Below are 43,758 nucleotides of genomic sequence, written 5' to 3' on the forward strand. Positions count from 1 at the left end.
AATCACCAGTTTGAGTACCAGAAGTTTGAAGGCAGAACGGGAATGGATATTTTGCAGCAAGAAAGTGATCCGTCTGCGGTTGGCTTCGAGCTCGATACTTACTGGGTGCATGTAGGCGGAGTAAATCCAGTTGATGCAATTCGTCAGGTGAAGGGCCGTATGGGGGTAGTTCATCTTAAGGATTTGGAGATTGTAGAGTATAAGCAGGTGTTCGCAGAAATCGGCGAAGGCAACTTGAATTTCCAAGCTATTATTGAAGCATGCAGGGAAATTGGAGTGGAGTGGTATGTGGTCGAGCAGGATGTTTGCAGACGTGATCCATTTGAGAGTTTAGCCATCAGCTTCCGCAATTTACAGCAATTTCTATAGTAGAAATGCTAAGATAGAAGCGAGAGGGTGAAAACGATGCGAATCGGCATTATTTGCGATGATTACTGGCATCCGAGTAAGCTCATAATGGAAGGTTTGGAGCAGCTCGGCAGAAAAGATTTTCAGCTAGATTATATTCAGCATGCATCAGACTGGTCACGTGAATGGATGGATAAGCAGGATGTTGTTGTGCTTGCGAAATCAAATCAAGTTTCAGCATCAGATAAAACGCCATGGCTTACAGAAGAAGTTCAACAGCAGTTTCAACACTATGTTGAGCAAGGAAACGGATTGCTCGTGCTTCATGCCGGGACGGTAGGCTACCGCAACGAGCCTGTTTTCTTCAATCTTGTAGGCGGTGTATTTCAGCAGCATCCGAAGGCATGTTCCGTTTCAATCGTTTATTCGAATACAATACCGTGGGATAATGCGGATTCTCGAGGCTTTTCCGTTCATGACGAGCATTATTTTGTAGAGGTTATTGAAGATCGTGTTCAAGTATTTATGACCTCAGTATCAGAGCACGGTACACAGCCAGCAGGCTGGGTACGGGAGCAGGGTGAGGGCCGGGTCTGCGTGCTAACGCCCGGGCATCTCCTATCTGTGCTGCAGGAGCAACAATATCAGGATACGATTGAGCATGCTTTAAGATGGTGCGCTGGCAGCAAACAGTAAAATATACAGTTAGATGAAGCTGGATGGAACAAGGCGATTAAACAATGGCGCAGCAACGGCGGCGACCGAGTAATCTCGGAATATACGGAAGCTTATGAGAAGTTGAATAAGTAGCAGGAGGCGTGTCGTGCAAAGAAAAAATATATTGCTTATTACGAGTGATCAACAGCATTGGTACACGCTCGGTGCTGCTAATCCAGAGATATCTACACCAAATTTAGATCGTCTGGCGCAGCAAGGAACGACCTTCAGCAGAGCATATTGTCCGAATCCAACTTGTACGCCTACCCGTTCTTCCATCATTACCGGACAATACCCAAGTCAACATGGTGCTTGGACTCTTGGGACGAAGCTGCCAGAGGACAGTCACACGGTAGGTGAAGATTTTATGGATGCGGGATATAGGACGGCTTTAGTAGGCAAAGCGCATTTTCAGCCCTTAAAGTCGACGGAACAATACACTTCGCTTGAATCTTATCCGATATTGCAGAACTTGGCGTATTGGAAAAATTTTAATGGCCCATTTTATGGTTTTGAGCATATTGAGCTGGCAAGAAACCACACCAACGAAGGCCATGCCGGTCAGCATTACGGGGTATGGTTGGAGGAGAAGGGGTGCCATAATTGGCAGGATTATTTTTTAAAGCCTGCCGGTACAATGGATCCAAAAGAAATTCACAAGTGGAAAATTCCTGAGAAATATCATTATGACACTTGGATTGCCGAGCGGACGAACGCGTTGCTGGAGCAGTATGCGAAAAATCAGGAATCATTTTTTATATGGTCCAGCTTTTTTGATCCGCATCCTCCTTACTTGGCACCAGAGCCTTGGGATACGATGTATGACCCTGATCGGATAACGCTCGAATCGGTTACCCCGGGCGAACATGATAACAATCCACCGCACTACAAGCTTACGCAGCAGCCGAACCCTGATTTTTCAGCGTATAAAGAGTCGGGCTATGGTATACACGGAATGCATTCTCACTTGCGGGAGGAGCTGAAGCTTAAGAAGGATGTTGCCGTTTACTACGGAATGATCAGTTTAATGGATAAATATATCGGTGTTATTCTAGATAAACTGGAAGAGCTTGGACTGGCAGACGACACGGTTGTTGTATTTACATCCGATCACGGACATGCTTTCGGACATCACGGACTCGTAGAGAAAGGGCCATTCCATTATGAGGACTTGATTAGAGTGCCGATGATCGTTCGGTATCCTGGACAGCCGGAGCAAGGAATCGTATCGGAAGCCCTGCAATCCTTAGTCGATTATTCCCCGACGTTTCTTGGACTCGCAGGACTGACTATACCGAGAACGATGACAGGTGTTGATCAAAGTGATGTGTGGAAAGGAATAAAGCAGCAGGCCAGAGATCATATCATTTGTGAAAATCACCATGAACCAACTGCGATTCATTTGAAGACATTTGTGGACAAGCGGTACAAAATTACAGTTTATTATAATCAAGAATACGGTGAGTTGTTTGACCTGCAGGAGGACCCTAAAGAGCTGCGCAACCTATGGGATGACCCAGACAGCGTAGAACTCAAATCCAAGCTTCTGCTCAACTATATTTGGGCGGAGTTAGGCAAAGAGCCTATGTGGATGCCTCGAATATGGGGGGCGTAATATCGTTCGTAGATGCTCGGAAATTCGATGGGTATGTATTCGAGACTGAAGCAGCAATGAACACGCTTGATACGATTAGGAAGCAGTGGGGCCTTCGTTACCCAGCTGACGAATAAGGGAATAGAAGAAGCTAGAGGGGCAGGTCGCATATGCGGCCTGCCCCTCTAGTTATAGGAGTGAAAATTGTGATTTTTATCCCTTTACAGCTTGCAGCCAAGCTTCAGCGATGAGCGCAGAGCCAGCAGGTGATGGGTGAACGCCATCGGGAGCCCAATAAGCAGGGCCTGTCTGAGTAGCGGCCTGCGCGAATAAGCCATCGAGCGGAACATAAAGAGCTTTGAATTCGCTAGCCAGCTCACGTACAGCTTGAATTTTTGGATCAAGATCTTCACGCCATTGCTTCTGACTATCATTAACGGGCAGCACGAAAGGCTCGACTATAATAAGCTTTGCATTCAACTGCTCTTTTGCTTTGCTTAGTAAACGGCGGTATGTCGTATAGTATTCCTCGGTGCTGAGTGGATTATTGCTGTCATAGCGGCGCCAAGTGTCATTAATTCCTATGTAGACTGACAGCCAATTCGGTTTCAAATCAAGGCAATCCTCTTCCCATCTCCGTTCTAGATCGACGACACGGTCGCCAGATATTCCGCGGTTCAGAAACGTTGCTCGCTTCTCTGGATATTTACTCGTAAACAAAGCCGTTACAAGGTTTGCATAACCCGATCCGAGGTTAGCCCCGTCATTTCGGTTACGGCCTGCATCGGTAATGCTGTCTCCTTGAAATAAAACAACTGCGTTTTGATCGATTAATGTCATCTTTTAAACCCCCAATGATTATGAATGATGGTCTTCACAAGATAAGAAATTATAAATATCCTGAAGCAGGATGTCAGAAAGAGGCATCACGTCGTCAGCAAATTCATAATACCTAGTAACCTGTTCTCGGGTCAATAAGCAGATGCAATAAAACTAGAAACAATCGTTTAAGAAGTTTCTATTTAAATATAACGTTATTTGCTATTTAATAGTAGAAAGAGGAAGTTTAGATCGTTAATTACTTAATCGCCGCCGCCACCGCAGCTCGAATCGCTGCTGCCAGAGCTGGAGTCATCAGAAGTGGAGGAGTCGAAGTGGGTGCCGCCGCTGTACCGACCGCTCCTCCTTTGATTCCGGGGTGAGGTGACTGCATGGATGATGGATAAGGCGATGAATAGGATAATGATGGTGATTATAATCATTTCCATGAAGTGTTCCTCCCTGTTCGGTAAGATTCCTCTCATCATAACAGTCCATTGTTAATTCTGAGTAAACATTTTTGGGAATATTCTGAAATTTTAAAATATACAATGAGGAAAAAGTTTGCTAGAATTACCTTATACTTTTTTCCTTTTTTTTCATAAATTTTTAATGTTCTTGCTCTATAATCGAATTAAGGGAGTGATGGGTATGATCTCTTCTTACTTCAATGAATGGCTGGACGAATATAATGATTATATGAGACTATATACGCTTTTTGGCGACGAATACTATTTAGAGCAGGCTGGGGAAGCATTAGCTGCACTGGAGGCATTTGTACTTAGGGCCGAGCGTCATAAAAGTATCCTATGGAAAATGATGAGCAATAAAGTTCATGCATATTAAAGATGAATCATCATCGAGACCTGTTTTTTTAGCGGAATTTCAAATTAATAAGCTCTCGTAAGAATCTAGGAGCAGGATTAATGGTATACTGATAAGTAATGATAACGAGGAACAAGATTCTGATAGATGCTGTTGCTGCATTTTATGAGGTTAACTCGGCATAGAAGACATGATGGAGTGATGATATGAGCAGTACAAAGGGTAAGGGCGGAACCGGCAGAGGAACGGGCAAAAAGGGCTGGAATCGCTGGCAAGCTGGGGAAAAGAAGAAATTAGCGAAAAAAGTATTCGGCAGAAACCAAGGCAATAAAGGCGCTGAGGGTGAAAAAGGAAAAACGGACGTTAACAATACGGGAAATGCTAAAAGCGCTAACATGACTAAAGGAAGTACCGCATTTAAAAGCGGAAGCGCGGCTAAGGATAGAAAATAATAAATGGCTATGAGCGGACAGGCTTGCTAGGCAATGGGCTCTGCCTGTATGTTCACATATGATGTTGTAAGTTTGCTTTGCAAAATGAAGACGGTCAAACAGGGAGTAACTCTGTTTAACCGTCTTTTTTTACTTGAATTAAATCGGAACATGGATACCAAGCGCATCGTTGTGCAGCAGCTTTTGCGCTTTATTTCTGGACACAGCGGCATACGCCCAAACCCCAAGCGCTTCCTTGGCATAGGCTGTTATCATCACATGAAATCAAGGAGCTTAATCCGAATGCCAAAAACAAGAACAAAATCGGATACGACCGAAATATCGGCTGATGATCTTGCTATATGGGCTGCAGTTATTTTAGTCATTGGCGATTTATTTGGATTGTTTGCTGTCGTGAAAGCGAAATATGAAAAGGAAGAGCTCTGAATCCTTAGACCACGATGATTTGACTTATCACATAAATGCTACTCCGAAATTTGAAGTGAAAGGAGAAAATGATGGCTGATAATAAAGAGATTACGTCTGATGATCTTGCTAAGGTTGGAACATCGCTTTCGATAGTTGGTTATAGTTTAGCCTTGCTGGCGATTGAGAGAGCAGAACAGGAAAGCTTGGAGAGCAACGGGAAAGATAGAAAGAAAATGTCGGCAGCAATCAATAAGCTTTATAAACGCTTCAATGGATAACACAAATTGATCACAAGCAAGTTTGGACGCGTAAAGAGCCCCTAAGCATGCAGCTAGGGGCTCTTCCACAGAAAGCTTACAGAAGCAATTCCATCCACTGTTCATTCGTTATTGGGCCAAAATAATAGGGCAGGTCGATACCATCTGTCAGCTGATTCAATGCGGAAGCGTCATACCGAGTACCAATAAGCTGAAGAGCAACCTCATTGCTATCACCACGGCCGAAAAAATCACCATAAATAGCAGCGCCAACGATAACGCCTTCCTCTACCTGCAGACGAATATCGAAGGTTCCGACACCTTCAATTCGCTTCTTCTGCTGTACATTAAAGGCGGGTGAGCGGCCGTAGTTCCATTCCCAGCTTCGGTATCGCTCGTCTGCAAGTTTACGCACATTGTCCCAATCCTGTTCAGAGAGCTCATAGAATGGGATCTCATCTAACTGCTCGAAGATCGACTGCAGCAGCCGTTGTCGGAACTGCTCTATCGTCATAGGTTCCTGCAGAAACTCTGTAATATTCGCGACACGGCTGCGAATGGATTTGGTTGATTTCGATACATATTTCTCGGCATTGACTTTAAGTGCAGATACAACATTTTCAATCTCGGAATGGAATAGCAGCGTACCGTGACTGAACATTTTACCCTTCGTTGAAAACTGCGCATTACCGGATATTTTTCGCTCGCCGACCTGTAGGTCATTGCGGCCTGTCATTTCTGCATCGACGCCCATCGCTTGAAGCGCACGTACAACGGGCTCAGTGAACTTCTTGAAATTATGGAATGACTTACCGTCATCCTTCATGATGAAGCTGAAATTCAAGTTACCAAGATCGTGGTATACGGCTCCGCCTCCGGAAAGTCTGCGAACGACGTGCAATCTGTTATTTTCAACGTATTCTGCATTGATTTCTTCAACGGTATTTTGGTTTTTGCCAATGATGATGGACGGCTCATTTATATAGAAGAGAAGGTAGTCGTCGTTATCTGGCAATGAACGCAGTATATATTCCTCTAACGCCAAATTAAGAGAGGGGTCCGTGATGCCATTATTACTTACAAAACGCATGATAAATGTCCTCCTATGCAGTAGCTCATAAGGGCATTATACCTGCACGACGTATTCTTTTTCAAATTACTGCTTCATATTAATAAGGTACAATCTATGCAGAATCTGAAATAATTCGTATAATCGAAGGATATAAACGCTTGATACAGAGGTGAAATATTTGGACGCGAAATTTTGTATGTCGTGCGGTCATGCACTGGAAACCCGTGATGTTGATGGGACGATGAGACGAGCATGTACGAGCTGCAGCTTTGTTCATTGGGGCAATTATAGCATTGGTGTCGGAGCACTGGTCGTTAAGGATGACAAAATCCTGCTCGTACGAAGGGCGCAAGAGCCTGGAAAAGGCAAATGGACGAATCCTGGCGGATACATTGAGCAGCTTGAAGCCATTCAAGACACGATTGAAAGAGAAGTTATGGAAGAGAGCGGCGTGCAAGCGATCGTCAAAAATGTCGTAGCTTTGCGTGATCAGCCAAGGAGCATACATAATCTATACGTCGCATTTGAGCTGGAATACGTAAGCGGTGAGCCTACTCCCGATAACGTAGAGGTGGATGCTGCTGGATTCTACACGTTGCAGGAGCTGGAGTCGATGGACGTTGCCAGCTTTACGCAATGGCTTGTTGATGTTGCATTCCATGGACGATCAGAAGGCCTTAGGTTGGATATCGATCCCGTTGTGCCATTGAGCGGATATGGATTATTTCGAGTATAAAAGATAATGGTAGAGACCTTCTTTGATGAAGGCCTCTTTTTTTTCTGATCAGAACACCCAGGTTACCCAATAGGATAAAAGGATCAGCGTCACAATTAGAGTAATCGGAATGACGACTGTGGTAACCTTCAAATATTGGCCCCAACTTATGTGCACTCCGCCCTTGCGTACAATATGCATCCACATCAGCGTGGCGAGTGTGCCGATTGGCAATAGGAGCGAACCGATGTCACTGCCTATGACACTTGCAAGATAGGCGATCTTTAACGTCAGAGGATCGAGGCCCATATTCATAAGCGTAATCGTCCCTACCATCAGAGCGGGATGGTTGTTGAATAGATTGGATAGTACGCTGAGTAGTCCGCCCATCAGGACACTGGCATGAAGCAGGCTTCCTGAGACGAGTGGCTGCATCAGATGAATCAGCCAGTCCGTTAGACCGATGTTATTAAGGCCATAAATAATGACGTACATGCTAAAGGCAAATATTAAAATATACCAAGGCGTTTTTTTGAGCATATCGGCAGGTGAAACCTTCAAGTAGTACCAACGCCAGCCGAGAAGCAGAGTAGATCCGATAACGGCCATCGCAGAGACAGGGAAGTGGATATAGGATGCGACAAAGAGGCTGATTCGAACGCAGAATACGAAGATAAGAACATAGAGCATGAAACGATTGCGGTTTTCTTGAGGCAAGGTTTGCTTTAGTGGATGGCTTCCGGGCATGAGAGACCATCTGGAAACTGGCGGCAGTTTTTTGGGAAGCGTGCGATAGAAAACGGCAAATAGAAGGAACGCCATTAGGATAAGCCCGATCGAAGCAGGAACGAACATCATGGCGGAGTGCATGTAGAGATCCATATGGACGATCTTTAAGGCAATTAAATTGACGATGTTGCTTACGCCGATCGGAGCGCTGGATGCTGTTGCGATCAACGCGCCGGATATGAGATAAGGTATTTTTTGATGATTTTTTAGCCCCATATTTTGCAGCAAGAGCAATAGAATCGGGGTCGTAATTAAGATGCTTCCATCATTATTTACGAAGAGTGTCATGAGAAAGCAAAATAGATTCGTTAGCCAAAAGAGTCGAATACCGGAGCCGCGGGCTTTTTTGGTAATTAGCTCGGCCGCCCAGTAGAAGAATCCGAAGCTCTCTAGTACAATCGCCATAACGATGGTTGCGATGATGGTTACTGCGGCGCCGCTTATCGTTTCGGTTATTTGGCCGAGATCAGCGAACGTGACGCTTCCGCTGAGGAGAACGATCGCAGCGCCGATCGTTGCAGGTATTGCTTCATTGACATGCGGTCGCCAGAAGATGAAGCCGATCGTTAACAAGAAGGCAGAAACGGTCATAATGATCATTAAATCATTCATACTTTAACCTCTTTTCAGTTATGAAGCATTTTGCATAATAGAGCAGCACTCCTTTTCCGAAATAAGCATAAGGCTATGTTGTATACTAATGCCTTAACGGGAACACCTCCTTCTCTTAAATGATTTAGTAGCTTTGTAATGTAAGTATACGTACAAGATAGAAGGTTCGTACTGGTCAATATCCCTATCTCTATTAAAATCTGCTAGTATCAATTGGAGACAAATATCCCCTAATGATAGATAGCTTCAATGGATTATAGCCCGCAAAAAAAACCTCTAAACGGCATTCCGTTCAGAGGGTTTTATTGGTTGCTAGGTTTGATTTATTCGATCATTAGAATCTCTTTGATGTCTTGCTCCGATAGAGTAGACAACGCCTCTTGCCCTGGCTGGATGACCTCGTCGATCAAGTTTTTCTTCTTTTCCTGGAGCGCATACATTTTATCCTCTACCGTTCCCTGAGTAACGAGGCGAATAACTTGCACGACGTTTTTCTGTCCAATGCGATGTGCTCGATCTGCTGCTTGCTGCTCAACGGCTGGATTCCACCAAAGGTCGTACAGAATTACTGTATCTGCTCCCGTTAGGTTTAGTCCAGTACCTCCAGCTTTTAACGAGAGCAGGAAGAGATCCCGCTCGCCCTCATTGAATCGATTACACAGCTCGACGCGTTCGGAGGCTTTCGTTTGTCCGTCCAAATAGAAATGCGTAATGCCGCGGTAACCCAGCTCTCTCGCTATTAGGCCGAGCATCTCGGTAAATTGTGAGAAGATGAGCAGGCGTTTGCCCGCACGCTGACATTCCTCGATAATTTCAAGGAGCTGCTCGAATTTGGCGGAGCTGCCTTTGTAGTCTTCAACGAATAATGCAGGATGGCAGCAGAGCTGGCGAAGCCGAGTTATACCTGCCAAAATTCGAATTCGATTTTTTTGGAACCCTTCCTCATTCAAATGCTTCACCGTTTCCTGCTGGAGCTTAGCCAGGAAACCTACATAGAGCTGCTTCTGCTCAGGAAGCAGCTCGGACGCCTGAATCGATTCGATTTTGTCAGGGAGCTCCCTCAGTACATCGTTCTTCAACCTGCGCAGAAGAAACGGACGAATCCGCTTAGCAACTGCTTCCCGTGACAGCTCATTAAAGGCTTGTCTGCTAGGGAATAACGCGGGGAACACGGCGCCAAAAATCGACCAAAGCTCCTCCAATGTGTTTTCGACCGGTGTACCAGTCAAAGCAAAGCGATATCCAGCATCAATAGCCTTAACGGCTTGCGCAGTTTGGGTCGTATGATTTTTGAAATATTGGGCTTCGTCCAAAATAAGCGTATGGAAGCTTTGCATCATATAATCCGCAATATCTCTGCGCAGCAAGGGATAGGAGGTTATGATAACATCCGCAGTTGTATCGCTTGTCAGCACTTCGTTACGTTCCGACTTGCTTCCGTCTGCAATAACGGCCCGAATCTCGGGGGCGAATTTCTTCAGCTCATTCAGCCAGTTATATACGAGAGAAGCGGGAGCAACGATTAATGCTGGCTGCTCTCGCCTGCGAATCTCGGGAAGTACAGAGACGATAAACGCAATCCCCTGCACGGTTTTTCCTAGTCCCATATCATCGGCAAGAATACCGCCGAAATGATAGTGAGCGAGTGTCTTCATCCATTGATAGCCGTATTGCTGATAATCCCGAAGTACGGACGCGAGACTAGTTGGTACAGGGAAATCTAAATTATCTGGGTTACGCATGTTTTCTAATAGACGGCGGAATGATTTGCCGAGCTTTATCGCATTGCTCTTCTCATGCGAATCAATGAGATGCAGGCCGCGGACTGTAGGAATACGGAATTCGGATCCCAGAACATCGCTTTGGCTCAGGCCAACATCATTTAAGAATCGGATGATTTCTTGAAACTCAGCGCCATCAAGCGGCAACAAAGAGCCGTCCGGCAGACGGTGATATTTACGCTTCACCTCAAGCGATTTCAGCAGGTTGCGAATTTCAGATTCGGGAATGCCATCCATATCGAATTTAAATTCCAGCCAATCCGTACGTTCATCTATATTAACAGTTACTTTCGGCGGTGCATGTTTGGTTACGATTCGCACCTTGACGGCGGAGGTAGCGTATACGGCTAGCAGCTTCTCAAGCTGTGGGATGATGTTGTGCAGAAACTCAAATTCTGAATCCTCATCTTCCATGAAATAACCGCCTTCGGTTTTGGCGAAGGGGACAACCTCCATCAGCTCTAGTATGAGCCGCTCCTGTTCACCATCTCGCATAAGAATGCGGTCAGAGCCGCGTGATTTTTCGCTTCCCTCTAATGGGTTTATAACAATGTCGCCATATTGGAACTCAAGTCCAGCGACCAGACGATCTCTTACACGATCCAGATAGAGCTTTGCTTTGAGTTGTGTTTGCAGCACGCGGTCGGATATAGCCGCTGCGATGCCAACACTGCCCAGCTTCATTAATCCTGGTATTACTCTCTCCATGAAAGGCTCCATTTGCTCAGGAGCGATATGGATTTTGGGTTTGCGTGAGGTGTCGAGCAGTTTTTTCAGTTCCACGAGGCGCATGCAGGAATCTGTCTGCAGCCGCAGCAGCTTTCCTTTGGCAACAACCAGCTCATAATCCTCCATAGTGACGATTTGATCGAGGCCTTGAATGTCCAATTGATAACCGTCGCTTGCCGCTTGATCGAATGCAAAATGAAGCGGGATCGCCTCGTCGCTCAGCTCAATACCTGCAAACGTTTGATTGCCATGGATCAGCTGTGCGGATGGAGCAGCGGTTAGCAGAGGAAGCATCTCCTCCCAAGAGGAAGGAGGCACGAGCAGCATGCGGTCACCGCTTGCTGGTGCTTCTCTCAGAAAAGACCGCGTCAGCGATTCACGAAACATTGACTCGTTTCGATAGATTTGAATAAGCTTCGCAATAACCGCATCATTCTCGGACTGAAAGTTATGGATAACCGGATCATATGTAAAATGCTTCGAAAAAACGAAAGGCTCCCGTCGGTCGACCTTTTCAAGAAATTCTCGTATATGCTGTACGATATATAATCGTTTCGGCCCTACCTTCAGCTCGATGCCGAACATATGCTTACGGTAGCCGTACGGGTAGAGCTTGCAAGTAATCTCCATATCGAGCGGAGTACGCGTGTCAAAAAGCGACCGATTGCCGCTCATTCGCATCGGACGACCGTTGAATAAGCCTAACATGCCGTTAGCAAGCCGAGTATCTGTTGCTTCGAGTCCAGCATGCTTCGCAAACCTAGGTTGAAGATGCTTTGCATCCTCTTCAAAATCCGCCTCATCGTCATCGTATGGTTGATCCTCTGGATGAAGAAGGGAGGGATAGGTACGAGCAGGTTTATCATAATCATTCTGCAATTGATGAATTTGCAGCAAAACAGCAGCTACATGCTGACAATATTTATCATAGGTGCTGAAAGCGAGGCAAGAGCATTCCGCTTCGACGTCTCCGTCTCGATCAATAGCGATCGTGACCTCATAGCGCTTATTTCCCAGTACGATGGCTTTATAGCTTGTTGCCACCTTGTCATAGTCTGCAAGCGTTACTTTTCCATCTTTATAGTAGGCTTCCCCACGTTCATAGAAGGTATCGCCGCATAGTAATTTAATGACTCGCTGGGATAACTGGACACTCATGATCTGATCGGATTCCTTTCGGCTAGCGGAACGTCTGTTCCGATTAATAAGTTAATTCTTATCATATCAGAATATGTACGTTAGGTCATAATTCAAAATGTGGGGGCGCTGCAGTTTCTACAATAGAAACCTTACATGAAGTATGGGAGAGGCAGCTACATTGCAGAAATGCAATAGAATTCCGGCATAATTCTCACTTTGGATGCCGATGGAGCGATTCTGCTGCAGAAACTGCAATGTAAGCGTCAGAGAAGCAAATGCAGGCCGATTCTATTGTACAAACTGCAACGTAGCAAGCCGAATACTTTCCCAAACGCATCAGCATATTGCACGAGCTGTCCAGATTTCTCTTACATATGGTCCCAAAATATCTACTGTGCATCTATTGTCTTCCCATACTGAAATGGAATGGAATCAAGGCTATAATAGATAAATAAAAGCTTAACTATGGAAAAAGGAGCTGGGCATTATGCAATACCGTCGTCTTGGCAATAGCGGTCTTAAAGTATCTGCGCTCGGTTTAGGCACCAACGCCTTTGGTAAACGTGCAGATTACGAGGCATCGAAGCAAATCATTCATTGCGCGATAGACAATGGAATCAACTTTATTGATACAGCTAATATTTATGCAGCAAGCGAGTCCGAAAAAATAATTGGGCAGGTGCTTGAAGGGCAGCGTCAAAATGTTGTTATAGCTACAAAAGCGGGGCTAGTTCGTGGAGCAGGTGTGAATGAGCGTGGCTCGTCCAGGTTTCACTTGCAAACGGAACTGGAGAACAGCTTGAAGCGTCTAAAAACGGACTATGTTGATCTATATCAGATTCATACTTTTGATCCAGAAACACCGCTTGAGGAAACACTGCGTGCTCTTGAGGATATGGTGCGCTCAGGCAAGGTACGTTATATCGGGGCCTCTAATTACTTCGCTTGGGAGCTGATGAAGGCGCTTGGCATCAGTGATCGGTTGGGACTAAACCGATTTGTGTCTACGCAAGTAAGCTACTCATTAGCGGATCGAACGCCTGAACAGGAGCTCGTCCCGCTGTGCCTTGACCAAGGGGTTGGCATTATACCGTACTTCCCGCTGGCGGGCGGTATTTTGTCTGGTAAATATAGCTTAGCGGATCAGGCACCAGAAGGCTCCCGTGCTCAGACAGATCCGAATTTCCAGAGATTTATTGATAGCAAAACTATCGCGCTGGGTGAAAGTGTAGGAAAACTTGCTGCTCAATTGGACTGCACGCCAAGCGTATTGTCCTTATCTTGGCTCATGCATCAGCCCGTCGTATCGACGGTAATTGTAGGGGCAACAAAAGTGGAGCAGCTCAAAGAGAACTTAAAGTGCGTGTCCTTGCAGCTAACCGGAGAAACAGAGGAGGAGCTGCAGAAGATTAGCCGCCCGTTCCGGTATGGAGAGCCTTTCGCGTGGTATCGCTTGCCGTGACGGAGGCAGACGGTGAAGATTAGCTCCCCTATCTATGCTAGCCTGCAACAGAAAAGTAGATAGATGATTACACGGGTACCCATACACTGGACACTTTGAAAAAAGGTGCGCAGCGTGTGGGTATTTTTTTGTAAACCAGAGTCAGCAAGTGGGATTCCTATCCAGTGAGGTATACTTGTCAAAAAAAATTCCATGGTATGAGCTAGAATGTTTTGATAATGAGAATGATTATTAATATAATAGAAATGGTGGGAATTGTAAATAGATATGGAAGGTGAACGTGATGACGTTAAAGGAACATTTGCCATTATGGAATCATGCTGCTATAAGGGTGCTTGATGTTCGTCGGTCTATTTTGCGATCGAGTGAGAGCGTGCAAGGGTTCCGATTGCCAGCTAGTGCCTTCCTATTCGCTGCTGCTGGTGATGCAAAAATTCTCATCGACGGAATGGAGCATGTGGTGAATCGTTTTTATGTGTGCCATGCCGGAAAAGGCGCTACAATTGACATTGTGCAAGTTGATGAAAAACTCGATTATTATTTTATTTTTTACAAAGCAGTTCTCGTTTTACCAGCTCGTAAAGAACTGTTAAATGTATATAGAGACAATAGTCCTTTTCAAATGCAATACGGTTTTGCCCCTGCATATCCGCTAGGTCTCCTAACGAGAATCGAGCAAATGTATTCGCACTGGATGCTCGATATTCAATTGGAAAGATTTCATGTGAGAGCGTTGTTTCACCAACTGGTTTACGATCTTATGAAGCAGCTCCATGCCGCTGAGGGTACTGCTAAGGATCAGCCGGATTACGTCAGCCAAACGATTCGCTTCATGGAGGAACGTTATGCTGAGACCATTAGTCTTCAAGAATTGGCGAGTACCCTTCATTGCAACGAGAGAAAGCTACAGCGATTATTTAAAGCGCAGCTTCAGATTGGGCCTTTGGAGTATCTCATTCAGGTTCGGATGGATCATGCGCAAACTATGCTTTTGAATACGAATATGCCGCTTAAAGCAATTGCAGAATCAGTAGGTTATGGTGATAGTTATTATTTTAGCCGAGCATTTAAGAAGCATTTTGGCGCTTCTCCTCTTTATTTCAGAAAGCATCGTCGGATAAGTTCATCAACTATGTCGCAAAATTCCATTGTCGCAGATAACTCTCTCTCGTATGATAGTGATTGTGATAATCATTATCAACAATTAGATGGGGGAGTTATACGGATGAATAGAAGTAAGAGGTCGGTTTTAGCGGTTAGCTTGATGTTGAGCTTGATTTTATTGTTGAGTGCATGTTCGGCAGGCAATAACACGGGAAACAATACGGGAGGGGCTAGTCCAACTGGAGCTGAATCCAATGTAAATTCTACAAACACAAACGTATCGCAAACAGCGCAACAGGCGTATCCTGTTGTTATTAAACATATGAAGGGCGACACAACGCTGGAGCAGCGTCCACTTAAAATTGCGGTGCTTGATACAAAATTTGTGGATCAATTGGTAACCTTAGAAGAGCAGCCAGCGGGCAGCGTAAAAGCTGCGGCAGATAAAACAGACTTCCCGGCTTATTTGATGGATAAGCTAAAGGATGTTAAATTGCTTGGTACAAGGGATGAGCCTAACCTTGAAGCTATTATGGCGGTGGAACCCGATTTAATTATTTGTACTGAATTCCAAGAAGAAGTGTATGAGAGCTTGTCCAAAATTGCTCCAACGATCATGCTCGAATTTAATGAGGATTGGCGCGTCACGTTAGATACTTTTGGAAAAATCGTAGGGAAAACTGAAGAAGCGGCGGCTGTCTTGGAAGCCTATAACGTGAAAACAGCGAAGCTGAAGGCAGATCTAAAGGCCAAGCTCGGAGATCAGACTGTTGCATTAATGCGTCCACGTGATGAGGGGATACGTATACATACACCAATCCACCGCACAGGAGCTATTTTATACAATGATTTAGGTTTGAATGCCCCAGAATCGGTCTTGAAGGAAAAGGATACAGCTTATGAAATTGCATTAGAGGCTTTTCCGGAGGTTGGCGCCAATCATTATTTCCTCGTAAAAGATGAGATGTTCAAGGCGGCAGTGGACGAAATTCAGAAGACGGAAACGTGGAAAAGTGTTGAAGCTGTGAAGAACAATCAAGTCTATGATGTTGATTCAAACATATGGATTGCCTATTATGGTCCGATTGCCATTAATATGATTGTTGACCGGGTAGCTGAAATTTTCCTTGGTAAAGCATAACATGTCAACAAAGCTTTCAAGATCTGAGTGGGGTTGTGATGATTGATGTTCCGGAAGTAAGCGAAAGAGGCGCTTTTTTGCGCCTCTTTCGCTTATTGTAAGCCCAGATTGTCCGTCATTATTAGGGTGAAAGCTCCGTATGAGTAACTGCCTCCTTAATAATTACATCGGGATCGGCTGACCTTCCCGAAGTGACTGGTACCCGGCCAGCGCCACCAGGGTGGAGCGTAAGCCGTCTTCACCTGAGACGGGAACGGGTTCGCCGTGGAGGAGCGCATGCACGAAGGAGCGGATCAAATGATCATCCATGCTATCCCCCCAATAATTCCACTGGCCTTTACCGATTTGACTGCTGTAGAGCTCATTTATTTGCGCCAGCCCATCGACCGAAATGACGCCTTGCGTTCCGATGATTTCCATCGTCACGTCTCCCCATGTCGGGAAAGGCGGCCTCCTGGACCAGCTCGTATCGATAACGCCGAACGCACCGCTTGCAAACTTCACGTGGATCATTCCCGCATCATCGACTTCCAGGTTTTCATTGAACAGTGTGGCTGCGTACGCATAAACTTCCTTCACCTCGGAGCCGGTAAACCAATGCATGAGATCCATGACATGCACGGTGTGGTCAAATAAAGCGCCGCCTCCGGAAAGCTTAGGATCGACGAACCAGCCGCTAGGGAGGCTGCCACGGTTCGTGCCTTTGATCGCAACGATCTCGCCGATTTCCCCGCGGTCAACCGCTTTTTTGGCTTGAATGACGGCGGCCAGATAACGGCAGGGGAACGCCGTCATCAATTGTACGTTGTTCGCCCGGCAAGAGGAAGTCATAGCGTGCATCTCTTCAGCGGAGAGTCCGAGCGGCTTTTCGCAGAGTACGTGCTTGCCTTTATTGGCGGCATCGATCGTCATCACGGCATGGTGGACATTTTCCGAACAAATGATGACGGCATCGATGTCGGTTTCCAGCATGTCCCGGTAATTTTCGTAATAAGGTAACTGATATTGACGAATCAGATTTTCCACCCGGCTATGTACCGGATCGGCAATCGCCGTCACTTCAACTTCCGGTAAAGCGAGCAGGGAATTGAAATACGAATACGCATGACCGTGCGCAAAGCTGATCATTCCGACTTTAAGCTTATTCATCGTCTCATCCTCCTATAGTAGTTGTAGCAAGTGGAAGCTGAACGGCTCTTCCCGTAACCGCGCTCTCACGTGCGGCTAGCGCCAGCTCCAGAGCCTTGTACGCATCTTCAGCGGTCACGAGGGCCTCTGTGCCTTCACGGATACAGGCGATGAAATGCTGAAGCTGCAGTTCGTACGGACTGTGAAAGCCGGGACTTTGCGGCACGGCCACGAATGCATCGGTTTTCTCTGCGGCGGAAGGAGCCTTATGAATTTGCAGCGAGCTGCTTTTCAGGCTATTTGTCATGACAATGCCTTCGCTCCCGGCAATTTCCGCTTTGGTATGAAACGGCCCGGGAAAGCCCCAGTTCGCTTCGACATTGGCAACGGCGCCATTTTCGAATTGCAAGGTCACCAATGCGTAGTCCAGCTGTTCTGTGCGACGGTTTATCCCGTATACGCTTTTGACCTCACCCAGCGCCCATCGCAAAAAATCCAAATCATGGATCATCAGATCAACGATTGCCCCACCGCTTTTATCGATGTCATTGTACCAGGATTTCGTATTCCCGGGGTGTGGGCCGATGCGGCTGGCATGCGAGACACAAGGTCGGCCTAATTTTCCATCGTCCAACGCTTGCTTCATGTTCACGTAGTCCGGAAAAAAACGCACCACATGTCCGATGAACAAACGTACGCCGTTTTCTTCACAGCAGCGGATCATTTGCTCCGCATCTTCCAAACGGAGTGCAATCGGTTTTTCACAAATTACATGTTTGCCTGATTTCGCGGCACGAATCGTATACTCTTTATGCAAAAAGCTCGGCAGCGTGATGCTGAGGACATCAAATTCAGCCTGTTCCAGCATCTCCTCGAAGGAGACATAGGCTTGAGCCCCCGTTTGCTCGGCAAGCTCGCGCGCCGCCTCGAATTGCTGATCACAAACCGCTGTCAGCTCCAAGCCGCTCATTTTTGCATAAGCATTGGCATGTACACGTCCTAACCCCCCGCAACCCAATACAGCTACTTTCATCCTAGCATCTCCTTTTCCAAATCTTTACTTGCTCCTATAAAAATAATACAATCGGGAAAGACATGCGTATATGCGGGTATTTATCTGTTTTGTATCCATATTTATTCTCGGGATTAGCGAGGGAGGTTGGCGCTGTGGAAATTTTTCAGGAACCGATTGAATACCAGAATCCTCAGCTCTGTATCAAAGTATGGAAATTTACTCAGAGCGGTCATGAAACGGAAGACAGCCTGAAGTGGCATTATCATAAAGAGGTAGAGTTCATTCTGGTTCTTGAAGGTGTGCATGAGATGTTTACGCCGACTAGAAGATACATGCTGCATCCGGGAGAAGTGATGGTGATCGGTTCCTCGCAGCTGCACAGGAGCCGTTCTCAAGCGGGGGAGAGGGTCACATATCTCGTGCTGCATGTGAATTTGGAACCTTATTTTGATCCGGCGATGATGCACTACACGAGACATTTCATGGAAATATTGAACCCTCTAGAAGAGTTGAACTATATCTTTCAAAAGTCTAGGAGCGTCCAGCAAGAGGTCGGATCGATTCTGCTGCACCTCCATGAGGAAGTCATGCATAAGAAAAAAGGATACGAAATCGCCGTCAGTATGCATATTAAACATCTGCTTCTAACCCTGCTGAGGAACGACGACCTAGAGCTCCTGCTGGCGCACGAAGATGTAGATGCGGATGTACTCCGTCCCGTTGCGGCGTATGTCGAGGAGCATCTGGCCGAGACAATCAATATGGCGGAGGTCAGCCGAATCGTCGGCATGAGCTACGTTTATTTCTCTAAATACTTCAAGAAAAAGGTCGGGGTATCCTTTACGGATTTCGTCAACCGCAAGCGAATCGCCAAAGCGGAAAGAATGCTGGTGACCGGCAGTAAGAATGTCACGGACATTGCCAGAGCTGTGGGGATTGAAAATATGGCCCATTTCTACGAGCTGTTCAAACGATACGTCGGCTGCACCCCAAGGCAATATAAAGTGAAAATGAGGATAATGGGGAACGGTTAAAGGTGTTTTAATTTGTCTCACGCTATGGGGTCAGTCCTGTTTACATTATTATTTCGTTCAAAAGCAACGATCCAATCCCCTTGGACTGCGGCATATCCTGTGTCGCCCTCTACAACTAAGCCGTACAAATTTTTGACGTCTACATACTCTTTACGAACGCCGTTATCGAATTCAAGCGTAATGTAATAATACGTACGGGATGAATTGCTGGTATGCAAAGCCCCATCGTGGTTATGGTGATTCGTATGATGGCGAACGTCCATGAGGGGTGACGCCGGAGGATGTTGGAGCATGAAGGGATTTACGAGTAGGTTTGCGCAGAAAAAGCGGCTGGCCGCTGCGAACGCCGGTAGCCGCTCTGCTTGATCATCGTTATTTCGACAACAGTTAAGCCTCATTCATGCTTGATTAACGGAAAGCGATCAATGACCTCATACATAGGGGACTCGTTCATATGGGTAAGCATGAGCACAAACTGATCGATCTCAAAGCTATGCGATGAGGCAATAGACGTTGCAGCTTCAATCGGCATTTTGTTAGAGTCAGCGAAGCCTCTGGCAAGCGTGATATGCGGCGAGTAGGGACGATCTTCCGGCACGAAGCCAGCGGAGCTCGTTGCTCTAACAATCTCTTTGTGAAGAGCAGAAAGTCCTTTTAAGTCTCCACTAACAGCACCCCAAAGAACGCGTGGAGAAGCGGGCGAGCCAAATGTTCCGATTCCGCTCCAAGTTAATGTAATCACATTTGCCTGTACTTTCTGTAGAGCAGCTACTAGCTCTTCGCGCTGCTTAGCAGACGTTTCGCCTAGAAACTGAAGCGTAATATGGTAATCACTTGGATGTGTCCATTTACGGAAAGGCAGATCGTTTTTATGATCATTGGCCCAGCCTTCAAGCTCCTTAGAAACAAATTGCGGTATCGGTATTGCAACGAACAAGCGCATTATATTTTCCCTCCTATTCTCAGTATGCAGCCATAGAAGTTGAAACATTCATCTTAAGTAAACCAAATATCGCGAAACCTTACCCAGCCTAGCGATTCTAGTGAAATGCCGCGCACAGAAGGATGGAACGCCGTTTTCAAATGCTTGCGGTAGAGGAAATACAGGCTATGCCTGTCCTTAAGCTCAGCTTCAATAGCGATGAATATCGCTTCTCGACGTGCTCGATCCGGCTCGCTCAATATCGATTGAATGCTGCGCTCCAGCATATCGTGAACCTCCGGCAGCGCATGCTGCTGCATGCTTTTGTACAAATCGATGAGCCTAAGCTCGCGATGCTCGTCCAGCATGACAGCGAAGAGAAGCAGATCGGCGGACATGCGCGCTGTCCCTTTAAATTGTTCAGCAGGAATGAGGCTAATTTGCAGCGGTATGCCTGACTTGGCACATACCTGCTGAATGATTTCTGCATCAGCCGCATACTGCGGAATCGTAGCTAGAACTAGCGTCTCCCCATCGTAACCGGAGCGGGCAAGCTCGCACTTAATTGCGCTCCAATCAGCAGGTGCTGCATCCAGCAACTGCTCCGCTTGATCAGGCCAGAAGCTGTCAACGCCCTCGATAACATCGCCGGACAGCAGCTTGAGAAGCTCCGATCGTTCAATAGCAAGGTTGATTGCCGCTCGAATCGCGGGATTTGCGAGTAAACCGTGCTTTTGTTCATTTACGGTGATGAACTTACAGGTCATGCCAGACTGTCTGACCTGCTGCCATCTTTCAGCTGCTCTATCGGATAACCTTGCATTGTGCATAATCTGAAACGATTGCAGCTCTGCATGCTTCTCACGAGTGGCTTCCTCTGCGTGCGTCCACACTTCTACCCGATCAAGAAAGGCTCTGCCATGAAAATACGCGGCGAAAGCCTCTAATATCCAAACGCCTTGCTCGTTCCCAGTGAATCGAAACGGCCCCGTACCGATCGGTTTGGCGCCGAATTGTTCTCCAGCCGCAGCGCAGGCATCTTGAGGAACGATGGAAGCACGATTGGTCGTCAGAAAAGCGAGAAACGCCTCGTTGGGCTCGGATAATTGAATACGTATCGTTGTATCATCCGGCGTGTCCATTGAGACGATATCGGAGTAAACCCAGCTGTAAAGCCCTTGTGGCGCCAGCCGTTTCAGCCGCTCAAGCGAATACTTGACGTCAGAGGAATCAAGCTCACGGCCATGATGAAACAGAACCCCTTTACGCAAATAAAAGGTCCAGCGCGTTCGCGAGTTATCGATCTCCCAAGCATGCGCAAGCTGCGGCATAATCTGCTCGCCTCTTGGATCGATGCGAACGAGACCATCGAAGATTTGATTAACGAGATGTGACTCGCCCGTATAATGGATGGCAGCCGGATCTAGGGAGTAGATCGTTTGCGGCAGCGGGAAACGCAATATATCGGTGCGCCGCTTGCCTTGCACTTCGGAATGAAATCCGAATTGACCGGATAGCCATTCCTGAAATTGATCACGCAGCAACGGAGATTCTTCGAGCTGCTGGAGCAAATCCAGCGCCGAATGCAAATCCTGCTTTTGCATCATTTCTTGCGCCTCCTCCAGCGCGACTTGCTCCTTGCTTACGAGGAAGGAGAGTGCTGAACGATTGCCTCGCCCCCTCTTCGGCTCCCAGACCAGCCATTCCTCCTGCTGCATTCGCTTCAAAAGAAGTACCATATTCCGATGTGTGCAATCGAGCAAATCTGCAAGCTCCTGCGTCGTGACCTCAAAGGGGGAATTCTCTTGAACACTAGGATATGAACGCCTAAGTGCAAGATAATGCCTACGGATTTTCATGCAAAATACCCCTATCTCAAAAATATGAAATTTTCCAATTATAACTTACACTTTTTGTTCTTGTTTTATAGGTTACAATAAAAGGAGATATTTAACAAATTGATTGTGAAGATGGAGTGAGTGAAATGAGAGATCCGGCACCATGGCAAAAAAAATATGAAAAAATGTTTCTTCTTGCCCTTTTGTTCGGTCTAATTAGTCAATATTTATTTGTAGGAGCTTCTGCGGGCATTTCAGTTATGGTGTTCATTGCTAGCTTTTATGGCTTGTTCTTTTACTCTGTTAAAGGGAGGATGGGCGGATTTGAGAAATGGCAAGGGCAAGTGAGATCAGGCTGGCTGCTGTTCATTCCCATTTTTCTGCTGACGCTAACCTATGGTCTCTATGATAATCATCTGTTTCGACAGTTAAATATGTTTGCTTTATTTGCACTGATCGTTTCACAAACAGCACTCATGACGAGCAGCAGTGTAAAGCCATGGTACAGAGGAATATTTTATACGGAGCTTTTATTTCTTGCGCTAGTGAAGCCTTTTGCATTTATCGGCGTGCCCTTCAACATGCTTAATGATCGTCTGAAAGGGGAAGAGAAGGGGGAGAATTCGGCGAGAAGCAAGCTCGGTAAAATATCGTTAGGCTTGCTGCTATCGGCACCGATACTCATTGTCGTCGTTGCATTGCTGGCGTCAGCGGATGGAATTTTTCTCTCATGGCTGCTTGAAATTCCAGAGGTGATGGCTCGTTTCTCCTTAGGAAACAGCATCTGGCGCATTGTAGTAGCTGCATTTTTTGCATTTTATGCTTTTTGCTACATATGGGGCTTGCTCTTCAATAAATCATCGGATACAACTAGTGAATCAACCACAAATCCACAGGCTGCCGGGACTCAGCCAAACGGACGAATTGAAATCGATCCTATCATTGCAGGCACTCTGCTTATCAGCATCAATCTCGTTTACGTATTGTTTGTCGTTATTCAATTCTCTTATTTATTCGGAGCGGCAAATGGCTTGCTTCCGGAGGGAGCGGCGTATGCGGAATACGCACGCAGAGGTTTTGCGGAATTAGTTATGGTTGTGCTCATCAATGTCGGTTTGCTTATGTGCGGCTTGCATCTCATCAAGCGAACAAGCGCAGCAGCGGAGTGGATTCGTAAGCTGTCGCTAACCGTGCTTATAGGCTGTACAGTCGTTATGCTTATATCGGCGTACAGCAGACTTTCATTATATGAAGAAGCTTACGGCTTCACACAGACGAGATTGCTCGTGCATGGATTTATGGTATATTTGGGAATTTTGCTCGTCATTGCATTGTACCGTATTTGGAAAGAGAGTTTCTCTATGGGAAAGGCTTATATATGCGTATCGATAATAGCTTTCGTCGTTATGAACTATGTCAATCTAGATGCGCGAATTGCTGCGAATAATGGTGATCGGTACGAGCGAACGGGCAAAATTGACATCGCTTATCTTGGCACGTTATCCACAGATGCAGCGCCGGCGCTGTTGAAGCTGCAGTCCAAGCACCCGCAGTTGAAGGGGCTAAACGAAGTAATTGATAGGCTTCAGGATAAGGCCCATAAGCATAGTAAGTGGCAATCATGGAATTTATCGAAGCAGAGAGCGAAATAATTGGAGCAAGGAGAAGTCGTTACTAAAAGGTGGGATTGGCTGGTGAGCCAGCTCGAAATAACGCTATAAGCGCACATATGCTCTTACACCACCAAAGTAACCCGAGTTTGCTGCCTGTAAGCACATATAGGTGCTTATTAGGGGGAATTAGCTGGTGAGCCAGCTCGAAATATCACTGTAAATACACATATGCTCTTACAGCACCAAAGTAACCCGAGTTTGTGGCCTGTAAGAACATATAGGTGCTTAATAGGGTGCGTTGGCTGGTGAGCCAGCTCAGGAATATGCTGTAAGCGCACATATGCGCTTACAGCACCAAAGTAACCCTGGTTATCAGACCAAGGCTTATAGGGCCGTATACGCAGAGCTGCTCAGTACAACAGAAAGCAGCCTCCAATTAAAGGCTGCTCAGCCGCTGAAGCAGGACTGGCCTGTCATCGTATTAAGTGCAGGCAAACAAAATGAGGAATGGCAGCAGGGTCAACAGAAGCTGGTACATTTGACCAGCCACACAAATCAGATTATAGTCGAGGATAGCTGGCATTTTATTCATATTCATAGACCGGATGCGGTTATTCATGCCGTTAATAGTCTATTAGATGAAATAGATTCGACCAGTCATCGATAAGAAGTAAGGAGTTTTGCACTTATGCGCTTAACCAAAAAAAGATTATTATGGATCATACCGCTGTTCATTGTTGTTGTCGTTGCTTTTCTCTACTTTGAGAACAATGCGATCGGAATTACGAAATATAAGCTGAGCTCGGCTAAGCTTCCTGAGGGAGTCAGCTCATATCGAATTGTTCATTTGACGGATCTTCATAACAAATCCTTTGGCAAGGAGCAGGCGACGATCACCCGCAAGGTGAGCAAGCTAAAGCCTGATCTTATCGTGATGACAGGTGATCTGGTCGACAGCCGAAAGTACAATGCGGAAATTAGCCTTACAATGATGCGGAAAATGACTGAGCTTGCCCCCGTTTATTACGTAACAGGCAATCATGAATATGGCTCTAGGTTTCCTGCTCTAGAGAAGGGGTTAAAGGAGCTAGGCGTCCATGTGATGCGTAACACTAGCGAGGTAATAAAGCTGGGAGAAGGCGAGATTCGTATCGCCGGCGTGGATGATCCGGTGTTCAACCAGCAGGCGGATGGAGATGTCGCCAAGCTAAATGAGCATATAGCAACAGCGCTGCAAGCAACAGAAGCGCAGAGCGGCTCCGATATGCTCACCGTTCTTTTGTCGCATCGTCCTGAGCTTTTCTCAGTATACAAGCAAAATAACATCGACTTTACTTTCTCCGGACATGCACATGGCGGTCAGGTGCGGCTGCCTTTTCTAGGTGGACTGGTTGCTCCAGGGCAAGGCTTCTTGCCGAAGTATGACGGAGGCAAATACGTAGACGGCAATACAACGATGATTGTCAGCCGCGGCCTTGGTAACAGTATTATTCCACAAAGGCTGTTTAATCGTCCGGAGGTTGTGCTCGTCGAGCTTACTCATCCTTAGCAGTACAACAATTCGACGTGAACCTGAATGACGAAATAGAAAACAAAAAGAGACCCACAGCATTCGGTGCTGTGGGTCTTCATTATATATATTACAAAAGGGGGTTGTTTTTATTATAGTAGGCTTTCATTAAAACAAGATGAAAATTAGATTTCAAGTTTATTACAAATGATGGAGAAAGCCTGTAACATTCACCTGCATATCGAAGAGAAGCGTTGAATAGACTTGTTTTAAGTAGAAAACTTGTCCGTTTAGACTTTACCAGAGAGGGTGGGATTTTTCAATATGGAACATTCGCAATCATGCATAGCGATATTAGGGATTGGTACAGCAGTTCCGCCATATCTCGTTGATCAAGCAGATACTGCGCGGAGGCTGGTGGACGCGTTAAGTGATAAACCGGATTCAGCCCGCTGGGGGAGAAGGATTTTTAAGCAATGCGGTGTGCAAAGCCGCTATACATGTGAACCGAACCTGCTCGCCGAAGCGGCCGAATGCCGCTACTTGCCGAGCGTTTCCGCTGAAGCTGCTCCTTCGACGGCGGAACGCATGGGTGTATATAAGCGTGAATCCGTTCCGCTTGGGCTTCATGCAGCTAGACAAGCCTTGGCAGATGGAGAGGTTGACACTGCTGCGGTAACGCATCTCATTACGGTTAGCTGTACCGGCCAGTTTCTGCCCGGCATGGATGCAGCTCTCATTCATCATTTAGGACTGGCTCCTACGATAACCCGTATTCCGCTTAATTTTCTCGGTTGCGCTGCCGGTCTTAAAGCGATTGGCTTGTCGCGCCAAATTGTCTCGAATGATAGCTCAGCTCATGTACTTGTTGTCTGTGTGGAGCTATGTACACTCCATATTCAGCCATCAGGCGATAAGGAATCTTTATTCGCTGCTTCTTTCTTCGGAGACGGAGCCTCCGCCTGTGTAATTGGTGCGGCCAAGCCTCATCACAGTCCTATATTTGCACTCGGTGAAGAACGTTCTGTTCTGCTGCCAGATTGTGAAGAAGAGATGGTGTGGGAGGTAGGCAACCACGGCTTTGATCTGTACCTCTCTCCGCATATTCCAAAGCTAATCGGCGAGTTTATACCTGCGCAAGTAGAGCAGCTATGCGGTGATGAAGAGCTGGAGCTTTGGGCGATCCATCCGGGAGGCAAAGGTATTATTGATATTTTGCAAAATAAGTTTGAGCTGACTGATGAACAAACCAAGCATAGCCTAGGCGTGCTGCGCGATTATGGGAATGTCTCCTCTGCGACGATTCTATTTGTATTGAACGCGATGAGAAAGCATCTTCAAGAAACGGGCTCGGAGCCTGTAAGCGGCATTGCACTCGCTTTCGGTCCTGGCCTCACAGCTGAGATGATCAAGATTGCGTATGTTCCCGCAGTACGTACATCGGAGCAGGAGCAAATCTCGGACGGGGCGTATGTCTAGACATATGCGCGAGCGGGCCGAGACTGCTGAATTGATGGACGATTTTTCAATTGGCGGGACTGAGCTGCGACAAGCTTTGAGGCAGCTTCGTCTGCTAAATCGTATTTTTGTAGCAGCTGCACCTACTCTTTATGGCGTAAAGCAGCTGTGGGAGCAGGCGAATAAACCGAAAAGCCTGACCATTCTGGATATTGGAGCGGGCTCTGGCGATGTGAATAGACGACTCCTAAATTGGGCGGATCAGCAGGGAATAGCGATGACGATTCAGCTAGTGGATGTGACGGAGGAAGCTTGCAAGGAAGCGAGGCTTTTTTTTCAACATGAGTCTAGAGTAACAGTTCGGCAAGGTGATTTGTTTGCTTTAGATGAAGGGTGCGCGGACATCGTGACTGCAACTCAGTTTCTGCATCATTTTGCCGAGGAAGAGCTTCCGAATGCAGCCATGAGCATGCTTAAGGCTTCGAGACTTGGCATTGTGATAAACGACATCCATCGTCACTGGATTGCATGGGCTGCGGTATGGCTGACGACTCGGATTATCTCGTCAAATCGTTATCTTCTGAATGATGGTCCTTTGTCAGTTGCTAAAGGCTTTCGTGCGAAAGATTGGAAGCGTCTTGGGCAAAAACTCGGCATTGCTGCCATCTGCTACAAATGGAGGCCTTTGTTCCGATATGCGGTCGTCATTGGGAAGTCTGAGACAAGTCGATGGGGCGGAGCTGAGCACAATGACGCATATTCTTGATGCAGCCGTGCTGGGAGCAGGCGTTGCTGGGAGCGGTCTAGCCAAAGCGCTTGCCGACAAGGGATGGGAGACGCTGCTCCTTGATCGTCAGTCATTCCCAAGGCATAAGGTATGCGGGGAGTTTCTTTCACCGGAAGCACAAAGTACGCTGCAAGCGCTTGGCATCATCGAGTCTGTACAAAGCCTGCAGCCCAGCACGATTGAACGAATACGATTAGTTTTTGAAAATGGTGCTGAAGTGAATATTCCGCTTCAAAGCGCGGCATGGGGTCTGAGTCGTTATTCGCTCGATGCGGAGCTGCATCAAGCCGCCCAGCAAGCAGGGGCAAGGCTTCAGATGGGAACAACAGTGACGGCTGTGATCCCAACCGACCGAGGTTACATAATTGAAACAAAGCAAAGCGGCGAGGTCAGTTCCATTGAAGCGCGTACCGTCATCGCCGCTTGGGGAGCAAATAAGTATGCAGCATTGCCTGGTTATCGCCCCGCCCATACAGCGAAACACTCGTATATGGGGGTAAAATCACATTTTCGCGGCATTGTCATGGAGCCGGTCGTTGAGCTTTATTTTTTCCGAGGCGGTTACTTAGGGTTATGTCCCATAGAAGGCGGACTTGTTAATGCATCGGCACTGCTTGAGCGTGACGCATTTGCAAATGCGGGCAAAACAATACTGGCGATTATAAACGCTGCAGCAAGGCGAAATCCGAAGCTGAACGGGAAGCTTGCACATGCAGAGCCAATTTCTGGATCGCAGGTTGCTGTCGCACCTGTATATTTGAACCATAAGCCGCTCGCATGGGATCAAATGCCGCTCCTCGGAGATACAGCTGCAATGCTTCCACCGCTATGCGGAGATGGAATGTCCATGGCGCTGAGGTCCGCCGCGATATGCGCGCCCCTAGCAGACAGCTATTTGCGCGGGAATCTTTCGTTGGAGGCTTGGCAGCATGCCTACACGAGGTCGATCAAACGTGAATTTGAAGGACCGCTGCGGTGGGGCAGCTTTCTGCAATGGTTATTCCGTATGCCAACCGTTTCTGATTGGCTGCCGAGTGCTGCGCGAATATCGCCTCCGTTAGTGCAGAGACTTTTTCGAGCGTCTAGGATAAAGCCTTTCAGAATGTAAGAGCAATGTGTAAAGAGCACGAATGGATTCGACTACGGGAGGTGCATATTCATGGGAATGCACGGCCTAGCGCTGCTATCCTTCCGATTTCCACGAGTGTGCATCATCTTATGGACAGTTGTGCTAATAGTTATTGGCGCTCAAGCCTTTAAGCTTGATTCCGTCGTTCAAGATCATGGCTTGTATCCGCAAAAAGGTACCTATGCTCAGGTGCAGCAGGTGCTTGCCTCTCACTTTAATGTCTCAGATGCCCCAGTAATGCTGCTGTTCGAGAAAGCGGATAACGTATCAAATTCACGCTTTCGTTGGTTTATTGGACAAACGATGGAGCAGGCTAGTGGAGTAGGCGGTATAAAAGGAATTGTGTCTCCGCTTGAGCGGCAGGAGATGTTAAAAGGAAATCATGCGTACGCGCTTCTATCCTTCAATGATCCGCCCTATCGGATGAAGGATAAGCTGGAACTGCTTAATCGTCTTTTGCCGACCTACAGTGGAATTTCGATCAAGGTAACGGGAAAATCCGTCGTCCAAGCAGATGTGAATGAGGCTAGTCATAGAGATTTGGCCAAGGCAGAGCTGTTAGGCATTCCGCTTGCCTTATTGATTCTTTGGCTAGTATTTCGTAAAATCGTTCTCGCCTTGCTTCCCATCGTTATTGGGATAACGGGAGTAACGATTGCAATGGGCATCATGTATGAAATGGGTTTGAAACTGGCGCTGTCTAATTTTGTTCTAAACGTTATTCCTATGGTGGGGCTTGCACTGAGCATCGATTTTGCACTTATGCTGGTCAGTCGATTTCGTGAGGAGCTTCGAGTAAACAAGCTTCCGGAAGAGGCGCTCTCTGCAACGATGAAGACAGCTGGAAGAGCTGTTTTTGTATCGGCGGCCAGCGTCATTTTAGGCTTGTTAAGTTTCGTCTGGATTCCACTGCCGATGTTCTCATCCATTGCGCTTGGAGCGATGGTCGTAGTGGCTGTATCGCTGCTCCTCACATTTGCACTGCTGCCTGCTCTTCTTGCACTCTGTTTGCCAGTGCTGCAAACGGTAAGGAAGCGTCCGCTTAGATCCAACGGTTCAACTATATGGAATGGGATTGCAGGGTTTGTCATAGGGAGGCCAATTGTCATGGGCTTGCTGGCCGGAGGCTTATTAATGCTGTGCGTTCTTCCCTTGAGCGGGATGAAGACTGCTGTTCCAGATGAATCTTCATTGCCTATGAGCTATGCGTCTCGTCAGGCTGCGGAAACGTATGCGAATACGTTCGAGTTGCCCTCGACTTCAAAGGTATGGGTCATCGCGGAAGGAAATGCGCTGTTTCTTGAACAAGCGGATTGGATTGACGCATATGAACTGATGCAGCGATTCAAACGTGATCCGAATGTAATAAGGGTCGAATCAGTGTTCTCCGCGCTCCCTATGTCACCCGAGCAATGGTTCACCATCGTTCAGAGACCGCTGCAAAAAAAGAAGTACGAAGGTGCCCTTCAACCATTTCTGAAAAATAATAAAATGCTGCTGCAGGTTACCGTAGCGGGTGAACCATCTTCCCGAGCAGTGATGAATTGGCTTAAGGAGTGGGAGCGAAGAGGGGAGTCGTCGAAGTTATCTTTCTTGCTCGGCGGGGAGGCCAAATACGAGCAGGAAGTGTTTGATCATATTTTTAGCAGCTTGGGTTACGTGCTTCTCTTTCTATTTATTTCGAATTTCATCGTACTCTTTATCTCTTTCCGTTCCATTCTCATTGCCCTCAAAACCATTCTCCTTAATCTTCTGAGCATAGGAGCATCTTTTGGCATTCTCGCTTGGATCTTCATGGATGGACGTATGGGGATGGCGCCGAGCAGCATCGCCATCATGATACCGGTGTTTATATTTGGTCTTGTGTTCGGTATCAGTATGGACTACGGCGTATTTCTTATCTCGCGAATTAGTGAGGAATATCACAGGACGCGCAGCAATGAGCAAGCTGTACGGAAAGGGCTGTCTTCAGTCAGTCATATCATTACCGCAGCAGCAGCAATTATGATAGCTGTCACCGCACCCTTCGCATTCGGTGAAGTAGTTGGCGTGAAGCAGCTGGGGATCGGGATCGCGACTGCTATCTTTATTGACGCAACGATCGTCAGAATGGTGCTCGTACCGTCCTTGATGATGCTGCTTGGCAAATGGAACTGGTGGGCGCCAAGTTGGTTGAAATAATAGAAATTGTAGGTGCTTCATTGAATATTAGAGTATGTAAGAGCGCTTGAATGATCAAGCACCCCAAAACGTATTACCAAAAATGTTTACATGTGCGATGCTTACGATGCTTCTTTTTACCGATAATAAGAACTTTTTCACCAGGTTTAACAAAAATAACTTTAACATTTTTTTTCTCTCTTTTATTGCAGTTGTCGTTCCACATACAAATCATCTCCTTGTTTTAAGATAATATAGAATATTCATAGATTATTAGATTCGATTGGACTCTGAGGAAATTGGGGATTGAACTGTGCTTAGGAATTATTATGAATACTCGGTGTGCATGACAGGAGACAAGACTATAATAAAAGAAACCAGACGACACAATTATTGTGTTCGTCTGGTTTTATTGTTTATTCCTCTGTGGCGACAGACTGCAGCTTAGCGCTTGTAAGCTCACGAACTGTTTTCCAATCCGTCAAATGTCTCTCTAATTGGTCAATCAACACACTAACCCCTTGAATGAAATCGACCTGTCCGCTCGCTCGAATCGCTTCAACGGATTGAAGTGTATCAGGAGTTAAGCTGCTGTGAGAAGGAAGGGCCGCAGCCAGTTCATGAAGAGCAAGCTCAATGGATGTAGCGGAAGCTGGCAGTTGGCTATGTTTTGACGATGGTGCAGACTCAGCTTGTTCTTGTTTGGCTTGCTTCTCTACTTTCGGAGCAGCTGCTTTGGGCTCGGCAGCAGGTACCGGTTTGGCACGCTCAGCTTTGTTCTGCTCATGAGTCGACCAGGTTTCGATGAGTCCGCTGCCTGATTTGAAGAGCAGCTTGTCCTTGGTACTGTCAGAGATTGTTTTATCCTTAAATAGCTTGGCGATTTTCTTCACGTCGCTTACTGGCAATTCATCCCTTGCTGCAATCAGCGCCAGCGGATCGCGATGCTCGATGGGCAAATCCTTCAAAGGGAGCAGTTGATCTTCGGTCAGCTTATCCTTCCGAATCTCGGTACCGCTAACGATCAGCTTCTTAACCGCATTGCCAAACTTCAGCAGCTCACATTTATTTTTGATATAAGATTCAGGCTTGCCCAGTTTGCCAGACAAAAATTTGGTTGAGCTCTTGAACTTTGAATCATTCAGAAGCTTATTGAACGCCTCTGCTTCTTCTATTGGAGAGAAGCCTTCGCGTGTTAAATTTTCCGCTATTTGTTCCAAGTAAATTTCCATCTCGTCCGTTACGGTCGAGACAATACAAGGAATGGTTGGCCGTCCAAGCATTTTGCTTGCTTTGTAGCGGCGGTTTCCATAAATGATTTTATAACGTCCGTTGCTCGTCGTTCTCACTTTGATCGGTGAGAGCAGGCCGATTTCTTCGATGCTTTTCATTAATTCTTGCAGCGCTTCTTCATCAAACTGATACCTCGGCTGGTCGGTATCCTCGTCAATTAAATCGGTAACAATCTCAATGATATCCATCTGGTTTCTCCTTATAGCGTTGTTTGCTAGTGTGTAGTTCAGACAAACAAATGTTCTGATTTTATTATAGCAGAAGGCTAGGAATAGCAACAATATTTCAGAAATTTCTGTAGACAGTTAAAGAATATAAAGGGTGAGAATGAACAAAAAAAGCCAAATCCCTTGAAAGGGGCTTGGCTCAGTCTCACAAATTATTTAACGGTTTTATTATAGTTTGCTATCTTTTCGGTGATCGCTTTAGCGGCGTCATCGAGTGCTTTTTGCGGTTCTTTCACACCAGTTAATGCTTCCTCGATCGCCGTTTCCACAAGCTGACGCGCTTCAGGGAATACGCCCATCACAGCGCCTTGCGAAGCAGGGGAGGGTATAGAAGCATGAAGTTGATCAACTGCCGTTTGGAACTGTGGATATTTGGCTAGATTGTCGGCTACGATTTTTTCGTCATAAGCTTTTTTTGTAATCGGGAAGTAGCCTGTGTTGATGTGCCAATACGCTTGTGTTTCCGGCTTAGCTAAAAACTTGATGAAATCCCATGCTGCCTTTTGTTCAGCTTCCGGCTTGTTATTCAGAATCCATAAGCTTGCTCCGCCCACAACGACACCGCCATCTTTCGCGTCGGCAGATTTAGGCAGGAAGCCAGTTCCTACTTCAAATTTGCCAGCAACTGAATCTACAATTCCGCGCAGCGAAGCAGTAGAATCTAACGTCATAGCAATTTGGCCTGCTGCGAAAGCTTTTTTCGTATCATCTGTTTTGCGTCCCAAGTTTAGCGCTGATTTGCTGTCAACAAGATCTTTCCACCATGTTAGTGTTTTGACACCTGTCTGATTGTTGAGATTAGATTGTGCAGCGGAAGAAGAACGTCCGTTACCGTTGTTCACATACTCTACGCCTTGATTTGCAAAAAATTGCTCCATAAACCAGCCATAAATAGCGAATGAAGCGCCTGTTTGACCATTTTGCGTAAGCTTAGCAGCAGCTTCCTTCACGGCTTCAAAAGTTGCTGGCGCTTTCTCTGGATCAAGTCCAGCAGCTTTGAACAAATCCTTGTTATAATACAAAATCGGATTCGATGTATTAAATGGCATGGAGTGAAGCTTGCCGTCAAATGTATAGTAGTTTGTAATATTTTGTTCTAGCTGAGAAAGATCATAGCTTTCCGCGTCTACAAAAGTTTGAACGGGTGTAGTTGCTTTGGAGTCGATCATGAACCTAGAACCAATCTCGTATACTTGAATGAGTGATGGTCCAGATTTGGAATCCATTGAAGCTTTCATTTTATTTAAACTCTCGTCATAGGTTCCTTGGAATACTTCTTCAACGATTACATCCTTTTGTGAAGCGTTGTAATCTGTAACGAGTTGAGTAACTGCTTTACCAAGTTCTCCGCCCATGGAGTGCCACCAAACTACTTTAGTGGGTTCTTTCGCTGTTTCGGTAGGAGTCGCTGAAGCTTCAGTAGAGTTCGTAGAAGCAGGTGACTCTGAGCTGCCCTTGCTGCCAGAATCATTGCCTCCTCCGCAGGCTGTGATTACAAACAACATTGCCGCCATCATAATCGTCAAACCAGACCTAAACCTTGCTTTCATTCTCTTCTCTCCCTCTCTACTACTTTTTTTGTATGCTGTACATATATGGAATCGTCTTTGAAGACGGAGCCACCTCATTCATTATCCTTTTACAGCACCAGCAGTAATTCCTCGCACGAGCTGCTTTAATCCAACAATGAGCAGTAGTAAGGAAGGCAGCAGTACAATAGCTACTCCGGCTAATACGATGTTCCAGCTTGTCATTTCTTCGAACTGCAGCATACTAATACCGATTTGTACCGTTCGCATCTTATCGCTGTTCGTTATGAGCAGGGGCCACAGATACATATTCCATGAATTCAGAAATACATAGACAGATAATGACGCAATTGCTGGACGAGATAGAGGCAGGACGATAACCAGGAAATGACGGATATGTCCGCTGCCATCAATTTTTGCTGCTTCAAAAAGCTCACGAGGCAGCTGCAGAAAATATTGCCGAAGAAGAAATACACCAAACGCAGACGCCAGAAAAGGAATCGTCAGGCCTTGATAGGAATCCAGCCATCCCCAGGATTTTACCGTCAAATAATTCGGGATAATCGTAACTTCCCACGGAATCATCATGGTAGAGAGGAATAAGGAAAACCAATATTTTTTGCCTGGAAAACGAATATACACAAAAGCGTAAGCAGCCATGCTTGCGATAAAAACTTGCCCAACCATAATAATGGTCGCAATAAGAAAGCTGTTCGCGATGAAAGTTCCAACGGGTATAAGCTCAAATACTGCCGAGATGCTGCCCAAATAAAGGCTGTCAGGAAACAAATTAGGCGGGAATTGAAGTGAATGCTCGGGTGTCATCAAGGTTTGCAGAAATGTGTAAAGTAAAGGAAACAGCATGGCAATGGAAAGCAATGAGAGCAGCACGTATATGCTGGAGCGACGCAGGAATGGTTTTATACCGATCATTGGTAATGCACCTTCTTCTCCACAAACACAAACTGGATAATGGTCAATATAAGAATGATAGCGAAGAGAACTAACGACAAAGCGCTTCCTGTCCCGAACTGGTAGTTAATGAACGCTTCTTTATAGATGGAATATACGAATACTTCTGTCGAACCAGCAGGTCCGCCCTTCGTAAGAAGATGGATTTGTCCAAAAGATTGAAAGGAACCGATAATAGAGATAACAGCTAGAAAAAACAAAGTAGGTGACAGCAGCGGGAGTACAATTTGCAAAAATGCTCGGAGCGGGCCAGCGCCATCGATCTTTGCGCTTTCGATCATGTCACCTTGAATACTCTGTAGACCACTCAACACGATGATATAGTTGAAGCCCGATTGCATCCAGATGGTCATCAGGGATATGGATAGTAATGCGGTGGATGGATTTGTAAGCCATTGTATAGGGGCGATTCCGAGTGATGATACAATATAATTCAGCATTCCGAGGCTGGGGTGAAACAGGATCATCCAAATGACGGCTGCCGTACTGACGGACAGCGCAAGAGGCATTGCAAACATAAATTGAAAGAACCGCATTGCTGGCAGCTTGATATGTGTAAGTGCAGCCGTTATAACACCAAGTACAATACCGGCAGGAACGGTATACAATGTGAATAGGCCAGTTACGGTCAAGCTATTCCAGAACATTTCAGATGAAAACAGCTGCGTATAGTTATCGAGTCCGACATATTCAGCAACTCTTCCTCTGGGATCTGTTAATTGGAAGCTTAAATAGACTGATTTCAGCAAGGGGAAAAATAAAAATAATGTAAATAGCACAAGTGAAGGAGCCAGAAACAAATAACCAAGTGCGTTCTCCCTCAAACGATTCGTTTTTGCCAGTAGTCGACTAGAAGCATGAGAGTTGTGTGTACGTTGAACAGGCAGAGTAAGCTTACCTTCCTGCATTTCCATGACCAACCATCCTTTCACATCGATGTTCTCTATTTAGTGTAGGTTTCGAATGTTCGTGGAATGTTTTGGAATTAATAATAAATTGTAGATCGCTTGCGTTGCAGAATAACACGGAACAAATAAACCGGTCTGCAGCGCTAAAAACGGGTAGATACGATATCGATACAAATCGCTTGATTGCACTTTTTACAGCTTGATTGCACTTTTTACAATAGAAAGCTCACATGAGAGCCAATAGTAGTGTCTACGTTGCAGAAATGCAATAGAAAGCTTGCTGATTGCTTTAAAACGAGACAGTACATGCGATTCTATTGTACTAACTGCAGTGTAGAATAGAAGCACTCTCTCCCAAGTGAGTTCTATTGCACAAACTACAACGTACGAGAGCAGCAGATGCTCCAAATGAACTCTGTTGCACGAAGGAAGTGTAATAAAACGGCGTTTATTTTAGATACACAATTTAATGTCATTAACGATAAATCATATTAAGGCGGGATTCAGTTGGAAGAAATGCAAGGAGAGCTATATACAACGGATACATTGAAGAAGGATTTCATTGAGCTCGGCATTCAGCCAGGGATGACAGTTATGATGCATACCTCCATGAAGGCAGTTGGCGGCTTTGTGGTTGGGGGACCCATTACGGTCATTATGGCGATAGAGTCCTGCTTGGGGACTGATGGCACACTTGTGATGCCGACACATACGCCCGACTTATCTGATCCGGAAAACTGGCGTTACCCTCCAGTCAAGGAAGCTTGGTGGGAACCGATAAGGGATGCCATGCCCGCATTTGAAACGGATTTTACTCCTTGTTTAGATATGGGAGTAATCAATGAATGTTTTAGAAAACAAAATGGGGTTGTACGGAGCAACCATCCACAGGTATCTTTTGCAGCTTGGGGTTACCATAAGGACATCATCACTGCAAACCAAAGCTTGGAATACAGCTTGAGTGAGCAATCTCCCCTAGCTAGGCTGTATGACTTGGAAGGCTGGGTACTGCTGCTGGGCGTTAATCATAATAAAAACACAACTCTGCATCTCGCGGAGTATCGAGCGCAATACGCGAATAAAGCTGAAATGATCAACAAGGCGCCGATCGTTGTAGCAGGAGAGAAGAAGTGGGTTGATTTAAAAGATATTGATTTTGATTCGGATGATTTTAGTCAGCTGGGCGAGGCTTTTGAGAGAGATACATCCTATGTTCGCAGAGGGAAGGTAGGCAACGCAGACGCGCTGCTAATGCCTGTTAAGGAGTTAGTCGATTACGGGGTAAAATGGATGGAAGCAAGCAGAGGCTCCTAGCGCCTAAGAACCGCTTGTGCTAGGTATAAAGTTTGGATTTTTTTCTCCTAATGTCGAAATATGGTGGTATGATGAGAAATATAACCATATTTATCATCAGCCAAAGCTTTTAAGAGCAAAAGCTTTCTATTGAGCGTACAGAGGGGAAACAAACGAATGATAACGGTATTAAAAAAACATCTGATTGTTCGTATTTTATGTGCCATGACCGCAGTTATGATTTTAATAGCGGGAGGTTATGTTGGAACCCAAGTGGTGCAGACCAATAAGGCAGTCGAAGAAGCGATTAACAGCTACAATATTCGAATTGCGGAGAATTATACAGCCACGCTTCAAACGGAACAGTTTACTGAATTTCTGAAACAGCCACAGGAGACGGAGTTGTACTGGTCGATTCGCGAGGAGCTTAGTTACTTTCGTTCGCAATTAGGCGCACGTTATGTCTATTTTGTTCGTTTCGATGAAAATCGTGATCCGCGCATAATGATCGACGGCCTGCCTAAGGATGATAGCTCCGCTTCTCCTATTAATGAAGTAACAGATATGCCGCCATCGGCGGTTGAACATATTTTTGCTGGGAGAAATGCAAGCTCACCTCTTATTGAGAACCTGGTATATGGCTCCTATTTATCCGCTTATGTTCCGATGAAGGATGCGAGCGGTACGATTATTGGAGCGATAGGGATCGATACAGATGCGGCAGTATTTCAACAGCTTGCAACGAGTGTCATATGGGAAAGTCTGCCTCTCTATATTATGATGCTAGTTGTTACTCTAGTTTTAATCGGGGCAATAATATGGTTTGTTCGACGCTCACTTCAACCTTTAGGAACGGTAACCGCTAGCGCTGAGAAGATGGCTCTAGGCGATTTAGCAGAGGCAAATGCAATTTTGCGAGCAAAGCCTGTAACCTCCATAGATGAAATAGGTACGGTATACAAAGCTATGCTCACGATGTCCGAGCATTTGAATGAGCGGGTACGCGGTGTCGTGGTTAATGTGGAAAAAACTTCGGAGCAGCTCGTTTCGTCCACGCAAACTTTTGCCGGTCATGCCGATCAAATGCTGCAAATGGGCGAAACGATGAATGGATCGGTCCATCATATTTACGAGGGAGCGCATACCCAAAAAAGAAGTGCTGAAGACAGCGCGTTTGCGATGGAGGAAATTGCACAGGGTATTGTCAAAATTGCGGAATCCTCATCTACCGTATCCAGCGCAGCGGTACAATCACTTGAAATTGCGCAATCGGGCGAACATGCGATGAAACAACTTAATAACCAGATAAAAAGCATTTCAGTATCTACCGCACAAACGTTGGAAATAGCGAGGCAATTACAGGGCTATACGGGAGAAATCGGTGATGCCATAGGCTCCGTTCGTGAATTCGCCTCCCAGACGAAGCTTCTTGCCTTGAATGCTTCGATTGAAGCAGCAAGGGCAGGGGAGCATGGCTTAGGTTTTATGGTTGTAGCCAGGGAGGTAAGTAAACTAGCAGAAGCTTCTGCTTCCTCCGTGCAGAAAATTTCGCTTCTTCTCGGCAATATAGAAATAGATTCAGGGAAAATTAGCGATGAGATGGAGAAAGCTTCGAGCGACATTAATGACGGTGTTTTATTATCTAGCGAAGCGGCAGAAGCATTCTTAAATGCCGTAGAATCATTCCGCCTCGTAAGTGAGCAAATTTTGGAGGTGTCGGTGACGACAGAGCAATTGACCGCGGGCTCCGAAGAGGTTGCCGCCACTGTAAGCAGCATTGCTCATATCGCAAGAAGTGTATCTGAGCAGACGGAGCAAATTCAAGTGCTGACTGCGCAGCAGCTGGATATGATGAAGCAAGTTCACGAAACATCTGTTGTATTAAGCTCGAATACGAAGGATATGAGACAAGCCATTGCACAGGTGAATGTTTGATTTAAGCTAGAAATAGGCTGCCAATGCTGGCAGCCTATTTTATTTGCATATTTACATAGGCTTCTATGGCTTAATCGCTTCATATACGTAATTTTGTTTGCCGTTTGATGGAGCTTGGCCATAGATGTAATCAGCTGACTCAACTACATTGGAAAAACAAATGTTTTCTAATATAAGCTTAAACTCTTCGACACCATACCAACGTATAGCAAAGCGCTGCAGCTCAGTTTGGATAAGAGCGCCGTTGTGCCATTTTCATATTTAATATATGAAATCTTATATTGATTGTATAAGTCGTCTTCAACAAGCTTGTTTTCCATGGTGATGATGTCCATCCGGCAGGTTGAATGTCGACGTACCGCTGTATTGCCCACAACTGAAATTGTTGTCAGGCAGAAACAGGTCAAGTATGATGCGTCCGCCTGGGAGTTTTTATTTATTGAGATGAAGCTTTTTGTCCAAATATTTAAGAGCTTTCTCCGTACAAACATCGCTCAGCTCTGCTTTGACGATAGCTCTAGTCTCTGCTAGATTTTTGTGAGCAACAGCCTCTTTGCCAAGTGTGGCTTGCAGCCAGTGATCTGAGCTTTCAAAGCACATACTGCTCCAACCGCCATCGAAATCAGCTTCCTGTGCTCCGGTAATCACAATGTCAGCAAAGTTTTGAAGATCAACAAGCGCCCGATCGTAGTCTTTCTTCTGCTCTTTAGCGGTTAGCCGGCTTTCCTTACGCAAATTGCGTGAGTCGATATTGCCTGCTTCCTTGATAATATGATAAATATTTCTGGCTTCTTGGGACATAAGACCGCTGCTGTAGCGTTCCTCAACGCTTTTTCCTTGGGATAACAAGAACGGGATATGAGGAAACAAGTCAACGTGAATAAAGGTTAGTTTGCTGCCAAAAAACTTGCCATATGCCGCATGCTCATCCTTTACGATTTTAACCCGCCATATCCATGGATCAAACTCAGTTTCTGTATGCCAGCTGTCACTAGGAACCACAGCAGTGAGGGACGGATGCTCAGGGATAAGATCAGAGAATGGAAAAATCTTATATTGACCGACCAGCTTTACGAACTCTGGATAAGTAGTAATGCTCATATATACACTCCTTATATCGTTTACTCCTTTATTCTAGTTTTCTCCTGTCTAATCCTTCCATATATCGACTTATTAAATTTGATTAAAAAAAGTAACTTTTTTACAGTATCTGGCGTCACTATACATGAGGTTAAGATAGAACAGCTTTTTGCTCATGAAAGGACAAAGTGAAAGGAACATTCGTTTCAGCTGTCATTACAGTGCTGCTTCTTGCTGGTTGTGCAGCCGAAAGTGTTGACCCAAAAGCAATAAATGTACAGGAGCAATGGTAAGTTGCTTATCCGAATCGATGGTGTCTTTGGAGCAAATGCACCGATACACAATTATTTTGAAATAACAGATGGTAACCCTACTCCATTCCTGCTCGTAGACACAGGTCATGCGGAAGAAGTGGATGTAGACGGAGATGGCATCGAAGAAGTAGTCTCGAAACATGGACTACCGCTGCTCACTTTTGTTTACAAATGGGAGGATAGCGCTTTTAAAGTTGGCGAAGTGGAATCGCAACAAAAATAATAATTCGCAGGAGGATTTAATGATGAAAAAATGGATAAAAGCAACGACAGCTGCACTAACAATAGCGGGTGTGCTTAGTGCGGGTACTGCAACGATGGCGGCGTCTGCACCCAAGGCACCCATAAAAATGTTCATCGATGGCAGGCTTCAGGATGATGTGATCAACGTGAACGGCAGAACGATGGTGCAGCTCAAAGCCTTTAATGATCCTGAGAAACTCAAATATTCTTACGAAACAGCTACCAAGACGATTGTGATCAAAAACCCGGATCGGAACTTGACTGTTCGATTAAAGGATGGACTAAAAACAGCTGATGTAAATGGAAAAAAAGTTCCTTTGGATGTCCCAGTTACTGTAAAGCAAGGACGTACTTACGTTCCAGTTCGCTTTGTAACAGAAACGCTTGGTGGAACGGTAGCACCAGACAGCACTGGAAAACAAATTATTGTAAGAACTCCTTCGGGTGAAGAGAGGTTTAAAACGCTGAGAAATGGTGATCTTACGGAAGCTCGGAAGCTTGCGATTCGTAATCCTGTAGTTGACAATGGCATTCATATTGATCCATATGGTGAAGGCTACACTTCCGTGTATACTTTCCCTCAAGGGGAGGCACTCCGTTTTACCTTGGAATATAGAGGGTTAATCACGTATTATGAAATCAACGATAGCGGTATTAGTGAAGTAAAATGGCAAAAGGATTTGTTGGGGAAAAACGGAGAAGCGGGCAAGGAACCAAAGCCATTTGGTGATTCCGTCTATTTCTTAGATAACTTTATGGCGGATTGGCATAATTATGGGACAATTGATAGCAACGGAAAAAAGACGGAACTAGGCTCTATCGATCGTTATACGAATAAAGAATATGCTAACGTAACCATTTTACCAATCGAGGGAGAAGTACGAACGGATATTAAATAATTAAAGGATTCTATAGGGAATTAGAGAGGGATTAACTAGCTCATTGATTTTTACGAAATACCGCCATTAAAAGACACGGTGGATACGTTGGTCAAATGCGGCGAGACCTTCTATGGTTTTTATATAAATAATGAATTATGCGGGGCCATAGCTATAACAATTGAAAGTAACATTATAGATATTCATCGATTAATTATCCATCCGAATCATTTTAGAAAAGGAATAGCAAGTCAGCTCTTGCATCACATTGAAAGTGTCGAGGGCAGTAGGAATGCAATAATAGTATCAACGGGATCGAAAAACGCACCCGCTATTCATTTTTACAAGCAAAACGGATTTATTGAAACAGGAGTCATTGAAGTCGAGGAACGGTTATCGATCACTTCTTTTGAGAAAATAATAAATGAAGCTAATTTCATACGTACTAAAGGGGATATATGATTTGCACCAGTTAGCGAAGGAGATTAGCCATCTCAAGAAATTACCGTTTACGAAGCTAATCAGTTATATGGGGAGATTGGGAAATATCGATTTTTGCAGTTCTCTGATCATGCAATTCTTCCAATTCCATGACCAATCATAAATACATTTTTGAATGAAGGGTCGTTAATCTTCATTACATGAATGATCGCTCGCGGATATTCCATCACTACTCGCTTCGGGTTCTTCAAGTCTAATGCCCCTTGTGATCGGAGACGGGCGAAAGATTCTTAAAGATCAAGCGCCCAGAAGCTTAGCGAATCCCAATATGCTGACTAGAAGCCATTGTCATGCGTGGTCGGCAGCGCCAGCTTATTTCCTCGGACGCGAGGTGCTCGGCATTCGGAGTACAGCAATGGGCTGGACAGAGGTAGATATCAGCCCAAATCCATGTGGATTAACCTCAGCACGGGGCAGTGTTCCACTTTCTGAAGCGGGACGAATCGATGTTTCATGGAAATTAATCGATGAGCATATTATTGAAATTTCTATTCAGTATCCGGAATCAGTTAAGGTGAATGTTAAAATACCGGATGGTTATCAAGGTATCATTCGGGAGAAGAAGATCTTATCGGAGTAGAAGTTAAGCACTGAATGAAAAGAAACAAGCAATGAAGAAGAAAAAATTTCCTTCACTCCATTCTTCCTATTAGTATTATTGTGGACACCCTTAGTGGGCTTAATACTGATTGTAGCCTATAATAGTGACAATAGTTGTCATAATTAAAAAAGGATGGAGAATTCATATGTCAAAATCAAAACGGCTTATTGATCTAATGATGACCGTTAACAGAAAGCGAAAGTTTACCGTTAAAGAGCTGGCCACGGAGTTTGAAGTTTCAACCCGAACCATATTGAGGGACTTACAAGAATTAAGTGAGCTGGGAGTACCTTTGTATTTAGAAGTAGGGCCTCATGGTGGATATCAGGTATTAAAGGAAAGGATATTGCCGCCGATCGCATTTACGGAGGAGGAAGCAGTCGCAATATTTTTTGCAAGCCATGCCCTAAGGCATTATTTATATCTGCCCTTTGAACCTCAAGCATCCTCAGCATTGAACAAGTTTTATTTCTATATGACTGGTGATGTTCGAGATCGTATTGATCAGATGAAAAACCGTGTTGATTTTTTCACACCGGCTAGGCAAATAAGATCCCCATATTTATCAATTCTGCTTGAGAGCGCTATTCATCAAAAAATACTGCTCATCGAATATGAATCTCGAGAAGGGCGGTCGAGCCGTCAGATACAACCGATAGGTATCTATGCAAGCAATGGTTTATGGTATTGTCCCGCTTATTGTTTTCTGCGCTCTGAGTTGCGGTTGTTTCGTTGTGACAGGATTCATTCAGCGGTTGAGGATACGTCTGATTTGAAAGCGATGGATCTTCATCATGTTCACCTAGGAAATCGAGATTCGGTTTTTCAGACGGAGGAGAAGTATGTTCGGCTCTTTGTTGAGTTAAGCAGAGAAGGTGTGCAGCGATGCGAGTCAGAGCTATGGCCGCTACCTAAGCTTCATACTCGTGATGATCGTACGGGATGGTTGGATGGGCATATGCGAGAAGTTGATCTTCAGTTCTACGCAAAGTTCTTTATAGGCTTAGGGAATGAGGTGACAGTTAAAGAGCCAGCGGAATTAATTGATCGTATGAAACAGATCCTTGCTGAAATCATGGCTAAATATGAGTAATGATGAGCAAAAAACGAAGAAATTAAAATTAATTTCAAAAAAGACTTGCATTAATGTACAAGTACATGGTATATTCTTATTCCGGCCAAGAAACACACCGGAACGAAACAAAAACAAACGTTTCAAACGAAAGAATAGATTGCTCTTTGAAAACTGAACAACGAGTAATAAACTGCCCTTACGATTCTAACGAATCGTGAGAAAAAGCGATAAAAAAGTAATGAGCAAGTCAAACACCAATTTGGAGAGTTTGATCCTGGCTCAGGACGAACGCTGGCGGCGTGCCTAATACATGCAAGTCGAGCGGAGTTGATGAGGTGCTTGCACCTCTG

General features: G+C 45.6%; 40 protein-coding genes, 1 rRNA gene and 2 pseudogenes (1 of these 43 running past the window's edge). 27 read left to right on the forward strand and 16 right to left on the reverse strand.

Annotated features, from left to right (window positions below; all coding sequences use genetic code 11):
* The 4 genes from AC0YN6_RS21390 to AC0YN6_RS21405 all read left to right on the forward strand — a co-directional run.
* A protein-coding gene (locus AC0YN6_RS21390) for a sugar phosphate isomerase/epimerase family protein (protein WP_475749329.1) crosses the window boundary here: on the forward strand, positions 1-369 show its end. It extends 393 nt beyond the left edge of the window; 369 of the gene's 762 nt are visible here — the last part of the coding sequence; the start codon falls outside the window, past its left edge; its stop codon occupies positions 367-369.
* A gap of 36 nt (positions 370-405) precedes the next feature.
* Complete coding sequence (locus AC0YN6_RS21395; RefSeq protein ID WP_475749379.1) at positions 406-1,044, forward strand: ThuA domain-containing protein; 639 nt, start codon at positions 406-408, stop codon at positions 1,042-1,044.
* A gap of 127 nt (positions 1,045-1,171) precedes the next feature.
* Entirely contained in the window at positions 1,172-2,680 is a 1,509-nt protein-coding gene (locus AC0YN6_RS21400) for a sulfatase family protein (RefSeq protein WP_475749330.1), read from the forward strand.
* On the forward strand, positions 2,668-2,796 hold the full coding sequence (locus AC0YN6_RS21405; RefSeq protein ID WP_475749331.1) for a hypothetical protein: 129 nt from the start codon (positions 2,668-2,670) through the stop codon (positions 2,794-2,796). The genes AC0YN6_RS21400 and AC0YN6_RS21405 overlap by 13 nt, the downstream gene beginning before the upstream one ends.
* A 76-nt stretch (positions 2,797-2,872) precedes the next feature.
* On the opposite strand, the gene AC0YN6_RS21410 is transcribed toward AC0YN6_RS21405, so the two are convergent.
* Both AC0YN6_RS21410 and AC0YN6_RS21415 read right to left on the reverse strand, forming a co-directional pair.
* Positions 2,873-3,499: an SGNH/GDSL hydrolase family protein gene (locus tag AC0YN6_RS21410; RefSeq protein ID WP_475749333.1), complete on the reverse strand. Its 627-nt coding sequence runs from the start codon at positions 3,497-3,499 to the stop codon at positions 2,873-2,875.
* Positions 3,500-3,741: 242 nt separating this feature from the next.
* Positions 3,742-3,921 carry a hypothetical protein gene (locus tag AC0YN6_RS21415; protein WP_475749334.1) on the reverse strand — a complete coding sequence of 60 codons (180 nt, stop codon included), beginning with the start codon at positions 3,919-3,921 and terminating at the stop codon, positions 3,742-3,744.
* A 208-nt stretch (positions 3,922-4,129) separates the two neighbouring features.
* Between AC0YN6_RS21415 and AC0YN6_RS21420 the strand changes: the two genes are divergently transcribed.
* The 4 genes and pseudogenes from AC0YN6_RS21420 (at position 4,130) to AC0YN6_RS21435 (ending at position 5,441) form a co-directional block, all read left to right on the forward strand.
* Complete coding sequence (locus AC0YN6_RS21420; protein WP_475749335.1) at positions 4,130-4,324, forward strand: hypothetical protein; 195 nt, start codon at positions 4,130-4,132, stop codon at positions 4,322-4,324.
* 185 nt (positions 4,325-4,509) lie between these two features.
* A pseudogene (locus AC0YN6_RS21425) lies at positions 4,510-4,603 on the forward strand (DUF3934 family protein); the annotation flags it as partial.
* Between the two features lie 434 nt (positions 4,604-5,037).
* Positions 5,038-5,181 carry a hypothetical protein gene (locus tag AC0YN6_RS21430; protein ID WP_475749336.1) on the forward strand — a complete coding sequence of 48 codons (144 nt, stop codon included), beginning with the start codon at positions 5,038-5,040 and terminating at the stop codon, positions 5,179-5,181.
* Between the two features lie 68 nt (positions 5,182-5,249).
* Positions 5,250-5,441 (forward strand): hypothetical protein, encoded by a 192-nt coding sequence (locus AC0YN6_RS21435; RefSeq protein WP_475749337.1) that lies wholly within the window; start codon positions 5,250-5,252, stop codon positions 5,439-5,441.
* A 76-nt stretch (positions 5,442-5,517) separates the two neighbouring features.
* Here the strand turns inward: AC0YN6_RS21435 and AC0YN6_RS21440 are convergent, their stop codons facing one another.
* Positions 5,518-6,510 (reverse strand): lipoate--protein ligase, encoded by a 993-nt coding sequence (locus AC0YN6_RS21440; protein ID WP_475749339.1) that lies wholly within the window; start codon positions 6,508-6,510, stop codon positions 5,518-5,520.
* Between the two features lie 160 nt (positions 6,511-6,670).
* On the opposite strand from AC0YN6_RS21440, the gene AC0YN6_RS21445 reads away from it, so the two are divergent.
* The gene (locus tag AC0YN6_RS21445; RefSeq protein ID WP_475749340.1) at positions 6,671-7,228 is read left to right on the forward strand and encodes an NUDIX domain-containing protein; all 558 of its coding nucleotides are present in this window, start codon (positions 6,671-6,673) and stop codon (positions 7,226-7,228) included.
* Between the two features lie 48 nt (positions 7,229-7,276).
* Here the strand turns inward: AC0YN6_RS21445 and AC0YN6_RS21450 are convergent, their stop codons facing one another.
* Together AC0YN6_RS21450 and AC0YN6_RS21455 are read right to left on the reverse strand one after the other, a co-directional pair.
* The gene (locus tag AC0YN6_RS21450) at positions 7,277-8,608 is read right to left on the reverse strand and encodes an arsenic transporter (RefSeq protein WP_475749341.1); all 1,332 of its coding nucleotides are present in this window, start codon (positions 8,606-8,608) and stop codon (positions 7,277-7,279) included.
* A gap of 323 nt (positions 8,609-8,931) precedes the next feature.
* Positions 8,932-12,276: a DEAD/DEAH box helicase gene (locus AC0YN6_RS21455; protein WP_475749342.1), complete on the reverse strand. Its 3,345-nt coding sequence runs from the start codon at positions 12,274-12,276 to the stop codon at positions 8,932-8,934.
* Positions 12,277-12,745: 469 nt separating this feature from the next.
* On the opposite strand from AC0YN6_RS21455, the gene AC0YN6_RS21460 reads away from it, so the two are divergent.
* The gene (locus tag AC0YN6_RS21460; RefSeq protein ID WP_475749343.1) at positions 12,746-13,720 is read left to right on the forward strand and encodes an aldo/keto reductase; all 975 of its coding nucleotides are present in this window, start codon (positions 12,746-12,748) and stop codon (positions 13,718-13,720) included.
* Positions 13,721-14,003: 283 nt separating this feature from the next.
* The gene (locus tag AC0YN6_RS21465) at positions 14,004-15,965 is read left to right on the forward strand and encodes an ABC transporter substrate-binding protein (protein ID WP_475749345.1); all 1,962 of its coding nucleotides are present in this window, start codon (positions 14,004-14,006) and stop codon (positions 15,963-15,965) included.
* Positions 15,966-16,127: 162 nt separating this feature from the next.
* On the opposite strand, the gene AC0YN6_RS21470 is transcribed toward AC0YN6_RS21465, so the two are convergent.
* Both AC0YN6_RS21470 and AC0YN6_RS21475 read right to left on the reverse strand, forming a co-directional pair.
* On the reverse strand, positions 16,128-17,114 hold the full coding sequence (locus AC0YN6_RS21470; protein WP_475749347.1) for a Gfo/Idh/MocA family protein: 987 nt from the start codon (positions 17,112-17,114) through the stop codon (positions 16,128-16,130).
* A 4-nt stretch (positions 17,115-17,118) separates the two neighbouring features.
* Positions 17,119-18,126: a Gfo/Idh/MocA family protein gene (locus AC0YN6_RS21475; protein WP_475749348.1), complete on the reverse strand. Its 1,008-nt coding sequence runs from the start codon at positions 18,124-18,126 to the stop codon at positions 17,119-17,121.
* 134 nt (positions 18,127-18,260) lie between these two features.
* Between AC0YN6_RS21475 and AC0YN6_RS21480 the strand changes: the two genes are divergently transcribed.
* Positions 18,261-19,142 carry a helix-turn-helix domain-containing protein gene (locus tag AC0YN6_RS21480; RefSeq protein WP_475749349.1) on the forward strand — a complete coding sequence of 294 codons (882 nt, stop codon included), beginning with the start codon at positions 18,261-18,263 and terminating at the stop codon, positions 19,140-19,142.
* A 17-nt stretch (positions 19,143-19,159) separates the two neighbouring features.
* On the opposite strand, the pseudogene AC0YN6_RS21485 reads toward AC0YN6_RS21480, so the two are convergent.
* The 3 genes and pseudogenes from AC0YN6_RS21485 to AC0YN6_RS21495 form a co-directional block, all read right to left on the reverse strand.
* Positions 19,160-19,414: pseudogene (locus tag AC0YN6_RS21485) on the reverse strand (DUF2500 domain-containing protein); the annotation flags it as partial.
* Positions 19,415-19,536: 122 nt separating this feature from the next.
* Positions 19,537-20,085: an RNA 2',3'-cyclic phosphodiesterase gene (thpR, locus tag AC0YN6_RS21490; RefSeq protein WP_475749350.1), complete on the reverse strand. Its 549-nt coding sequence runs from the start codon at positions 20,083-20,085 to the stop codon at positions 19,537-19,539.
* 53 nt (positions 20,086-20,138) lie between these two features.
* Positions 20,139-21,923: an ABC transporter substrate-binding protein gene (locus AC0YN6_RS21495; RefSeq protein ID WP_475749351.1), complete on the reverse strand. Its 1,785-nt coding sequence runs from the start codon at positions 21,921-21,923 to the stop codon at positions 20,139-20,141.
* A 125-nt stretch (positions 21,924-22,048) separates the two neighbouring features.
* Here AC0YN6_RS21495 and AC0YN6_RS21500 point away from each other — a divergent pair, with 125 nt between their 5' ends.
* The 7 genes from AC0YN6_RS21500 to AC0YN6_RS21530 all read left to right on the forward strand — a co-directional run bounded on the left by AC0YN6_RS21500 (position 22,049) and on the right by AC0YN6_RS21530 (position 30,580).
* The gene (locus AC0YN6_RS21500; RefSeq protein WP_475749352.1) at positions 22,049-23,554 is read left to right on the forward strand and encodes a DUF4153 domain-containing protein; all 1,506 of its coding nucleotides are present in this window, start codon (positions 22,049-22,051) and stop codon (positions 23,552-23,554) included.
* Positions 23,555-23,813: 259 nt separating this feature from the next.
* Positions 23,814-24,182 carry a hypothetical protein gene (locus tag AC0YN6_RS21505; RefSeq protein ID WP_475749353.1) on the forward strand — a complete coding sequence of 123 codons (369 nt, stop codon included), beginning with the start codon at positions 23,814-23,816 and terminating at the stop codon, positions 24,180-24,182.
* Between the two features lie 21 nt (positions 24,183-24,203).
* The gene (locus AC0YN6_RS21510; RefSeq protein ID WP_475749354.1) at positions 24,204-25,064 is read left to right on the forward strand and encodes a metallophosphoesterase; all 861 of its coding nucleotides are present in this window, start codon (positions 24,204-24,206) and stop codon (positions 25,062-25,064) included.
* 285 nt (positions 25,065-25,349) lie between these two features.
* A complete protein-coding gene (locus AC0YN6_RS21515; RefSeq protein WP_475749355.1) occupies positions 25,350-26,504 on the forward strand; it encodes a type III polyketide synthase in 1,155 nt (384 codons plus the stop codon).
* Complete coding sequence (locus AC0YN6_RS21520) at positions 26,497-27,249, forward strand: methyltransferase domain-containing protein (protein WP_475749356.1); 753 nt, start codon at positions 26,497-26,499, stop codon at positions 27,247-27,249. The genes AC0YN6_RS21515 and AC0YN6_RS21520 overlap by 8 nt, the downstream gene beginning before the upstream one ends.
* A complete protein-coding gene (locus AC0YN6_RS21525; protein WP_475749357.1) occupies positions 27,179-28,378 on the forward strand; it encodes an NAD(P)/FAD-dependent oxidoreductase in 1,200 nt (399 codons plus the stop codon). Before AC0YN6_RS21520 ends, AC0YN6_RS21525 begins: the two co-directional genes overlap by 71 nt.
* Positions 28,379-28,429: 51 nt before the next feature.
* Positions 28,430-30,580: an MMPL family transporter gene (locus tag AC0YN6_RS21530; RefSeq protein ID WP_475749358.1), complete on the forward strand. Its 2,151-nt coding sequence runs from the start codon at positions 28,430-28,432 to the stop codon at positions 30,578-30,580.
* 395 nt (positions 30,581-30,975) lie between these two features.
* Here the strand turns inward: AC0YN6_RS21530 and AC0YN6_RS21535 are convergent, their stop codons facing one another.
* The 4 genes from AC0YN6_RS21535 to AC0YN6_RS21550 form a co-directional block, all read right to left on the reverse strand.
* Positions 30,976-32,040 carry a ParB/RepB/Spo0J family partition protein gene (locus AC0YN6_RS21535; RefSeq protein ID WP_475749360.1) on the reverse strand — a complete coding sequence of 355 codons (1,065 nt, stop codon included), beginning with the start codon at positions 32,038-32,040 and terminating at the stop codon, positions 30,976-30,978.
* Between the two features lie 191 nt (positions 32,041-32,231).
* Positions 32,232-33,629, reverse strand: coding sequence for an ABC transporter substrate-binding protein (locus tag AC0YN6_RS21540; protein WP_475749361.1), 1,398 nt, complete (start codon positions 33,627-33,629; stop codon positions 32,232-32,234).
* A gap of 81 nt (positions 33,630-33,710) precedes the next feature.
* Positions 33,711-34,541, reverse strand: a complete 831-nt coding sequence (locus AC0YN6_RS21545; protein WP_475749362.1) for a carbohydrate ABC transporter permease — start codon at positions 34,539-34,541, stop codon at positions 33,711-33,713.
* Positions 34,538-35,494 (reverse strand): carbohydrate ABC transporter permease, encoded by a 957-nt coding sequence (locus AC0YN6_RS21550; RefSeq protein WP_475749363.1) that lies wholly within the window; start codon positions 35,492-35,494, stop codon positions 34,538-34,540. The genes AC0YN6_RS21545 and AC0YN6_RS21550 overlap by 4 nt, the downstream gene beginning before the upstream one ends.
* Before the next feature lie 510 nt (positions 35,495-36,004).
* Between AC0YN6_RS21550 and AC0YN6_RS21555 the strand changes: the two genes are divergently transcribed.
* Together AC0YN6_RS21555 and AC0YN6_RS21560 are read left to right on the forward strand one after the other, a co-directional pair.
* On the forward strand, positions 36,005-36,802 hold the full coding sequence (locus tag AC0YN6_RS21555; protein ID WP_475749380.1) for an AAC(3) family N-acetyltransferase: 798 nt from the start codon (positions 36,005-36,007) through the stop codon (positions 36,800-36,802).
* A gap of 156 nt (positions 36,803-36,958) precedes the next feature.
* A complete protein-coding gene (locus AC0YN6_RS21560; RefSeq protein ID WP_475749364.1) occupies positions 36,959-38,716 on the forward strand; it encodes a methyl-accepting chemotaxis protein in 1,758 nt (585 codons plus the stop codon).
* Positions 38,717-39,148: 432 nt separating this feature from the next.
* Here AC0YN6_RS21560 and AC0YN6_RS21565 read toward each other — a convergent pair whose 3' ends face one another.
* Positions 39,149-39,817 (reverse strand): AlkZ-related protein, encoded by a 669-nt coding sequence (locus AC0YN6_RS21565; protein WP_475749365.1) that lies wholly within the window; start codon positions 39,815-39,817, stop codon positions 39,149-39,151.
* A gap of 273 nt (positions 39,818-40,090) precedes the next feature.
* Here AC0YN6_RS21565 and AC0YN6_RS21570 point away from each other — a divergent pair, with 273 nt between their 5' ends.
* The 3 genes from AC0YN6_RS21570 (at position 40,091) to AC0YN6_RS21580 (ending at position 41,693) form a co-directional block, all read left to right on the forward strand.
* Entirely contained in the window at positions 40,091-40,333 is a 243-nt protein-coding gene (locus tag AC0YN6_RS21570) for a hypothetical protein (RefSeq protein WP_475749367.1), read from the forward strand.
* Between the two features lie 19 nt (positions 40,334-40,352).
* Positions 40,353-41,252, forward strand: a complete 900-nt coding sequence (locus tag AC0YN6_RS21575) for a copper amine oxidase N-terminal domain-containing protein (RefSeq protein ID WP_475749368.1) — start codon at positions 40,353-40,355, stop codon at positions 41,250-41,252.
* Positions 41,253-41,330: 78 nt separating this feature from the next.
* Complete coding sequence (locus AC0YN6_RS21580; protein ID WP_475749369.1) at positions 41,331-41,693, forward strand: GNAT family N-acetyltransferase; 363 nt, start codon at positions 41,331-41,333, stop codon at positions 41,691-41,693.
* A 107-nt stretch (positions 41,694-41,800) separates the two neighbouring features.
* Here the strand turns inward: AC0YN6_RS21580 and AC0YN6_RS21585 are convergent, their stop codons facing one another.
* Positions 41,801-41,923, reverse strand: coding sequence for a hypothetical protein (locus AC0YN6_RS21585; RefSeq protein ID WP_475749371.1), 123 nt, complete (start codon positions 41,921-41,923; stop codon positions 41,801-41,803).
* Positions 41,924-42,000: 77 nt separating this feature from the next.
* Here AC0YN6_RS21585 and AC0YN6_RS21590 point away from each other — a divergent pair, with 77 nt between their 5' ends.
* The 3 genes from AC0YN6_RS21590 to AC0YN6_RS21600 form a co-directional block, all read left to right on the forward strand.
* Positions 42,001-42,312, forward strand: a complete 312-nt coding sequence (locus AC0YN6_RS21590) for an alpha-L-rhamnosidase C-terminal domain-containing protein (protein WP_475749372.1) — start codon at positions 42,001-42,003, stop codon at positions 42,310-42,312.
* 166 nt (positions 42,313-42,478) lie between these two features.
* Positions 42,479-43,426, forward strand: coding sequence for a helix-turn-helix transcriptional regulator (locus tag AC0YN6_RS21595; protein ID WP_475749373.1), 948 nt, complete (start codon positions 42,479-42,481; stop codon positions 43,424-43,426).
* 238 nt (positions 43,427-43,664) lie between these two features.
* A 16S ribosomal RNA gene (locus tag AC0YN6_RS21600) occupies positions 43,665-43,758 on the forward strand; the annotation flags it as partial.

Source organism: Paenibacillus sp. J22P15 (assembly GCF_056269345.1).

Coding starts and splice junctions, on each gene's coding strand:
- AC0YN6_RS21395 (WP_475749379.1), top strand. CDS start 406: ATGCGAATCGGCATTATTTGCGATGATTACTGGCATCCGAGTAAGCTC.
- AC0YN6_RS21405 (WP_475749331.1), top strand. CDS start 2,668: ATGGGGGGCGTAATATCGTTCGTAGATGCTCGGAAATTCGATGGGTAT.
- AC0YN6_RS21410 (WP_475749333.1), bottom strand. CDS start 3,499: ATGACATTAATCGATCAAAACGCAGTTGTTTTATTTCAAGGAGACAGC.
- AC0YN6_RS21415 (WP_475749334.1), bottom strand. CDS start 3,921: ATGATTATAATCACCATCATTATCCTATTCATCGCCTTATCCATCATC.
- AC0YN6_RS21420 (WP_475749335.1), top strand. CDS start 4,130: ATGATCTCTTCTTACTTCAATGAATGGCTGGACGAATATAATGATTAT.
- AC0YN6_RS21430 (WP_475749336.1), top strand. CDS start 5,038: ATGCCAAAAACAAGAACAAAATCGGATACGACCGAAATATCGGCTGAT.
- AC0YN6_RS21435 (WP_475749337.1), top strand. CDS start 5,250: ATGATGGCTGATAATAAAGAGATTACGTCTGATGATCTTGCTAAGGTT.
- AC0YN6_RS21440 (WP_475749339.1), bottom strand. CDS start 6,510: ATGCGTTTTGTAAGTAATAATGGCATCACGGACCCCTCTCTTAATTTG.
- AC0YN6_RS21450 (WP_475749341.1), bottom strand. CDS start 8,608: ATGAATGATTTAATGATCATTATGACCGTTTCTGCCTTCTTGTTAACG.
- AC0YN6_RS21455 (WP_475749342.1), bottom strand. CDS start 12,276: ATGAGTGTCCAGTTATCCCAGCGAGTCATTAAATTACTATGCGGCGAT.
- AC0YN6_RS21460 (WP_475749343.1), top strand. CDS start 12,746: ATGCAATACCGTCGTCTTGGCAATAGCGGTCTTAAAGTATCTGCGCTC.
- AC0YN6_RS21465 (WP_475749345.1), top strand. CDS start 14,004: ATGACGTTAAAGGAACATTTGCCATTATGGAATCATGCTGCTATAAGG.
- AC0YN6_RS21470 (WP_475749347.1), bottom strand. CDS start 17,114: ATGAATAAGCTTAAAGTCGGAATGATCAGCTTTGCGCACGGTCATGCG.
- AC0YN6_RS21475 (WP_475749348.1), bottom strand. CDS start 18,126: ATGAAAGTAGCTGTATTGGGTTGCGGGGGGTTAGGACGTGTACATGCC.
- thpR (WP_475749350.1), bottom strand. CDS start 20,085: ATGCGCTTGTTCGTTGCAATACCGATACCGCAATTTGTTTCTAAGGAG.
- AC0YN6_RS21495 (WP_475749351.1), bottom strand. CDS start 21,923: ATGAAAATCCGTAGGCATTATCTTGCACTTAGGCGTTCATATCCTAGT.
- AC0YN6_RS21500 (WP_475749352.1), top strand. CDS start 22,049: ATGAGAGATCCGGCACCATGGCAAAAAAAATATGAAAAAATGTTTCTT.
- AC0YN6_RS21510 (WP_475749354.1), top strand. CDS start 24,204: ATGCGCTTAACCAAAAAAAGATTATTATGGATCATACCGCTGTTCATT.
- AC0YN6_RS21515 (WP_475749355.1), top strand. CDS start 25,350: ATGGAACATTCGCAATCATGCATAGCGATATTAGGGATTGGTACAGCA.
- AC0YN6_RS21520 (WP_475749356.1), top strand. CDS start 26,497: ATGTCTAGACATATGCGCGAGCGGGCCGAGACTGCTGAATTGATGGAC.
- AC0YN6_RS21525 (WP_475749357.1), top strand. CDS start 27,179: ATGCGGTCGTCATTGGGAAGTCTGAGACAAGTCGATGGGGCGGAGCTG.
- AC0YN6_RS21530 (WP_475749358.1), top strand. CDS start 28,430: ATGGGAATGCACGGCCTAGCGCTGCTATCCTTCCGATTTCCACGAGTG.
- AC0YN6_RS21535 (WP_475749360.1), bottom strand. CDS start 32,040: ATGGATATCATTGAGATTGTTACCGATTTAATTGACGAGGATACCGAC.
- AC0YN6_RS21540 (WP_475749361.1), bottom strand. CDS start 33,629: ATGAAAGCAAGGTTTAGGTCTGGTTTGACGATTATGATGGCGGCAATG.
- AC0YN6_RS21545 (WP_475749362.1), bottom strand. CDS start 34,541: ATGATCGGTATAAAACCATTCCTGCGTCGCTCCAGCATATACGTGCTG.
- AC0YN6_RS21550 (WP_475749363.1), bottom strand. CDS start 35,494: ATGGAAATGCAGGAAGGTAAGCTTACTCTGCCTGTTCAACGTACACAC.
- AC0YN6_RS21555 (WP_475749380.1), top strand. CDS start 36,005: ATGCAAGGAGAGCTATATACAACGGATACATTGAAGAAGGATTTCATT.
- AC0YN6_RS21560 (WP_475749364.1), top strand. CDS start 36,959: ATGATAACGGTATTAAAAAAACATCTGATTGTTCGTATTTTATGTGCC.
- AC0YN6_RS21565 (WP_475749365.1), bottom strand. CDS start 39,817: ATGAGCATTACTACTTATCCAGAGTTCGTAAAGCTGGTCGGTCAATAT.
- AC0YN6_RS21575 (WP_475749368.1), top strand. CDS start 40,353: ATGATGAAAAAATGGATAAAAGCAACGACAGCTGCACTAACAATAGCG.
- AC0YN6_RS21590 (WP_475749372.1), top strand. CDS start 42,001: ATGCTGACTAGAAGCCATTGTCATGCGTGGTCGGCAGCGCCAGCTTAT.
- AC0YN6_RS21595 (WP_475749373.1), top strand. CDS start 42,479: ATGTCAAAATCAAAACGGCTTATTGATCTAATGATGACCGTTAACAGA.